The 55376-nt window shown below is 26.9% G+C and carries 51 protein-coding genes and 1 pseudogene; 25 read left to right on the forward strand and 27 right to left on the reverse strand.

The features are described from left to right. Positions 1-246: 246 nt before the first annotated feature. On the reverse strand, positions 247-2847 hold the full coding sequence (locus tag GQV94_RS05140; RefSeq protein WP_200170022.1) for an autotransporter outer membrane beta-barrel domain-containing protein: 2601 nt from the start codon (positions 2845-2847) through the stop codon (positions 247-249). Between the two features lie 28 nt (positions 2848-2875). Between GQV94_RS05140 and GQV94_RS05145 the strand changes: the two genes are divergently transcribed. The 3 genes from GQV94_RS05145 (at position 2876) to GQV94_RS05155 (ending at position 5079) form a co-directional block, all read left to right on the forward strand. After that, positions 2876-3124, forward strand: a complete 249-nt coding sequence (locus tag GQV94_RS05145) for a hypothetical protein (RefSeq protein WP_200169974.1) — start codon at positions 2876-2878, stop codon at positions 3122-3124. A gap of 702 nt (positions 3125-3826) precedes the next feature. Then, positions 3827-3982 (forward strand): hypothetical protein, encoded by a 156-nt coding sequence (locus tag GQV94_RS05150; RefSeq protein ID WP_200169975.1) that lies wholly within the window; start codon positions 3827-3829, stop codon positions 3980-3982. 755 nt (positions 3983-4737) lie between these two features. Further along, the gene (locus GQV94_RS05155; RefSeq protein ID WP_200169976.1) at positions 4738-5079 is read left to right on the forward strand and encodes a cupin domain-containing protein; all 342 of its coding nucleotides are present in this window, start codon (positions 4738-4740) and stop codon (positions 5077-5079) included. 6 nt (positions 5080-5085) lie between these two features. Here GQV94_RS05155 and GQV94_RS05160 read toward each other — a convergent pair whose 3' ends face one another. The 13 genes and pseudogenes from GQV94_RS05160 to GQV94_RS05220 form a co-directional block, all read right to left on the reverse strand. Continuing rightward, positions 5086-5862 carry an FkbM family methyltransferase gene (locus tag GQV94_RS05160; protein ID WP_200169977.1) on the reverse strand — a complete coding sequence of 259 codons (777 nt, stop codon included), beginning with the start codon at positions 5860-5862 and terminating at the stop codon, positions 5086-5088. A gap of 4 nt (positions 5863-5866) precedes the next feature. Next, positions 5867-7036, reverse strand: coding sequence for a pyridoxal phosphate-dependent aminotransferase (locus GQV94_RS05165; protein WP_200169978.1), 1170 nt, complete (start codon positions 7034-7036; stop codon positions 5867-5869). 180 nt (positions 7037-7216) lie between these two features. Further along, complete coding sequence (gene speA, locus GQV94_RS05170) at positions 7217-9061, reverse strand: biosynthetic arginine decarboxylase (protein WP_200169979.1); 1845 nt, start codon at positions 9059-9061, stop codon at positions 7217-7219. After that, positions 9058-10284, reverse strand: a complete 1227-nt coding sequence (gene hisS, locus GQV94_RS05175; RefSeq protein ID WP_200169980.1) for a histidine--tRNA ligase — start codon at positions 10282-10284, stop codon at positions 9058-9060. The genes speA and hisS overlap by 4 nt, the downstream gene beginning before the upstream one ends. Then, positions 10281-10862 (reverse strand): dTMP kinase, encoded by a 582-nt coding sequence (tmk, locus tag GQV94_RS05180; RefSeq protein WP_200169981.1) that lies wholly within the window; start codon positions 10860-10862, stop codon positions 10281-10283. The genes hisS and tmk overlap by 4 nt, the downstream gene beginning before the upstream one ends. Next, the gene (gene coaD / locus GQV94_RS05185) at positions 10853-11329 is read right to left on the reverse strand and encodes a pantetheine-phosphate adenylyltransferase (protein ID WP_200169982.1); all 477 of its coding nucleotides are present in this window, start codon (positions 11327-11329) and stop codon (positions 10853-10855) included. Before coaD ends, tmk begins: the two co-directional genes overlap by 10 nt. Positions 11330-11349: 20 nt before the next feature. Beyond that, positions 11350-11916, reverse strand: coding sequence for a UbiX family flavin prenyltransferase (locus GQV94_RS05190; protein WP_200169983.1), 567 nt, complete (start codon positions 11914-11916; stop codon positions 11350-11352). Then, entirely contained in the window at positions 11913-12572 is a 660-nt protein-coding gene (flgA, locus tag GQV94_RS05195) for a flagellar basal body P-ring formation chaperone FlgA (protein ID WP_200169984.1), read from the reverse strand. The genes GQV94_RS05190 and flgA overlap by 4 nt, the downstream gene beginning before the upstream one ends. A gap of 20 nt (positions 12573-12592) precedes the next feature. Then, positions 12593-13363, reverse strand: a complete 771-nt coding sequence (locus GQV94_RS05200; protein WP_200169985.1) for a MetQ/NlpA family ABC transporter substrate-binding protein — start codon at positions 13361-13363, stop codon at positions 12593-12595. Positions 13364-13422: 59 nt separating this feature from the next. Further along, positions 13423-14175 (reverse strand): annotated as a pseudogene (locus tag GQV94_RS05205) (ABC transporter permease subunit); the annotation flags it as partial. Beyond that, the gene (locus tag GQV94_RS05210; protein ID WP_200169986.1) at positions 14157-15167 is read right to left on the reverse strand and encodes a methionine ABC transporter ATP-binding protein; all 1011 of its coding nucleotides are present in this window, start codon (positions 15165-15167) and stop codon (positions 14157-14159) included. The gene GQV94_RS05210 and the pseudogene GQV94_RS05205, both read right to left, overlap by 19 nt. A gap of 3 nt (positions 15168-15170) precedes the next feature. After that, a complete protein-coding gene (locus tag GQV94_RS05215; RefSeq protein ID WP_200169987.1) occupies positions 15171-17783 on the reverse strand; it encodes a valine--tRNA ligase in 2613 nt (870 codons plus the stop codon). A gap of 31 nt (positions 17784-17814) precedes the next feature. Next, positions 17815-18900: a hypothetical protein gene (locus tag GQV94_RS05220; RefSeq protein WP_200169988.1), complete on the reverse strand. Its 1086-nt coding sequence runs from the start codon at positions 18898-18900 to the stop codon at positions 17815-17817. 123 nt (positions 18901-19023) lie between these two features. Between GQV94_RS05220 and GQV94_RS05225 the strand changes: the two genes are divergently transcribed. The 4 genes from GQV94_RS05225 (at position 19024) to GQV94_RS05240 (ending at position 23708) form a co-directional block, all read left to right on the forward strand. Further along, positions 19024-21039 (forward strand): ATP-dependent helicase, encoded by a 2016-nt coding sequence (locus GQV94_RS05225; protein WP_200169989.1) that lies wholly within the window; start codon positions 19024-19026, stop codon positions 21037-21039. 54 nt (positions 21040-21093) lie between these two features. After that, on the forward strand, positions 21094-21834 hold the full coding sequence (locus tag GQV94_RS05230; protein ID WP_200169990.1) for an extracellular solute-binding protein: 741 nt from the start codon (positions 21094-21096) through the stop codon (positions 21832-21834). Positions 21835-21933: 99 nt separating this feature from the next. Continuing rightward, positions 21934-22434 (forward strand): thiol peroxidase, encoded by a 501-nt coding sequence (tpx, locus tag GQV94_RS05235; protein ID WP_200169991.1) that lies wholly within the window; start codon positions 21934-21936, stop codon positions 22432-22434. 110 nt (positions 22435-22544) lie between these two features. Continuing rightward, positions 22545-23708, forward strand: a complete 1164-nt coding sequence (locus GQV94_RS05240; RefSeq protein WP_200169992.1) for an MFS transporter — start codon at positions 22545-22547, stop codon at positions 23706-23708. On the opposite strand, the gene GQV94_RS05245 is transcribed toward GQV94_RS05240, so the two are convergent. From GQV94_RS05245 to rplI, 7 genes are read right to left on the reverse strand one after another with little or no spacing between them, the layout of a single operon-like run. After that, entirely contained in the window at positions 23705-25468 is a 1764-nt protein-coding gene (locus tag GQV94_RS05245) for an aminopeptidase P family protein (RefSeq protein WP_200169993.1), read from the reverse strand. The two genes, GQV94_RS05240 and GQV94_RS05245, sit on opposite strands and share 4 nt — an antisense overlap. 9 nt (positions 25469-25477) lie before the next feature. Continuing rightward, the gene (locus tag GQV94_RS05250; RefSeq protein WP_200169994.1) at positions 25478-26017 is read right to left on the reverse strand and encodes a hypothetical protein; all 540 of its coding nucleotides are present in this window, start codon (positions 26015-26017) and stop codon (positions 25478-25480) included. After that, positions 26010-27164 (reverse strand): hypothetical protein, encoded by a 1155-nt coding sequence (locus tag GQV94_RS05255; protein WP_200169995.1) that lies wholly within the window; start codon positions 27162-27164, stop codon positions 26010-26012. The genes GQV94_RS05250 and GQV94_RS05255 overlap by 8 nt, the downstream gene beginning before the upstream one ends. Further along, positions 27151-28023 (reverse strand): GTPase Era, encoded by an 873-nt coding sequence (gene era, locus GQV94_RS05260; protein ID WP_200169996.1) that lies wholly within the window; start codon positions 28021-28023, stop codon positions 27151-27153. The genes GQV94_RS05255 and era overlap by 14 nt, the downstream gene beginning before the upstream one ends. Further along, positions 28020-29339 carry an ATP-dependent protease ATPase subunit HslU gene (gene hslU / locus GQV94_RS05265; protein WP_200169997.1) on the reverse strand — a complete coding sequence of 440 codons (1320 nt, stop codon included), beginning with the start codon at positions 29337-29339 and terminating at the stop codon, positions 28020-28022. Before hslU ends, era begins: the two co-directional genes overlap by 4 nt. Continuing rightward, positions 29336-29878 carry an ATP-dependent protease subunit HslV gene (gene hslV / locus GQV94_RS05270; RefSeq protein ID WP_200169998.1) on the reverse strand — a complete coding sequence of 181 codons (543 nt, stop codon included), beginning with the start codon at positions 29876-29878 and terminating at the stop codon, positions 29336-29338. Before hslV ends, hslU begins: the two co-directional genes overlap by 4 nt. Continuing rightward, positions 29878-30321, reverse strand: a complete 444-nt coding sequence (gene rplI, locus GQV94_RS05275; protein ID WP_200169999.1) for a 50S ribosomal protein L9 — start codon at positions 30319-30321, stop codon at positions 29878-29880. The genes hslV and rplI overlap by 1 nt, the downstream gene beginning before the upstream one ends. A 162-nt stretch (positions 30322-30483) precedes the next feature. Between rplI and GQV94_RS05280 the strand changes: the two genes are divergently transcribed. From GQV94_RS05280 to GQV94_RS05295, 4 genes are read left to right on the forward strand one after another with little or no spacing between them, the layout of a single operon-like run. After that, a complete protein-coding gene (locus GQV94_RS05280) occupies positions 30484-30732 on the forward strand; it encodes an RNA-binding S4 domain-containing protein (RefSeq protein ID WP_200170000.1) in 249 nt (82 codons plus the stop codon). Then, on the forward strand, positions 30726-31133 hold the full coding sequence (gene tsaE, locus GQV94_RS05285; protein ID WP_200170001.1) for a tRNA (adenosine(37)-N6)-threonylcarbamoyltransferase complex ATPase subunit type 1 TsaE: 408 nt from the start codon (positions 30726-30728) through the stop codon (positions 31131-31133). Before GQV94_RS05280 ends, tsaE begins: the two co-directional genes overlap by 7 nt. Next, positions 31126-31854, forward strand: a complete 729-nt coding sequence (gene lptB, locus GQV94_RS05290) for an LPS export ABC transporter ATP-binding protein (RefSeq protein WP_200170002.1) — start codon at positions 31126-31128, stop codon at positions 31852-31854. Before tsaE ends, lptB begins: the two co-directional genes overlap by 8 nt. Continuing rightward, positions 31854-33107, forward strand: a complete 1254-nt coding sequence (locus tag GQV94_RS05295) for an RNA polymerase factor sigma-54 (protein WP_200170003.1) — start codon at positions 31854-31856, stop codon at positions 33105-33107. The genes lptB and GQV94_RS05295 overlap by 1 nt, the downstream gene beginning before the upstream one ends. Positions 33108-33115: 8 nt before the next feature. On the opposite strand, the gene GQV94_RS05300 is transcribed toward GQV94_RS05295, so the two are convergent. Then, on the reverse strand, positions 33116-34054 hold the full coding sequence (locus tag GQV94_RS05300; RefSeq protein ID WP_200170004.1) for an NAD(P)-binding domain-containing protein: 939 nt from the start codon (positions 34052-34054) through the stop codon (positions 33116-33118). Positions 34055-34121: 67 nt separating this feature from the next. On the opposite strand from GQV94_RS05300, the gene GQV94_RS05305 reads away from it, so the two are divergent. Further along, entirely contained in the window at positions 34122-35354 is a 1233-nt protein-coding gene (locus GQV94_RS05305; protein WP_200170005.1) for a glutamate-5-semialdehyde dehydrogenase, read from the forward strand. 11 nt (positions 35355-35365) lie between these two features. Here the strand turns inward: GQV94_RS05305 and GQV94_RS05310 are convergent, their stop codons facing one another. After that, positions 35366-35971 (reverse strand): nitroreductase family protein, encoded by a 606-nt coding sequence (locus GQV94_RS05310; RefSeq protein WP_200170006.1) that lies wholly within the window; start codon positions 35969-35971, stop codon positions 35366-35368. Positions 35972-36072: 101 nt separating this feature from the next. Here GQV94_RS05310 and GQV94_RS05315 point away from each other — a divergent pair, with 101 nt between their 5' ends. The 3 genes from GQV94_RS05315 to GQV94_RS05325 are packed head-to-tail and all read left to right on the forward strand — an operon-like array spanning position 36073 to position 40527. Further along, a complete protein-coding gene (locus GQV94_RS05315) occupies positions 36073-37236 on the forward strand; it encodes an efflux RND transporter periplasmic adaptor subunit (protein WP_200170007.1) in 1164 nt (387 codons plus the stop codon). Further along, positions 37236-39161 (forward strand): ABC transporter permease, encoded by a 1926-nt coding sequence (locus GQV94_RS05320; RefSeq protein WP_200170008.1) that lies wholly within the window; start codon positions 37236-37238, stop codon positions 39159-39161. The genes GQV94_RS05315 and GQV94_RS05320 overlap by 1 nt, the downstream gene beginning before the upstream one ends. Before the next feature lies 1 nt (position 39162). Next, positions 39163-40527 carry a TolC family protein gene (locus tag GQV94_RS05325; protein ID WP_200170009.1) on the forward strand — a complete coding sequence of 455 codons (1365 nt, stop codon included), beginning with the start codon at positions 39163-39165 and terminating at the stop codon, positions 40525-40527. Here the strand turns inward: GQV94_RS05325 and GQV94_RS05330 are convergent. The 4 genes from GQV94_RS05330 to GQV94_RS05345 are packed head-to-tail and all read right to left on the reverse strand — an operon-like array spanning position 40511 to position 44472. After that, on the reverse strand, positions 40511-41620 hold the full coding sequence (locus GQV94_RS05330) for a GDSL-type esterase/lipase family protein (RefSeq protein ID WP_200170010.1): 1110 nt from the start codon (positions 41618-41620) through the stop codon (positions 40511-40513). The genes GQV94_RS05325 and GQV94_RS05330 overlap by 17 nt on opposite strands. Continuing rightward, positions 41613-42587: an SGNH/GDSL hydrolase family protein gene (locus GQV94_RS05335; RefSeq protein WP_200170011.1), complete on the reverse strand. Its 975-nt coding sequence runs from the start codon at positions 42585-42587 to the stop codon at positions 41613-41615. The genes GQV94_RS05330 and GQV94_RS05335 overlap by 8 nt, the downstream gene beginning before the upstream one ends. Further along, positions 42587-43951 (reverse strand): MBOAT family O-acyltransferase, encoded by a 1365-nt coding sequence (locus GQV94_RS05340; RefSeq protein WP_200170023.1) that lies wholly within the window; start codon positions 43949-43951, stop codon positions 42587-42589. Before GQV94_RS05340 ends, GQV94_RS05335 begins: the two co-directional genes overlap by 1 nt. 20 nt (positions 43952-43971) lie before the next feature. Then, positions 43972-44472 (reverse strand): ferritin, encoded by a 501-nt coding sequence (locus GQV94_RS05345; protein ID WP_200170012.1) that lies wholly within the window; start codon positions 44470-44472, stop codon positions 43972-43974. A 295-nt stretch (positions 44473-44767) separates the two neighbouring features. Between GQV94_RS05345 and GQV94_RS07810 the strand changes: the two genes are divergently transcribed. The 10 genes from GQV94_RS07810 to hypA all read left to right on the forward strand — a co-directional run bounded on the left by GQV94_RS07810 (position 44768) and on the right by hypA (position 54294). Then, complete coding sequence (locus GQV94_RS07810) at positions 44768-45139, forward strand: hypothetical protein (RefSeq protein ID WP_234126394.1); 372 nt, start codon at positions 44768-44770, stop codon at positions 45137-45139. 2 nt (positions 45140-45141) lie between these two features. Further along, positions 45142-46458, forward strand: coding sequence for an MATE family efflux transporter (locus tag GQV94_RS05355; RefSeq protein ID WP_200170013.1), 1317 nt, complete (start codon positions 45142-45144; stop codon positions 46456-46458). Next, a complete protein-coding gene (locus tag GQV94_RS05360) occupies positions 46434-47084 on the forward strand; it encodes a M48 family metallopeptidase (protein ID WP_200170014.1) in 651 nt (216 codons plus the stop codon). The genes GQV94_RS05355 and GQV94_RS05360 overlap by 25 nt, the downstream gene beginning before the upstream one ends. Positions 47085-47096: 12 nt before the next feature. After that, a complete protein-coding gene (locus tag GQV94_RS05365; protein ID WP_200170015.1) occupies positions 47097-48617 on the forward strand; it encodes a hypothetical protein in 1521 nt (506 codons plus the stop codon). Continuing rightward, entirely contained in the window at positions 48598-50787 is a 2190-nt protein-coding gene (gene hypF, locus GQV94_RS05370; RefSeq protein ID WP_200170016.1) for a carbamoyltransferase HypF, read from the forward strand. Before GQV94_RS05365 ends, hypF begins: the two co-directional genes overlap by 20 nt. A 74-nt stretch (positions 50788-50861) precedes the next feature. Beyond that, entirely contained in the window at positions 50862-51623 is a 762-nt protein-coding gene (gene hypB, locus GQV94_RS05375) for a hydrogenase nickel incorporation protein HypB (protein ID WP_200170017.1), read from the forward strand. Further along, positions 51623-51904 (forward strand): HypC/HybG/HupF family hydrogenase formation chaperone, encoded by a 282-nt coding sequence (locus GQV94_RS05380; RefSeq protein WP_200170018.1) that lies wholly within the window; start codon positions 51623-51625, stop codon positions 51902-51904. The genes hypB and GQV94_RS05380 overlap by 1 nt, the downstream gene beginning before the upstream one ends. Next, positions 51888-52979: a hydrogenase formation protein HypD gene (gene hypD, locus GQV94_RS05385; RefSeq protein WP_200170019.1), complete on the forward strand. Its 1092-nt coding sequence runs from the start codon at positions 51888-51890 to the stop codon at positions 52977-52979. The genes GQV94_RS05380 and hypD overlap by 17 nt, the downstream gene beginning before the upstream one ends. Beyond that, the gene (gene hypE / locus GQV94_RS05390; RefSeq protein ID WP_200170020.1) at positions 52976-53950 is read left to right on the forward strand and encodes a hydrogenase expression/formation protein HypE; all 975 of its coding nucleotides are present in this window, start codon (positions 52976-52978) and stop codon (positions 53948-53950) included. Before hypD ends, hypE begins: the two co-directional genes overlap by 4 nt. Then, entirely contained in the window at positions 53950-54294 is a 345-nt protein-coding gene (gene hypA / locus GQV94_RS05395) for a hydrogenase maturation nickel metallochaperone HypA (protein WP_200170021.1), read from the forward strand. The genes hypE and hypA overlap by 1 nt, the downstream gene beginning before the upstream one ends. Positions 54295-55376: the final 1082 nt, after the last annotated feature.

Genomic DNA, 55376 nt, shown 5'->3' on the forward strand with positions numbered 1-55376 from the left:
TTTGTATTGCTTTTATGCTATTTGTATTTATTTTATATTGCTTTATAACCTATATGTTATTTGTATTATTTTATATTTTAACTTTCTATCATTTAATTTTATTCTATATTTAAACTTATGATTTAATTTATTAAGTATTTTTAAAAGAATAAACCCCAAACAACTTAAAGTCATTTAGGGTTTAGGAGATTAAACTAGTTTATTTATATTTATTCTAAATAACTATTTAGAATTATTTATATTCTTTTACCACACATAATTAAATTGAGCATATCCTGTATGAGTTTTACCATCTTTATCAAACATTCCATTATAGTTTAGACTAAAATAGAAAGCTTCATTAACAGGAATGATTAAAGAAGTAGTTACAAATTTTTGAACTCTTGGTAGATCAAATGTATCACTTACTTTAACACTACCATATCTAGCCTTAGCTTTTACACTAGGATTGATATTAAACTTAGCTCCAAGTTCTAATGAAGTTTTTAAATTAGGCAACCAATCTCTAAACCATGTAAAGCTTGTTTTAGTAGAGAAGAGATTTAAATAGTTTGCATAGGTTCTCTCTCCTCCATTAACTGTAGCTTGACCTATAGTATTTTGCATAGAGAAAGCCTCTGTATAACCTCCTTCATAGGCTAAACCAACTTCAGGTGAGAATATATCTTTATCTTTAATAAAATTCATACCTAAATTAGCATTAAGTCCATAAGCATAAGAATTAGGTTCAGCTTTAGCTTCATTATTTCCTATTTTTTTAGTTAAATCATTTTTAATTAAAGCTGTTTTACCTTGAGCTTTAATATAAACTTCTTGTCCTTTTTCTGTAGTAAATAAGGTATTAAAGTATTTTAAACCTGCATAATAAGTTCTATTATTGATATTAAAATAAGTTGAACTCATTTTTGTATCTTCATAACCTGCATATACACCATATATTCCACTATCTTTTAAAGTAGAATAACCTATAATAGTTCCTTTAGTATGTCCTTTACTTTCTTCATTTAAAGAAAGTTCAACATTCTGTGAAGAAGTATAAGGAAGTATAAATAAAGAGTGTTCTTTATTCATTCCATAAGAAGCATTTTTAAAATCACTCTTTATATAATCACTTGCATCAGAGTATAAATTACCTTTTTCTTGCATAGCCATTCTTTGAGATTTACTTGAAGAGCTTAAAGTAAAGCTTTGCATAGAATTACCCATAACATTATCAATAAAGGTTGATCTTCTTGTTGTAGTAGATACTAAAGATCTAAAGGTTGCTCCTGATATTGAGGCATTAAGGTTAAAATCTGTAGTAAGCTTTCCTGTTAATGGATCATAATTTAAAGATATTTCTCCTCCACCATTAGTTCCAATATTGCCAATATTGCCTTGATTTACTCCTGTGATAATATTATTTATATTGCCTAATTCATCAAGATTAACATTGCTTTGATCAACGGTTATGTTATCTACTTTTACATTAGAAGCTCCACTTCCACCTACAACTACAGTTTCTAATTTACCTGTGTTTTTATCAGTACTTACTACCCAATCTTTAATTCCAACGCTACCACTTCCATTATTAGTAACTGTGTTGCCGTTTTCATCTTTACCTACTGAGCCTTGGTTGGAGATAGTTAAATCTGCATTGCCATTATTAACAATACCTCCACCTATGGTTGCACCTTCACCATTTGAAATTTCAAGATTGTTATCACTATTATTAGTAATAGATCCACTTATACCTGTATCAGAAGTAGAAGTATTTGTAATAGAATCAAGCTTACCACCTTCCTCTACTACTATACTTCCTGTAATAGAACCATTACCTGTATTAGTAATACCACCTTCAATAGAACCTCCACTTTCTACTTTGATTTCACCACTAATAGAACCATTACCTTGATTTACTATACCAGAACCTCCACTTGAAGAGCTAACACTACCACCTGAAATGATAATACCTCCTGTGCTACCATCTTCACTAGAGCTACTACTACCTATAACACCTTCATTAACTATACCAGCAGTTCCACCTGTAACTGATCCTGAAATAGTGATTTGAGTATCAATCTCTTTTCCACCTCCTATATAAATACCAGAATTACCACCACTTATACTAGCGCCTTCTTTAACTTCAATACCATCAGCTTCTATAGCTTTAGAAGTTTCATTGTCTATATTAATACCATTATTTCCAGCTTTAATGCTACTACCTTTTTCTAGGATAATTCTTCCTAGTTTCATAGTACCACCGCTTCCACCAGCACTACCATGATCATAAAAGCTTATACCATTTAAATCAGCTTCTATAGTGCCTTTATTAATTATAGTATTAATATAATTTCCAGCTTCTGCTTGGATACCATGAGATTTTGATTTAATAAGACCTTCATTGGTTAAATTATCAATAGTGGAAGGGCTTCCATTAAGGGTTGCAAGAGAAATTCCTGCTGCAATAGTATTGCTACTAGTTGATTCTATAGTACCTTTATTAATAAAAGTTCCCATAGAACTTTTAACTAATTTAATTCCCATAATACCAGAAATTAAACCCTCATTAGTAAAAGTTTTTACTAAACCTTGTAAATATATACCAGTTGAAACATTTACATTTATAGAAGCATCTAAAGTTCCTGTGCTTTTTATAGTTCCAGTGTTTGTGAAATTATCTATTGTTGTTCCACTAGCTATATTTACTCCAAAAGTACTATTAGTGTTTATAATTCCACTATTGTTAAAAGTTTTAATTTCTGTATTACCAAGATAAATACTTTCGCCATTGTTCGAATGAATAGTTCCACTATTGCTAAAATTATTGATTGTAGATTTATTATCAGATTTTCCCCAAGTTGTGATTGCATATTTAGAAGAACCATTTCCTATAATGCCTTCATTAATAAAAGTTTCTATAGTAGAACCACCGCCACTACTACCTCCTATACTAACACTAGCTTTACTGCTTCCACCTATAAGTGTTCCTTGGTTTTTAAAAGTAGAAATGGAATTTCCTTGTGTAAAATTTATAGCATTAGCATTAGCACTAGAAGCAATAATACTTCCACCACTTTCATTAGTAAAAGTATTTATGTTAGCATTAGCTGCGATATTAATACCATTAGTATTACTACTTTGAATAGTTCCACTATTGGTAAAATTCTCTATACTTGTTCCACTAGCTAAACCTATTCCATAATTTCCACCACCTTGAATAGTTCCACTATTGGTAAAATTATTGATTGTTGTTCCACTAGTTAAATTAATTCCATAACCGCTGTTACTTTTAATAGTTCCACTATTGGTAAAAGTTTGAATATCAGTATTGCTAAAATAAATAGCTTCATTTATCGAATGAATAGTTCCACTATTGGTAAAATTATTGATTGTAGATTTATTATCGCTGTTTCCCCAAACTGTGATACCAAATTTAGAAACACCATTTCCTATAATGCCTTCATTAGTGAAGGTATCTATGGTAACACCATTTTGATTGTTAGTTCCTAAATTAACACTAGCTTTACTGCTTCCACCTATAAGTGTTCCTTGGTTTAAAAAGGTAGAAATAGAATTTCCTTGTGCAAAATTTATAGCACTAGAACTAGAACTAGAAGCAATAATACTTCCGCTACTTTCATTGGTAAAAGTATTTATATTGACACTATTTTCAATATCAATTGCATTATTGCTACTTTGAATAGTCCCGCTATTATTAAAATTATTAATAGTAGAATCTTTCCAAATTTTAATACCAAATTTAGAATTATTATTTCCTATAGTGCCACTATTTTCAAAGCTTTCTATGGTAGCACCACTTTGATTATTTGATTCTCCTATTTTTATGGCTGCTGCATCGCTTTTGCTTGATAAGAATCCTTCATTTTTAAAAGTAGAAGTTGAAGAGTTTCCTTGGAAATTTAAAGCTGGACCAGAGTTTACTTGTATAGTTCCACTGCTTCCTATAGTAAGAGTATTGCCAGAGTTACTTACAGTATGAGTTGAATTTTGCGATGTATTTATATTAGTGCTTGTTCCATTTTGCGAACTATAAAAACTAGGCGAATTATCGCTATCATCACTATAAGTTTCTACATTAGCTGTAGCATAAGAATAAGAACTTAAAAAAGAGATTGTAACTAAAGAAAGAACTAGTTTTTTAGATGAATGAGAATGGTTTTTTTCAATCCCCCCCCCCCGTTAATATTTCTTTTTTAAATAAACTATGGCTCATTATCAACCTCCTTATAGTTTAAATTTAATTTATTTGTTATAAAAAGAAATAAAAAAAGAATAATAAATCCAAATCATAGATTATGCGTAATGATAAAAAAAATTTTCTTAAAGTTATATTAAGCAAACTTTTAGATATTTTTAATATTAATTTTATATTTATAAAATAAAAACTAATCAATTTAATATAATAATCTTTGAAAGAATAAAAATAAAACTATTAAATAATATTAGTTTTATTTTTAAATTTAAAATATATTGGAGCTTTATTTATATAAAAAATATTTTTTTTGGTTTTTAGATTGTTTTTTAAATAATTTAAATTATATAAGGTTTATATTGGATAATAAAATAATAAATAACAAAAAGATAAAAATATATATAAAATTTTAAAATATCATAAAATTAAAGTTACAAATATTTAATCAATTTGAAAATCTATCTTAATAATTGTAAAAATTAACATAGGTTTATAATTTACATTTGGTTTTTTGTTACAATCAAATCAAAAAGGAAGTTTTTATGAAAGTTACAAAATGGAGCAGGGCGGATTTTAGCCCAAAGGAAGTTAAAATCAATATTTTAATCGACAATGAAAGTGGTAAGGAAATTCAAATTTTAATGGCTAAAGATAGCATCATGAAAGAACATAAGGCTCCATTTGCTATACATGTTCAGGTTTTAAGCGGTAAAATTTGGTTTGAAGTAGAAAATAAGAAATTAGAACTAAATGCTTTAGATATGATAAGCTTAGCAGCAAATGTGTCTCATTCTTTAGGTGGAATACAAGATTCTATTATAAGGCTTAGTTTAAGTAAATTTGATAGCATTCAAAGGGTTAGTGCTGTGCTTAAGAAGCCTTAATGCAATTTATGACTTGTTTAAATGATTGATCACAGGATCTGTTTTGTGAATGGCTAAAATATTGATCCCAGATTGGAAAATTTCATATTCTAAATTTTTTAATATATCAATGATATCTTGAGAATTTGATTTAATAATTTCAATCTGTAATATAGGTTTAAAAGTTTTAAGATGGTTTAGACAACCAAGTAAAACTTCTTGTTCCATACCTTCTACGTCTATCTTAATAAAATCAAGTCTTTTAAAAGCAAAGCTATCAAGTTTTAGATAAGGAACTTTTTCTTTTTTTTGAGGCATTTGTCCTATGAATTCGTTATTTGATTTTAGCTCCAAACTACCAAAAGAGGCTTTTTGGGTATAATCTGGAACTAAAATTTCAAGCTCTTTTTGGTTTTTATGGGGATTGCCAATAGCCGCGTGTATTGCTTTTGCGTTATAGCAATTATTAATTGCTATATTTCCTGCTAAAGCATAAAAAAGTCTTTCTTGTACTTTAAAAGCTAATACCCCCCCCCAATCTTGCATTTCTATAGCCCATTTGATAGTATGAGCACCGATATTTGCACCGCAGTCTATCGCAAAAACATTATCTTTATAATATTTTCTACGCAATTTTAAAAGAGTAAGGCAAAGATCAATTTCTTCTGGATCAAAACTGCCATAATTTAAAAATTGAAAACCAACTCCATAACTTCCCTTTGGTGTATCGTGTCTATCTAGATGATTGATGATCATTGTTCCATTGTTTGTGGCAGCTAATATAAAGGGTAAAGGTCTTTTCATAATATTACTTATAATTTGTGATAAAATGACTTATTTTTTCTAAGCCTTTTGTAATGAGTTCATTGCTAGTGGCATATGAAAGTCTAAAATATCCATTCATGCCAAATCCTATGCCTGGAACAACAGCAACTTTTTCTTGCTCTAATAGTTTTTGACAAAATTTCATAGAATCTTTTTCGATTTTTTGTATATTTACAAAAAGATAAAAAGCACCCTCTGGTTTATATACACTAATTTTTGGAGTATTGTTTAGTATACTTAGAGCTAGATTGCGACGTTTTTCAAAAATTTGACGCATTGATTCTATATCTTTATCGCAATCTCCATTTAAGGCCGGGATAGCTGCATATTGAGAGATGGAACAAATGTTTGAGGTGCTTTGTCCTTGAAGTCTTTTAACAGCTGAAATTAAGTCTTTATTTTTACTGGCCATATAACCAAAACGCCATCCTGGCATAGCTCCGCATTTGCTAAGTCCATTTATAGTTACAGTGCGTTTTAACGCATCTTCGCTTATACTTGCAAAAGCTGTAAAATCAAAATTATCATAACGAAGTTTTTCATAAATTTCATCGCTTAATACTACGATATTTGTGCCTTCTAAAACTTTGGCAATTTGGGTTAGTTCTTCTTTGGAGTAAATTGAGCCTACGGGATTTGATGGAGAGTTTAACATCAATACTTTAGTTTTATCACTAATGCTATTTTTAAGTTGTTGCGCTGTGATTTTAAAGCCATTTGATTCTAAAGCTTTTATAAATACAGGCTTGCCTCCGGCAAATTTTACCATTTCAGGATAGCTTACCCAATAAGGAGTAGGGATAATAACTTCATCACCTTCTTCAACAAGACATTCTATACATTCAAATAAAGAATGTTTTGCACCAACGTTTGTGATAATTTCATTTATTTCATAATCAAGATTGTTATCTCTTTTGAGTTTGGTTTGTATAGCTTTTAAAACTTCATTTAAACCTACAACAGCAGTATATTTTCCGCAACCTTTTTCAATAGCGGCTATAGCAGCATCTTTTATGGCTTTTGGTGTGTCAAAATCAGGTTCTCCGGTTGAAAGACTTATGATATCTTCGCCTTTGGCTTTAAGCTCATTTGCAAGTGTGGCAATAGCTAAAGTGATAGATTCTTCTAAAACTTTAGATCTTTTTGTAAGCATTTTTATCCTTTAATTTTTTTATTTTATTCTATCAAAAAAATATATTTGAGCATTGAAAAAATATAAAAAACTCTAATTAAAATCAAAAATGTGGTAAATTGGTAATATTTGTTAAATAAGTAAGATATAACTTAAGATTTTTACTGAGAATTTAATATAAGTAGTATTTTACTGCTTATATTAACTTTCTTTTCCATCTATGCTTTTTAAATAACCATTGTCATTTAAGAAAAGGTATAATTCTCCTAAGATATGTTTTTTTTGTTTTTCATCTACTAGTTTTGAATTAGTGATTCTTTCATTTAATATATCCATAATAGCGTGTATATCATAGTCTAGATCTTCTAAAGTATCAAGAATAGATTGTGCTTCTATAATGCTTTCTATTTCATAGGATTTTTGATTTATGCTAATTGTTGCTTCGGTTGGATGGGTAAAAAGATTGTGCTTCATTCCTAAAACTTCTTGATAAGCACCTACTAAGAAAAATCCTAAGAAATAATTTTCTTTTTCCAAATCTACATCGTGTAAGAATAAAGGTTTGTCTTTAGAATATGCGATTTCTCCATCACTATCACAAGTTATATCCCAAATGCTTGCACTTCTTGTAGGTTTTTTGTCTAATCTATCAAGAGGCATTATAGGGAAATTTTGATTTAGGCCCCAAAAATCAGGCATACTTTGAAAAAGTGAAAAATTGATTAGATATCTTTCTTGCACTTCATCTTGTATAGCGAGTAAATCTGTGGTATTTTGTTTATCTCCTACTAATAGTATGGCTTTTTTTGTGATTAGATGAGTTAGAATTTCGGCATTGGATCTATCTTGTAAATCTACATAACCTAAATCAAAAAGGGTTAAAATGCTTTCTAGATGATCTATACTATCATGTAAATATTCTAAGGCATTGGAAGGTTTTATGCTTTTGTAAAGATCATAAAGCTCGTCGATAAGCTTGGGATTTGTTTTTTTAAGCAAAAGTTTGCTTTCTGTGTATTCTTGTGAGAAAAGCTCTAATACAGGGGCAATTAATACAGCGTGATTTGCAGCTACAAAACGACCGCTTTCTATAAAAATATCAGGTTCAAGATCTTTTTTTTGTTCGGCAATATTTTTTAAGATAAAAACAACGTCGTTGGCGTATTCTCTTAGAGTATAATTTCTGCTTTTATCATTTTTAAATTGAGAGTATTCTACGGCTAAGCCTCCGCCAAGATTAATGGCTTTTAAATTTTTTGCTCCCATTTTTCTAAGTTCGGTATAAATATTTCCCACTTCATTAAGAGCCTTTTTTAAAGGGTGAATTTCTGTAATTTGCGATCCTAGATGAAAATGAATCATAGTAAATTGATCTAAAAGTTTGTTTTCTTTTAATAAATTGATAGCTTCTATAAGTTCAGTTGAAGTAAGACCAAATTTTGAATTAATTCCTCCGCTTTTTGCCCAAATTCCAACCCCTGCTGAATGAAGACGCACTCTTAAGCCTATATTTGGTTTTGGTTTAAAACGCTCTTTTGCTATATCAATGATGGCTTTTAGTTCATTTAGTCCTTCTATGGTTAAAGTGATATTATGTCCCATTTCAGCAGCTATGAAACCTATATTGATAAGTTCTCTATCTTTAAAGCCATTTACTGTAATAGGTGCTTTTTCATTATTGTAAGCCATAGCAAGTAAAAGTTCAGCCTTGCTACCTGCTTCTAATCCATAATTATAATTTTTTCCAAGTCTGACAAGATTTTTAACAAAACCTGGGTATTGATTTACTTTTAGGGGATAAACAGCGTTAAAATTTCCTTTATAAGAGAATTCTTTTCTAGCTTTATCAAAACTTCCATAAATATTTTCAATTTGTTTTTGTATAAGGTGTGGAAAACGTAAAAGCAAAGGACCTTTATAGCCATCATCACGTAGAGATTTAACTATATCGATAATGGCTGGATTTTCTCCATGATTGATACATACTTTACCATTTTTAATGATAAAATTATTATCCCCCCAAATATCAATGCCGTAATTTGTCATAATACATTCTCCAAATTTTTAATTAAAATTTGCTCTTCTTTTTTTGTATTTAAATTTTTATAGAATAAACTTTCATTTTTTGCTTCATTTTCCCCCATGCAAAGAAAGATTAAATTTTGATTTTTATCAGCTAATTCTAAATGTTTAGCAAGTTTTTTGGCTTCATAACTTAGAATGACTTTATATTTTTTTCTAAGTTGTGTTGCGAGTTTTAAAAGTTTTGTTATGTATTTTTCATCCATAGAGCAAAGATAAATTCCTTCTCTTTGTAATTTTTCTTCTTTTTGTTCTAAGATAGCGATAATTCTTTCTATACCCATAGCAAAGCCAACGCCAAAACCGCTTTTTCCATCAAGGTATTCAATAAGTTTATCATAACGACCCCCACCTGCAATAGCAGCTTTTGCGCCAATTTCATCGCTAATAAATTCAAAAGCTGTTTTAGAGTAATAATCAAGCCCTCTTACTAATTTAGGATCTATTTCAAAATTTACATTATTTTCTTTTAAAATTTTTTGCAAAATTTCAAAATCTTTTTGACAAGAAGAGCATAAATTTTCACTTAAAAGTGGGGCATTTGTGAGTAAATTTTGGCAGTGTTCATTTTTGCAATCTAAAACACGGATAGGGTTTAAACTTTTTCTACGCAAACAATCTTCGCAAAAACCTTCTTTAGAATCTAAAAATCGCACTAAATTTGTGCGGTATTTTGGCATACACTCTAAACAACCTAAGGAATTAATAAGTAATTTAAATTTGATATTTAAACGTGAAAAAATTTCTACTAACATTAAAATGATACTTGCATCTTCATAAACACTTGCATTTCCAAAGCTTTCAACTCCAAATTGATGAAATTCTCTTAAGCGTCCTTTTTGTGGTCTTTCGTAGCGAAACATAGAACCATGATAAAACCAACGTTTTATGGCATTATTTTTATCCATTTTTTTTTCTATATAAGCACGCACCACTCCAGCAGTTCCTTCAGGACGCATACAAACGTGATTTTGGCCTTTATCGATAAATTCATACATTTCTTTACCTACTATATCAGAGCTTTCTCCTACGCTTCTTTTAAAAAGAGTGCAAAGTTCTAAATGTGGAATGTTGATAAAGCTAAAACCATAGTTTTTTGCAACTTCTTCGCAAGTTTTAATCACTTTTTCATAGTAATAAGCATCTTTATCTAATAAATCTTTCATTCCTTTTAAAGCATTTATCATTTTAAAAATTCCTTTATTTGTTGATGTAGATTTTCTTTTGAATTATCAGCATTTAATTTTAAGAGTTTAAAATCGATTTTTTCTTTTAAAAAATTTAGAGTTTCTTCAAGCTCGTTTTGGACATTTAGAAAATAATCAATACCGCGTTTTTCTATGCTATCTAACTTTTTTTTGCTTAAGCGTTCTTTTATAAGTTCTTTGTGAGCTTTTAAAAAAATTATTTTTTGCGGGAAGTGGTAATTTAAGGCAAAAGCGTTAAATTCAAAAAGTAAATTTTTGTCAAAAGCTTTATTAGTATAAGCTATACCTGAGATAAAACTACGATCAGAAATGATTAATTTGTCTTGATTTTTTTTTAAGACTTCATCGTAATGCTGGGCACGATCTGCTAAAAAAAGCAAAAGCTCAGCTTTTTTATCGATTTTATGAGATTTGTTTAGTAAAAGTTCTCTTAAATGTTTGCCAAGTTCTGTTCCACCTGGTTCAGCTGTAAAAATAGCGTTTTTAAAACATTTTTTTAAAAGTTCAATTTGAGTGCTCTTTCCTACGCAATCAATGCCTTCAAATACTACATACAAGTTTCATCCTTTAAAAAAGGTAAAATTTCTTTAGGTACTAAAGTGCTTACATCGCCATTATGTGTAATAATCGATCTTACTATAGAGCTTGAAATAAAAGCATTTTTTAAATTTGGCATTAAATAGACGGTTTCTAAATCTTTGCATAAAGAATTATTTGCATAACCCATTTGAAGTTCATATTCAAAATCGCTTACAGCCCTTAAGCCTCTAATTATGATATTTACATCAAGTTTTTTTGCTAAATCTACAAGTAGGGTATCAAAACTAACAATTTCTATATTTTTTAAATTTTTTGTAGCAATATAGGCTAAATTTTGTCTTTGTTCTAATGTAAAATGAGGCTTTTTATGTTCGCTTTTTGCAATGGCAACTATAACTTTATCAAAAATTTTAAGTGCTCTTTTAATCACATCTAAATGCCCATTGGTAATAGGATCAAAAGTTCCTGGATATAAACAAGTCATTTTATTTTTATCCTTTTATTTTAAATTTTTTCCCATCTTTTGTATAAATTATGCTCAATATCTAAAAGATCAAGCCATTTTCCTATGATAAAATTATCAAGATCTTCTAGACTTTTTATTTTGGAATATGTGGCATAAATTGGTGGAGCTATTATAACTCCAAGCATACTTAGTTTTGCCATATGTTCTAAATTTAAAGTTGAAAAAGGCATTTCTCTTACAGCTAAAATTAATTTTTTTCTTTCTTTTAGGGCAACTGCACAAGCTCTTGTAAGCAAAGTATCTGCAAACCCTGAATGAATTTTAGCTAAGGTTGAGATAGAGCAGGGCGCAATGATGGTTTGATTTATTTTAAAAGATCCACTTGAAACAGCCGCGCTTAAATCATCATTTTCAAAAAAAATTGTTTTTTTAAATTCTTCTTTACATAAAAGCTTTAAGTCTTTATGATTTTCATTATAAAAGCTTAATTTTGCTCCATTGCTTATAATGCAAAAAGTTTCAATTTTTTCTTTTTCTAGGTGCTTGAGTAATTTTAATCCTAAATTAACACTACTAGAACCTGAAATTCCTAGTAAAATTTTCATTGTAAAAGTATCCTATTTTTTCCACTTACTATACCTTGCATTACCTTACCCTCTTTGTTTTTAGCTTTTATTCTTTCGCCTAAATTAGCATTTTCTAAAGCGGTTAGTTCTATTTGTACATCTATGTTAGAATCTCTTAATATACCTATAATAGGATCATTTCTTTTGATTAAAGCATTAATTTTAAACATATTTCTTTTTAAAATTGTATTTTTGTTTATATTAACTTTGGCTACTAAATTTTTTGCTTCTTCTGCACTTAAAGCATTTAATGGGATTTTATCAAAATCCATTAAAGCTTTATCAAAATCTAAAGGACTTAATTTTTCTCCTTTAAGTATAGATTTTTTTGATTTTAAAATTTCAATATCCGCATCAATAAAATAACGAAAAAAAATATTTTTTTGAATATTTTGTGGTGTTTTAAATTCTGCTCTTAAAAAGCCTTGAGCTTTATTAAATTTTGCATTGGCTAATCTTAAAAATTCGTATTGATCAAAATCTTTAGGCAATGAAGTGTTCATAATATCAATTTTAGTAATAATAATATTACTAAAATTATTTTGCAATTCTTTACTTAAGGCTAATTTAACTTTTTCTATATTATTTGCAAAACATAAGTTAAAAATACAAATAAAAAAAAGTATTTTTTTCATTTTAAAACTTGTATCATTTTTTAAAATGCTGGAATAATGGAACCATTATATTTTTCTAAAATAAAATTTCTCACTTTTTCAGTTTGAAGCGCTTTAATTAAAGCTTTAATTTTAGGATTATTTTCATTCCCTTCTTTAACAACTATAATATTTACATAAGGATTATCTTTATCTTCAATTAAAACAGAATCTTTTAAAGGATTAAGTCCAGCTGATAGCGCATAGTTTGAATTAATGATAGCAAAATCAACATCATTTAAAGCTCTTGGGAGTTGTGCTGCTTTTAATTCTATAAATTTTATTTTTTTAGGATTATCTATAATATCAAGTGGAGTTTTTAGGGCAGAATTTTTAAAAGAGATCAATCCGCTTTTACCTATAAGATCTAAAGCTCTACTTTCATTAGTAGGATCATTTGGGATAGCAATTTTTGCTCCTTCTTTGATATCATTTAAATTTTTATATGTTTTAGAATATATCGCCATAGGTTCTATATGAATAGCGGCTACTTTAACTAGTCTTGTTTTTTTGATATTGTTAAATTCTTTTAAATAAGGTTCGTGTTGAAAAAAATTTGCATCTACTTCATTAGCATTAACGGCTAAATTAGGCAAAACATAATCAGTAAATTCTTTGATTTCAAGTTTATAGCCTTGTTTTTCTAAATCTGGTTTAACTTGTTCTAAAATTTGTGCATGTGGAACAGGCGAAGCTGCAATACTTATGGTCTCAGTTGCGTTAAGATTAAGATAGGTTAAAAAAAATAATAATACCAAAGCTTTTAGTTTCATTTTTTTCCTTAGTTTTAAATTTTAAAATTATAAAAAAGTTAAGTAAATAGGTATTATTTTTTGCTTAGTTTGTATAATAAATTTCCTATTATTTGAACTACTTGAACCAAAATAAGCAAAATAATAATTGTTTGAAGCATTATCTCTGTATTAAAGCGTTCATAGCCGTAGCGAATAGCAATATCTCCTAATCCACCTCCGCCAATAGTTCCAGCAAGTGCTGAGAATCCTATGGTAAAAATTAAAGTTAAAACTATACTATTAATAACATTTGGTAAGCTTTCTACAAAAATAATTTTAAAAATTATTTGTAAATTATTGGCCCCATAAGACTTAGCTGCTTCTATGGTCGATTTATCAACTTCTTTAAAAGCACTTTCAAGCATTTTGGCTAAATAGGGTGCTATACCTATAGATAAAGGTATAATTGTTGCGCTTGTTCCTATACTTGTTCCTATTATAATTTTTGATAAAGGTAAAAGTATGATAATAAGTATAAGAAAAGGAAAGGCGCGCAAAGTGTTAATAAAAAAATCTAAAATTCTATAAAAAATAATATTTTCTTTTAAGCCATTTTTATCATATATAGTGAGTAAAATAGCAGGAATTATAGCTAAACAAAACCCTAAAAAAGTCGCTACAAAACTCATATAAAGAGTTTCATTTAAAGCTGTTTTTAAAATGTTTTCAAAATTTGTTGGAAAAGTTTGGAAAGTATTAATTAAAGTTGTATTAATACTTTGAAGGGAAAAGTCATCATAAAACTGTTTTATTCTGTCTAAAAAATTTTCATTCAAGATACTATCTCCCATAAAACTTTATTTTTTTCAATATAATTTAATACCTTTTCTTTATCCTGTTGATCAATGTTAATGACTAAATTACCTAAAGCATTTCCATTTAGTTTTTCTATTTTGCCCCAAACTATATTAAAGTCAATATTAAGCGTTCTAGCCATATGTGTGATTATGCTTTTTTGAGCAATTTCTTTTGGAAAATAGAGTTTGATATTTAAGCCTTTATCCGGTAAAAAATCATTTTCACCTAAAAATTCTTTCATTTTGTGATTAGGCTTTAAAAAAAGTTCATCAATCAAACCTTCTCCTATAACTTTACCTTTTTCAAGCAAAATAGCTTTTTGTGCCACTTCTTTTACAACGTCCATTTCGTGAGTTACTAAAACTATGCTTATGTGAAGCTCTTTATTGATTTTTTGTAAAAGTTCTAAAATATTTTTAGTGGTATTTGGATCTAGTGCTGAAGTTGCTTCATCACTTAAAAGAATTTTAGGATCAAGTGTTAAGGCTCTAGCTATAGCTACTCTTTGTTTTTGTCCCCCGCTTAATTCTTTTGGATAGGCTTTACTTTTTTCTAAAAGTCCTACTATATCTAAAAGCTCATTGACTTTAGATTTAAGTTCATTTTCGCTCATAAAATCTTTTTTAAAAAGTTTTGAATAAAGCTTATTTTGACTATAATGCATTCTTAAGGGTATTGCAACATTTTCAAAAACATTTTTTCTATTGATTAGAGCAAAATTTTGAAAAATCATTCCTATATTTTTTCTTAAAAATCTAAGTTTTTTTGGATAATTTTGTTTTAAATTTGAAATTTCTTCTCCTAAAACTTCTAATTTTCCTTCTTGATAATCTTCTAATCCATTTATACATCTTAAAAGAGTTGATTTTCCAGCACCGCTATGACCTACAATGGCATAAATTTCTCCTTTTTTTATCTCTAGGGAAATATCATTAAGAACTAAATTTTGCTGATAATATTTTTTTAAATTTGTAATTTTTATCAAAAATCACCCTTTTAAATTTTTTAATTCTAAGTCAATCTTTTTAAGTTGTTCTTTTAGACTGATTGAAGTATTAGTATTTTGCTCGATAATATTTTTTGGAGCGTTTTTGAGAAAATTTTCATTTGAAAGCATAGTATCTAGCTTTAAAAGTTCTTTTTGTAATTTTGCTTTTTGATTTTCTAATCTTTGGATAATAGCGCTTAAATCAATATTATCTAAAGCAATGAAAATTTCTAAATTTTCACTTACATCGCAAACAGAATTTGGTATTTTTGTATCTGTAAATTCGATCGATTCACATTTGGCTAAATTGGTAATAAAATGAGAATAAAGCTCTAATTTATTTTTTTGTTTTGTGTTATTTAGCTTTATAAAGGCTTTTTCAATTTTAGAATTTCCAAGCTCTATTAAGCTTTTTGCACGGCGGATACTGACTATACTTTCTATAAGTAAATTAAAAATTTCTTTAATTTCTAAATTTTCTTTATCAAAAGTTGGATAAGTGCTTATCATAATAGAAGAAGTGTTTTCAAGATCACTTTTGCTAAGTTTGTGATATAAATATTCGCTGATAAAAGGCATAAAAGGATTTAAAGCTTTTAAGGCTTCTTTAAAGATGCTGCCTAGCTCTTTAATACTTGATTTATCTGCTTTACTAAGTTCTATACCCCAATCGCAAAAATCATTCCAGAAAAATTTATAAAGTATATTAGCACTATCATTAAAACGGTATTGTTCTAAATTTTCTCTTACATTCTTAATACATTCTTGAAATCTTGCATAAATGTAAATTCCAAGATCGCTTTTTAATTCTATATTTTGCAGATCTTCAAATTTGTCTTGATTTAAAAGCAAATAATTACTTGCGTTATAGAGTTTATTGGTAAAGTTCCTAACTTGCAAAAGTTTGTCATTGCTTAATTTTATATCCCTTCCTTGTATAGCAAGAAGTGCTAGGGTAAAACGTAAAATATCAGCACTATATTCTTTGATACATTCATTTGGATCGATCACATTACCTAAGCTTTTACTCATTTTTCTGCCTTGCTCATCTTTAACAAGAGCATGTAGATAAATATCTTTAAAAGGTAGTTTGTCAAAAACATTACTACTTTGAAACATCATTCTTGCTACCCAGAAAAATAAAATATCAAAACCTGTAATTAGCAAAGAGTTAGGATAAAATTCATCTAAATCTTCTTTATTCCATAATTTTCCTTCGCCCCAATGCTCATTACCCCAGCCTAAAGTACTAATAGCCCAAAGTCCTGATGAAAACCAAGTATCTAAGACGTCTGGATCTTGAGTTAAATTTTTACTCCCGCATTTTGGACATTGGCTTGGTTGTTCTTGGCTTGCCCATTCATAAGAACATTCACAATAATAAACAGGAATTTGGTGTCCCCACCATAATTGTCTTGAAATACACCAGTCTTTTAAATCTCTCATCCATGCGTTAAAACTATTAATCCAGTGTGAAGGATAAAATTCACTTTCTTTTAGATTGATTTTTTCTATGCTTTTTTGAGCAATTTCTTTTTTAACAAACCATTGTTTTGAAATATAAGGTTCTACTATATTATTGCATCTATAACAATATCCTACTTGATGAGTATAATCTTCTATTTTATCAATAAAACCTAATTTTTCTAATTGAGCTATGATTTTTTCTCTAGCCTTTAATCTTTCTAAGCCTTGAAATTCTAAACAATGTTCATTTAAGATACCTTTTTCATCAAAAATGGTGATAAATTCTAAATTATGTCTTTTGCCGATTTCATAATCGTTTGTATCGTGAGCCGGAGTAACTTTAACTATACCTGTTCCAAAATTTGTATCAACATAATCATCAGCAATTATTTTAAGAGTTCTTTTGCAAAGAGGTAAAATAACTTCTTTTCCAATGAAATTTTTATAACGCTCATCATTTGGATTTACCATTAAAGCACTATCGCCAAATAAGGTTTCAGGTCTTGTAGTTGCAATTGTAACAAAATCATTGCTATCTTTTAAAAAATATTTAATATAATAAAGCTTGCCTTTTGTTTCTTTATAATCAACTTCAATATCACTTAAAGCCCCATCATGAGTACACCAATTAATCATATAATTTCCGCGTACAATGAGCTTTTTATTGTAAAGATCTACAAAGGATTTTTTTACCGCATTAACAAGTCCTTCATCCATTGTAAAACGTAAGCGAGACCAAGCTGGAGTAATGCCTAAAGTTCTCATTTGATTAAGAATTTTATCTCCGCTTTGTTTTTTCCATTCCCAAACTTTTTCTATAAATTTTTCTCTACCCAACTCTTCTTTTGTTATACCTTTGGCGAGAAGTTGTTTTTCTACAACATTTTGAGTAGCAATACCAGCGTGATCAAGTCCAGGTTGATAAAGAACCTTATAGCCGTCCATTCTTTTATAGCGTGTGATGATATCTTGTAAAGTAAAAGTTAAAGCGTGCCCTATGTGCAAAACTCCTGTAACATTAGGAGGAGGCATCATAATACAAAATACTTTTCCATCTTTTTGAATGGCTTTATTTGAATCAATTTCAAAATAGCCTCTTTCTTCGCAAATTTGATAATATTTTTTTTCTAAATTTTTATCATACATCAATTGCCTTTATCATTTTGCTTAAATTTATTTATATAGAAGTAATTTCTATAATTTCGCAAAATGGAAAAAAGTATTGTGCCGTATTAAGTCCGGTTTTTAAACTTTTAATATGTTTTGAAAATTCACTTCCTTTGCCTTCTTTTTTTATTTGAAGTTTGAGTCTTTCTATGATTTCTTCACGCGCTACGTGTTGGTTTAATGTGCTAAGATTGTTTAAATAAGGACTTAATTGATTAAGATTGATATATTTATAAGCTTTTTTCATATCTGAAAAAATAATTTCTTTATTATAAATAGTTAATTTCATTTCTCCTTTTGATAGCATTTTTACAAAAACGCTTAAATAATAATCTTTTGAATTATCTTCTATAGAATTTAACATATCTTTTAAAAGATTAATTCTATACTGACTTAGGAATTTGCCATCTAAAACATAAACTTTCATATTTTCTGTGCTAAGCTCTGGTTCTAAGCGACTATTTTTTCCTATACTTAGATATTCTCTAGCTGTATTTAAGTATTTATTTTTATTTGATTTGTTTGATTGAAGTTCTTTTTTAATAGCCTTTTCTCTTTCTAAGATTTTTTGTTGTTTGCTAATTTCTTTTTTAAGAGCTTCTATTTTAGCTTGTTTATCTTCTTTTTGTAGTTGCTGTGAATTATTATTTGTAGTATTTATATATTGATTATTTTCATCTGTTGTGGTTGTATTACTTATATTGTTATCTGTATTTAAACTTTTATTATTTTCATTTATATTAATATTAGCATTAGTTGCGTTGCTATCATTATTTATATTTTCATTAATTTCACTTGTTGTAACTGTATTGTTTATATCGTTGTTTAAATTTTGATTTTCATTTAATGAGGTGGTTTCTTGTTTTTTTATGATGTTATTGTCGATATTGGTATTATGTGTTGAATAATCTTTATTTGTAGATGAATAAGAATTATTATAGTTGTTGGTATATGATTTTTGTTCAGAGTAAGAATTATTATTTAAATTATAATTTTTTGGTTTTGAGTATTCAAAAAGATAATAATAAGTTCCGCCAAGTATTGCAATAATAGCTATTAGTATACTAGCAATAATAGAAAAAATTTTAAAATTCATTTGTTATTCCTTAAATAGAATGTAAAGCAGTTGGTATTGTACTATAATCAAATATAAAGTAATTTTAAATTTTTATATTTTTAAGTAATTTTTTTTTATAATTTAACTTTTATAAGGAAAATAATGCCTCTTTCGAAGTTAAATAACGAACAATATCTTGCCGCTACTACTAATTTTGGACATAATCTTATCATAGCAAGCGCAGGGACAGGAAAAACTTCAACTATTGTTGCAAGAATAGCTTATCTTTTAAAACAAGGTATTGAACCTGAAAAAATTATGCTTTTAACTTTTACTAATAAAGCAAGTAAAGAAATGCTTACAAGATTATCAAAATTTTTCAATAAAGATATCACAAAGAAAATTTTAGCAGGAACATTTCATAGTGTAGCGTATTCTTTGCTTAAGCAAGAGAATAAAAATATTCTTTTAAAACAAAGTTCAGAATTAAAAGTTTTACTTAAAAGTATATATGAAAAGCGAACTTTTTCTCATTTAAGCGATATTAAACCTTATCAATCAAGTTATCTTTATGATGTTTATTCTTTATTTCAAAATAAAGCTTTTATGCAAGAATTTTATTATTGGTTTTGTCAAAATTATGAAGAACAAAGTATTTACGCTGAAATTTATGAAGATATTCTTAAGGAATACGAAGAAGAAAAAAAGCGTTTTAATTATGTTGATTTTAATGATTTATTAATATATCTTAAGGAGCTTATTAAAAATAAAAAATTTGAATTTGATGAAATTTTGGTAGATGAATATCAAGATACTAATGCTTTACAGAGTTCTTTAATTGAAACTTTTTGTTCAAAAAGTTTATTTTGTGTTGGAGATTATGATCAAAGTATTTATGCTTTTAATGGAGCCGATATTAATATTATAGGTGGTTTTAAGGAGCGTTTTAAAGATGCAAAAATTTTTTCTTTAAATAAAAATTATAGATCATCTAGAAGTATTTTGGCTTTAGCTAATAAAGTTATTTTAAACAATGAAAGACTTTATCCTAAGGAGTTAATTGTAACTAGAAATGATGAATTTAAAGCTCCAACCTTATTAAAATTTGAAGATTTAATAGAACAATATCAAAATATTGCAAAGATGATTTTAACCAGCGGTATTTCTTTAGAAGAAATTGCTGTTATTTTCCGCAATAATTCTAGTGCAGATGGTATAGAAATAGCTTTAAAGGAACAAGGAATTGCTTGTGTTAGAAAAGGAAGTGCAAGTTTTTTTGAAAGTTTAGAGGTAAAAGCTTTTTGTTCTTTTCTTTCTTTAATTGTAAATCCTAAAGATATTATGGCTTTTATCCATCTTATAGGTTATTCTAAAGGAGTAGGTGGAGTTTTAGCAAAGGAGATTTTTGATTCTTTATTAAAACTTGGACACGGAAATTTGATTAAGGGTTTTTTAAAACCTGATAAAAATGTAGATTTAACTACTTTTACAAAAAAAAATTATGAACTAGGTCTTTTTTCAGATTTAAATGAGCTTGCTAATGAAAAACGCTTTAATCTAGAAAGTGAATTTAATTCTCATCCTGTATTAAAACTATCTAAAATCACAAAAGAATGTGCTTTAAATTTGGAAAAAATTTATCTTTTTTTAAGCAATGCACAAGAGCAAAGACATTCTATAGAAATAATTCATTTAATTTGTAAAAATTCTTTTTTTCTTGAAATTTGTGAAAAACTTGCAAATAAAAGAGCAACTAATAAAGCAGGGCAAGTTGATCTTTTAAGAAAAAAAGAAATTTTAGAAAAAATTGATACAAAGATTTTTATTTTAAAAGATTTAGCAAAAAAATATTCAGATATTTATAAATATTATAATTTTTTGGCCTTGGGCTCTAATGAAATGAATAATGGTAAAGGAGTAAATTTATTAAGCATACATGCAAGTAAAGGGCTTGAATTTGATTTAGTTTTTGTAATAGATTTAGCACAAGGACGCTTTCCTAATCAAAAACTTATTTCAATGGGTGGAAGCTTAGAAGAAGAAAGAAGATTATTTTATGTTGCTGTTACTAGGGCTAAAAATATACTTTATTTAAGTTATGCAAAATATGATAAAAATAAAAAAACTTCTTTTGAACCTTCTTGTTTTTTATTTGAAGCAGGACTTTGCAAGAATTAATTAATCATAACTCGTTAAAATTTTTTGTTTTAAAAATATTAATGAAAGGTTTAAATGAAAAAAATAATTATTTCAAGCTTAATAGCGGCAAGTTTTTTAAATGCTGAGATTTTAGTTTATGGTCCAGGTGGTCCGGCTCCTGTTATAAAAGAACTTGCAAAAAAATTTGAAGAAAAAACAAAAGAAAAAGTTACTATAGTTGCAGGCCCAACTTCATCTTGGATTGACAAGGCAAAAGAAGATGCTGATTTAATTTATTCTGGTAATACTTCTATGATGGATGATTTTATTAAAAAAATTCCAAATTTAAGTTTGGAAAATTTAAATGTTTTAAATGTGCGTCCTTCTGGAATTATAGTGCGCCCAAATAATCCCAAAAATATTAAAAATTTTGAAGATATTTTAAAAAATGATGTTAATATAATGGTTGTAGATGGAGCGGGTCAAGTGGGGCTTTATGAAGATATGGCTTTAAAAAGCGGTAAAAAAGAAAATCTTGTTAAGTTGCGTAAAAATATTAAGGTTTATGCTAAAAATTCAAAAGCCGCAATAGATGAATGGAACAATAATCAAAATATAGATGTTTTAATCATTTGGTCTCATTGGGCCAAGGCTTTAGGCGAAAAAGCTTTGTTTATAAAAGATAATAAGGCTGTAATTTATCGTGCAGCTGAAATAGCTCCAACTCAAAAAGGACTTCAAAATAAACAAGCTTTAGAATTTGTTAATTTTATACAAAGCAAAGAAGCACAAAAAGTATGGAAAGAATATACATGGAAAGCTATAAAAAAATAATTTTAATTCAAATATTAAAAATAATTAAATTTATTTAAGATATAATTACTCTTAAAAACATTAAATTGATATGTTTTATTTTATAAAAAAGGATAAATAATGAATTCAGTAAATTTCAAAGGTAGTTTAGTAAAACTAAAAGGCAATTCTTTAGAAGTAGGTGCATCGGCACCAAAAGTAAAACTAAAAGCAAAAGATTTAAGTGATGTTAATATAGCAGAAGAAGGAAAAACTCAAATTATTTTGAGCCTTCCAAGTCTTGATACTCCAGTTTGCGCTACAGAAGCAAGAGAATTTAATCAAAAAATAGCTTCTTATAAAAATGCACAAGTTATAGTTGTAAGCATGGATCTACCTTTTGCAATGGGAAGATTTTGCTCTACAGAAGGGATTGATAATATTATAGTAGCAAGTGATTTTGTTGCAAAAGAATTTGGGGAAAAATATGGTGTTTTAATTGCAGATGGCGCTTTAGAGGGTTTATTAGCGCGAGCTGTATTTGTAATCAAGGAAGGTAAGATTGTTTATAAAGAATTAGTAAATGAAATCACAGAAATGCCAAATATTAAAGAATTAGATGCTTTTTTCCAAAATAATTAAATAATGATTTGATTTCAATAAATGTTTTATTAATATTATATTAATAAAACATTTTTAAGTTATTTTAGATAGAATTACCCCTTTAAATCCTTTAAATAAATGATTGTGATATGTATTCTATTTACAAAAAGATTTTTTGGCTCAATTTTTTTATAGTTATTACCATAGCCTTTAATTTAAGAGTTCCTATAACATCCATAGGTCCTGTTATTGATACAATCAAAGAGTATTATTTGCTTAATTCCACTTTAGCAGGTATGCTTACTACTTTGCCTTTAATTTCTTTTGGAGTTATTTCCTTTTTTGTGGGTTATTTTTCACCTTTAAAGACTATGGTAATGGGGATAGTTCTCATTTTTATTGGAGAATTTTTAAGATCCTATGCTGGATATTTGGGATTATTTTTAGGTATGTTATTCTTAGGTTGTGGTATCGCAATTGCAAATGTATTACTACCAAGTTTTATAAAAGAAAAATTCCCTAATAAAATTTCTTCTATGATGGGTGTTTATAGCTTAATGCTTAGTATTTCTTCTATAGCTGGTATTTTTCTAGCTATTCCTTTGCTTAATTTTTTAGGTATAAAAGGTTCAATGGCATTTTGGATGATTTTTGCTTTATTGGCTTTAATTATTTATTATCCTCAAGCAAAAAATGGACGTTTTTTAAGAACTAAAAAGAAAATTAAAAAAAATATTAATCTTTTTAAAAATTCTACAGCTTGGAAAGTTACGCTTTTTATGGGTTTGCAAAGTTTTTTAGCGTATAGTATTTTTTCTTGGTATATTCAATTTATTATCGAAAAAGGATATTCTAAAGAATTTGCTACGCATATGATTTTGTTTGCGCAAATTGTTGCTGTGCCTGTGTCTTTATTTGGCCCCTTGCTTCTAGGAAAAATTAAACATTCTTTTCATAGTATTTATATAGCTACTTTGTGTAGTTTATACGTTATATCTTTTGCTTTATTGTTCTTTTTTGATAGCAAGGAAATGATTATTTTATGCTCCTTTTTTATAGGTTTTCCTTGGGGTGGAGTTTTTGGGATAGCTTTGCTTTTTATTGCGCAAAAAAGTTCTAATGCTCAAATTGCAACAAAACTTTCTTCTTTTGCTCAAGGTTTTGGATATCTTATAGCAGCACAAGCTCCTTGGCTTATAGGTTTTATGCATGATAAATTTGAAAATTTTCAAAGCTCTATTTTAATGCTTTTGTTTGCAAGCATATTGGTTAATATTTTTGGTTATTTAAGCTTAAAAAGCTCTAAAATTTAAATAGGAGCTGTTTTTTTCTTTAACCATTTAAGTTCTTTTGTTTGAAGTTTTTTATGAAGTTTTTTATAAACTTCTTTGTGATAGTTGTTTAACCATTTTTTTTCTTTAGAATTTAATAATTTTATATCGATACATTTTCTTTCAAAAGGACAAAGAGTTAAAGTTTCAAAATATAAATAATTTCCAAATTCTTGTTCTTTAGCTTTTTTAATATCTAAAATAACAGCTAAATTCTCAAGTCTTATTCCCCATTTATCTTTTCTATAAATACCAGGTTCTAATGAGCTTATCATACCTTTTTTGGTTTGATTTTTTAAAGAAGGTATAGTTGTATATGAAAGATTTTGCGGACCTTCGTGAACGCTTAAAAAATATCCAACCCCGTGACCACTTCCGTGATTATAGTTTATTTGATGTTCCCATAAAGGTTTTCTAGTGATACTATCAAGTAAAGGCATAGAAATATTTTTTGGAAAAATGGTGGTAGAAATTGAAATTAATGCTTTTAAAACTAAGGTATAATCTTTTTTTTGTTTAGCACTAATTTTTCCAATAGGAAAAACACGTGTGATATCTGTTGTTCCATTTAAATATTGACCCCCAGAGTCAATTAATAATAAACCATTTCCTTTGATTACAGATGAGTTTTTTTCATCTGCTTTATAATGAATTATTGCTCCATTGGCATTAAAACCTACAATATTGGCAAAACTATCACTAATATAATAAGGACTCATGGAGCGTAATTTGCTTAATTTTTCTCCAATTTCAAATTCATTAAAACCTAAATGAATATTTTCTTCAAGCCAAGAATAAAAACGACAAAGTGCCACACCATCTTCTATCATAGCTTTTTTGATGCAAGAGATTTCTTTTTTATCTTTGCAAGATTTTAAATATGTGCTTGGATTTAAATCTTGTATTATTGTAATGTTTTTTAATCCTTGAATAAAAAAAGATATTGTTTTGCTAGGATCTATTAAAAGTGTTGTATTATTTAGTTTTTTAAGCTCTTCGTGTATGTTTTCATAATTTTTTAAAATAATACCTTCATTTTGTAATTTATTTTTCAAAGAATGATTAAGTTTTTTTGGATTGATAAAAAATAAAATCTGATTTTCCATAATAAGTAAAAAGCTAAAAAAAAGTGGATTAAACTCTATATCTTTTCCTCTTAAATTTAAAATCCAAGCTATATCATCAAGGCTAGAAATAAAATGCGCATTAGCATTTAATCGTTTCATTTCTTTGCGTACTAAGGCAATCTTATCTATTCTAGATAAAGAATAAAATTTTTTAGAATGTTCATAAATGTTATATGTTGGAAGTTCTGGTCGATTAATCCAAATTTTAGAAATTAAATCATAATGTTTTAAATTGCAATATTTTTTTAAATCTTTTTCAAGTGTTAAGGGAAGAGTTTTAAAATCAATTCCTATAGTTGTTTTAGAATTACAATATTCTTTTATCCAGTCTTTAAAAGTATGATTTATATCTTGTTTTTTTAAGATAACTCCACTTTCTTTAAGCTCTTTTTGTGCTTGAAGCCAATATCTTCCATCTGTCCATAAAAATGCATTATTATGCGTAAAAACAAGTACTCCATAAGAACCTTTAAAGCCACTCATAAAAGATATACATTGATGATGTTGTGTTAAATATTCTGATAAATGTGGATCAGAATTTAAAACTATATAAATATCAATTTTATTTTTTAGCATATTTTTTTGCAATAAAGATATTTTTTGTTTATATGTCATTGTTATCCTTTATTTTAAACTTGCAAAATCAAGCATTAATTTAAGTTCTAAATTAATGCTTTTTAGATTTTCTATATTGATATTTTTTATATTAAAATAAAATTTTGAATTTTCTAAGGCTAGGAGAAATTCTAATAAATTTTTAAAATCTCCTCTTGCTATTAAAAAAACATTATATTTTTGTATATAGTTAAATTCTATGCGTGAATTTTGGATATCTTCAAAAATAATATTATATTTTTTTGCTAAAATTTCTATTTCTTTAATGTATTCTTCATAGTTGTATTTAAATTTATTGATTTGTTTATTATAGGAATTGATTGTTTGTGTTTGTTTTAATAGAGTGTCTTGTAATTCTTTTTGTTTTGCTTTTAGATTAGAAAGTTCTATTTTTTGATTATATATATTTTGTTCATCAATATTTAGTTCATTTGCAGCAAAATCAAAGAGAAATTCATAACTTTTAAAAGCTAGAAAAAATGCAAATACAGCTAAAAAAATAAAAATAAGAATTTTTTCTCTTAAACTTAAATTATTAAGATCAATCATTTTTATAATCTAAAAAAATTTTTAATGCAATTTCATTTTTATCAATAATTTTAAATAAAGAATTGTTATCAAATAATTCTAATGTTTTTTTGAAATTGTCTTTATTGTGGAATGAAACTATAATGGTATAATTTGATAGATTAAGGGTTGAAATTTGTATATTTTTTTGATTTAATAAAGAAATAAATTCAAAAAGAATATGTGTTTGATCTTGATTGGGTATAAAATTTTTATTTAATTCTAGTAAAATATTTTCATTTTGTTTTAATAATAATTTTTGATTATTAATCATAGAGACTAATTCTTGATTTTCTTGACTTGTATTATTATTTTTTTTAATAATGCTTTGAAATTCATAATTTAAATTTTGATTATATTCTTTGGTTATTTTATTTTCTTTATAGGATGAATAATTTTTTAAAAATAAAATTGCTAAAGAAAAACAATAACATAATAAGAAAAAAATAATAATTTTAAGATAAGGAGTAAAATTCGTTTTTGTTATTTTAATAAAATTTGCATCATTATTAAGATGTTTTTGTGCTAAAACGCTTAATTTTTCTAAGCTATTTTCTTTTAAGATGTTTTCTAAATTCAAAAAAGAAATGTCTATATGTTTTACTAAAAATTGACTAAATTTAAATTTATCATTGTAAAAAATAAAAATTTGAGTTTTGTAATATTTTAAAAGCTCTAAAACACGACCTTGCTCAAAGAGAATTTCATAAAAAAGTTTTTCTTTTTCATTTTGATTTTTTAAGCTTATGTCTTCAAGACTAAATTGGGGTAAATTTTTAATCGCACATAGATTTCCATTTTGGTAAAAAGTTAAAAAAGTAAAATTTTCATTAAAATTTATAAGTGCAAAATTTGATTCTTTAATTAATTTTTCATCAAATAATACTTTAAAAAGTAAAGGTTCTGGATAGCAAAATTTAAAAGATTTTAAATTTTCTACCAAAGTAAAAAAAATATGATAAGTATTATTTTGCTTGATAAAGCTCATTTGATATTTAAAAGCAGGGGTGAGATTTAATTCTTTTGTAGTGTTAATAAATAATAAATCGTTATCAAATTCTCCTTGTTTTTGGGTATAAATTAATTGATTAAAAGGGATAAAAGTAATTTGATTTTTAATCTTCTTCATTTAAGAGCTTTTTTATAAAATTTTCATCTTTTTGCCAATTTTTTTTAATTTGAATAAAAAGTTTTAGTAAAACTTTTTTTTGGGAAAAATTTGAAATTTTAATTCTTGCGTCTTTGCCTATCCTTTTTATTGTTTTGGCTTCTTTTCCTATAATCATAGCTTTATGAGAGTTTGTATCTGTAATAATATCTGCTTCAATAATTAAAATTTCATTCTTATCTTTGAATTTTTTTATAAGAACTTCACTACAATAAGGAAGTTCTTCGCTCAAATTTTCATATATAGCTTCTAAAATAAAATCTCTATAAATATCTTTTTCATTACTTGTGGTTAAAAATTGAGGATCATAAAAATATTCGTGTTCTGGTAAATATTTAACGATTTCATCTAGAAGAATTTTTTTGTAAGATTTTTTCTTTGAAGAATAGGGAATAACAGCTTTAAAAGTGTTAAATTGATTATATTCGTTTAATTTTTGCAATAATTGTATATTGTTTGCTAAATCAACTTTATTAATGACCACAATATGTGGTGCTTTAGGATTTAAATTTAAAAAATCTTCATAATCATTTATTGGATCAAAAATACTTGCTACAAATAAAATAACATCACAATCACTAATGGATTTAATAGCACTTTGAATTAACATTTGATTAATTTTTTGAGAGCTTTTGTGAAGACCTGGAGTATCCACAATAATGATTTGATCATTATTGTGCATTAAAATAGCTTTTATTTTGCGTCTTGTTGCATTTTGTTTGTGAGAGACTATGGTAATTTTTTCTTCAAGTAAAGAATTGATTAAAGTGCTTTTTCCAGCATTAGTTCTACCAACAACACTCACAAAGCCTGATTTCACAAAATATACCTTGCCAAATCTTTATTTTCTATTACATTTTCCAATTTTTCTTTAACCATATTTTTATCTACTATAAATTTTTTACCAGCATACAAATCAGCCTCAAAACTTAAGTCTTCTAAAAGTTTTTCTATAACTGTATGCAAGCGTCTTGCTCCTATGTCTTGCATTTCTTCGTTAGCTTTTGAAGCAATTTTTGCTATTTCTTTTATCGCTTCATCTTCAAATTCAAGTTCTAATTTTTCAGTTTTTAAAAGTTCTATGTATTGTTTTAATAATGAGTTTTTAGGTCGTGTTAAGATTTCATAAAGAGCCTTATCATCTAAACTATCAAGCTCTACTCTTAAAGGAAAGCGTCCTTGAAGCTCAGGAATTAAGTCGCTTGGTTTGCTTAAATGAAAAGCTCCTGCAGCAATAAAAAGAATATGATCTGTTTTTAAGGTTCCAAGCTTTGTTTGAACACTACTTCCTTCAACTATAGGAAGTAAATCTCTTTGAACTCCTTCTTTGCTAGGATCTTGCCTACTTGAATTTCCACTTGAAATTGCTATTTTATCAATCTCATCAATAAATATAATCCCTTCATTTTCTGCTCTTTTTAAAGCTTCATTTTTGATACTTTCTTGATCAAGTATTTTATCACTTGCTTCATTTTTTAAAGCATTTTTAGCATCTTTAATTTTCATTTCTTTTTTTACTTTTTTACTTCCAACTCCAATGACTTTGACTATGTCTTGCATTGCACCCATTTCAGGTGGGAGATTTGGGTTAGTATCAAACATATTTTGAGAAATTTCTATTTCAATCATACTTTCATCAAGATCTCCATTTTTAAGTTTAGTTCTCATTTTTTCAAAGCTATTTTTATATTCTTCTTGTTTTTCATCACTAACCCCTTTTGGCAAAGGAGGTAAAAGTTTTTCTAGGATTTTATCTTCTATAAATTGATTAATTTTTTCTTGATTTTTTTCTCTATATTCATTCTTGACTAAATTTAAAGCTGCATTAGCTAAATCTCTTACCATACTTTCAACATCGCGTCCAACAAAGCCAACTTCTGTATATTTACTTGCTTCAATTTTAATAAATGGAAAGCCCATCATTTTAGCCAATCTTCTTGCAATTTCAGTTTTTCCAACCCCAGTTGATCCGATCATAAGAATATTTTTAGGCATAATATCATCTTGAAGATCTGGACTCAATTGCATTCTGCGGTAACGATTTCTTAGAGCAATAGCTATAATTTTTTTTGCATTTTTTTGACCGATAATATAATCATCTAAAAAATGGACAATTTCTTTAGGGGTTAAATTCATTCTTTATCCTTTATGCAATAAGTTTTAATATTTGTATTGGTATAAATACAAATTTCTCCAGCGATTTGAAGGCTTGATTTTACAAGTTCTTCTTCATCTAAATCACTATACTTTGCTAAGGCTCTAGCAGCTGATAAAGCATAGTTTCCACCACTTCCAATAGCTGCAATTGCCCCATCTTCTGGTTCAACTACATCTCCAGTTCCTGAAAGCAAAAATATATGCTCTCTATCAAGCACTAGCATCATTGCTTCTAATTTTCTTAAAAATTTATCTTTACGCCATTCTTTTGAAAAATCAATTGCAGCCTTTAAAAGATCTCCTTTGGAACTTTGAAGTAAATTTTCAAACATATCAAAGAGATTAAAAGCATCAGCTGTGCTTCCTGCAAAGCCAGCTAAAACTTTTCCATTGTTAAGTTTTCGAATTTTTACAGCATTTGCCTTTAAAACTGTATTACCAAAACTTACTTGTCCATCACCACCAATAACAGATTTATTTTTTCCTTTGTAAGCTAAAATTGTAGTTGCGTGAAACATTATTCAGCCTTTACATTGATATTAAATTGAGCGTGAATGCTGTGTCCTAATTTTAAGCTAACGCTATGCAGTCCTAAATTTTTTATTGTATCGCATTCTAAAGTTTTTTTATCAATTTCAATATTTTTTTGTTCTTTTAAAGCATGTGCTATTTCATCTTTGGTAACTCCACCAAATAAATTTCCATTTGCTCCGACAGGTTTTGCGATTTCAATAGTAATTTTGCTTAATTCTTCTTTTAATTTTTCTAAATTTGCTAATTCAAATCTTAAATTTTCAGCTTCTTTCTTTTTTTGAGCTTCATACTTTCTTAAAACTTCCGTTGTAGCTAATTTAGCATAACCTTTTCCTATAAGAAAGTTTTGTCCATATCCATCTTTTACTTCTTTTACTTCTCCTGCTTTACCTAAACTTTTTACATCTTTTATCAGTAAAACTTTCATAAAATATTCCTTAATATTTAATTTTTAACAATAATAGAGTAAATTTTATTATTTTTCCCTTTAAAATCTACTTTTTAATCTTTAATCTGTATTTTATGGATAAATTTTTAAATATAAGCATTTTTTGTTCCAAAATATATTTTTTTTGATATAATTTAAATTATGAGAATAGATAAATTTTTAAATGTGGTAAATATTACAAAAAGACGTGCTATTTCTGAAGATATGTGCAAAAATGGTGTGGTTTTTATCAATGGGAATGTAGTTAAAGCAAGTAAAGAAGTAAAAGTCAATGATATAATTTCTTTGCATTTTAATAGTGGAATTCAAAATTATAAGGTTTTAGCTATTCCTGCAACTAAAAATATTCCCAAAACATCACAAAATGAGTATGTAAATAAAATATGCTAGAAATAATTTTAAAACAAAATGAACTTAATAAGCTTTTTGAGTATCTACCTAAAGAAGGTGTGATTTTACTCAAAGGTGATTTAGCAAGCGGAAAAACAACTTTAGTTAAAGAATATGTAAAATATTTAGGCGTTAAAGATTTAGTAGATTCTCCTACTTTTTCAATAATGCAAAAGTATTTTAATAATCAATACACAATTTATCATTATGATATTTATCAAAAAGGTTTTAAATCTTTATTAGATAATGTCCTGATAGAAAATTTTTTTGAAAATGCTTTGCATTTAGTGGAATGGGGTGATGAAAATTTAAAAAAATGCCTTGATCGCTTTGGAAAGAAAAGTCTTTTTGTAGAAATTGAACCATTTGAAGATAAGAGAAAGTATAAAATTTATGAGTAAGCTAGAAATTCTTAATTTGGAAAAAATAATCAAAAAAACCAAAATTATTCATAGTGTTTCTTTGGAGTTAAATAGTGGAGAGGTTGTTGGCCTTTTAGGCCCTAATGGAGCTGGAAAGACAACAACTTTTTATATGATTTGTGGATTAATTGCACCAAGTAGCGGTCAGGTTTTACTTGATTCAAAGGATATTACAAAAGAACCATTAAATAAAAGAGCTAGAGAAGGTATTGGTTATTTGCCACAAGAAAGCAGTATTTTTAAAGATTTAAGTGTAGAGGATAATCTACTTTTGGCAGCACAGATTTTTTACAAAGATAAAAAAATTTTAAAAGAAAGAGTAGAGCAAATGCTAGAGCTTTTAAGTATAGAGCCTATTCGCTTAAGAAAAGGATTAAGCCTTAGTGGAGGAGAGAGAAGAAGGTGTGAGATCGCAAGATCTTTAATATGCAATCCTAAATTCTTATTACTTGATGAACCTTTTGCTGGTGTTGATCCTATTGCTGTTGCTGAAATTCAAAATCTAATCAATGAGCTTAAAAATTTAAATATTGGTGTTTTAATTACCGATCATAATGTAAGAGAAACTTTAGCAATTTGTGATAGGGCTTATGTAATTAAATCAGGTGCATTATTGGCTAGTGGTAGTGCTAAAGAAATAGCACATAATAAAGATGTAATCAAGCATTATTTAGGGACAGAGTTTAAGCTCTTAGATTAATGTTAAAACAAAAATTAGCTCCAAAAAATAAACTTTCTCAAACTTTAAGAAGTTGGTTGCCTATTTTACAAGCAAATATTGAAGATTTAAAAGAAAGCTTAGATGATTTTAGCAAAGAAAATCCTTTTATTAGTGTTAAGGAAAATATCAATTCTCAAACTAATAGCAATAAAAATTATATGGATTATTTTTATAAAAATTCTATTCAAGCACAAAATATTCAATATATGGCTATAGCACAAAAAAGTGTTTATGAACTTTTAAATGAACAAATTACTCCTCCTTTATTTCCTACAGAAAAATCTCAAAAAATAGCATATAAAATTATAGAATGTTTAAATCATGAAGGATATTTTGAATTTGATGAAGAGCTTTTAAAAGAATGGAGTCAAGATGAAATTGAAAATATAAGATTAAGATTTAAATTTTTAGATCCTATAGGGGTTGGAGCAAAAGATTATAAAGAGGCATTTTTATTTGCTTTAGATAATTTAGATATTGATGATGAACTTTATGAATTTTGCAAAATTTTAATTAAAGATTTTGAAAATATAGGTTCTTATACAAAAGAAAAATTTTATAAAGAAGCAATAGTTTTGATCAAAAAATTTAGCATACCTCCTTTTATTGAATATTTTGAAGATAGCAAACAAATAGTTCCTGATATTTTTATTTTTAGAGAAAATGATGAAATAAAAGTTAAAATAAATGATGAATATTATCCAGAAATATCTTTAGAAACCGATGGAATGAACCACGATTTTTTGAGTGCTTATATCAAGGAGGCTAAAAATTTAATTGATGCTTTGGCTATGAGAAAAGCTACTCTTTATAAGATTGGTCTTATGATAGTAGAGTATCAATATGATTTTTTCTTAGGCAAAGAAATTAAACCTATGACTTTAAAAAATATCGCAGATGACTTAGAACGTAATACTTCTACTATATCAAGAGCAATTGCAAATAAATATTTAAGTTGTGAAAGAGGTCTTATACCTTTAAAAGATTTTTTTACTGTTGCCTTAGATGAAAATGGGGAAACTTCAAATACGAGTGTGAAAGAATTTATTGTAAATTTAATTAAAAACGAAAACAAAAAAAAGCCTTTGAGTGATCTTAAAATTTTAGAATTAATACAAGAAGAATTTAAAATTGATATAGGAAGAAGGACAATTACAAAATACAGAAAACAACTTAATATTGGAAGTTCTAGCGAAAGAAAGAAGATTTATGAGCTTGAAGGTGCTAAATAATCTTTAGATTATTTAAGCACAGAAATGATTTTAGCTGCGTCATTTAAACCACAAACTATACTAGCACCATTTTTTGTTGTTATATCTCCTGCAAGAAATATTCCTTTAATATTACTTTCTTTATTTTCATTAATCAAAGGAATTCCTTTATCATCAACACTAACACCACATTTTTGTAAAAAATCAACAGGGGTTGAACCGCCAATAGCGTAAATTATACGATCATAAATTTCAAAGGTCCCATCATTAAATTTTACTTTTGCTTTTGAATTTTCATCTTCTATTTCTATGATATCAATACCTAATTTTAATAATAATTTATTTTGCTTTGCTGCATTTTCTACATCATTTAAATTAGTATCATTTAATCTTGTAAATTTATCTTTTCTATAACAAAGGCAAACTTGATTTTTATTTGCTAAATCAACAGCATATTCTGCTGCAGAATTTCCTCCTCCAACAATAAGAATTTTTTCATTATTTTGAACGCTATTAGCATTAAAATTAATTATTTTAGTAAGCGTAGGAGGTAATTTATAATCAGGTTTGTTAGGTTTGCCCATTCTTCCTATGGCTATAATAATATTTTGACATTCATAAGTGTTTTTGGAAGTTGTTACTATAAAACTTTCTTTATCTTGTTTAACGCTTTCTACCTCACTTGAAAATTCTATATTAATATTATGCTCTTTTATTAAAGATTCAAAAGCTTCTATAGTGCTTTCTTTTGTGCCATCTTCAAAAGGAATATGACTATAATTTTCTCCTTCTAAACCTTTATAAGCTTTATCAACTCTTTTTCCATCTTTATAAAATTGTCTTAGAGTTTGGCAAATTTCTTTGGTTTTTTCAAGAATTAAAACTTTTTTATTTTTTAATTTAGCTTCTATGGCACATCCTATTCCAGCTGGACCGGCACCAATAATAATTAAATCTAATTTTTCCACTCTTTTCCTTTTTCATTGAATATTTTTGTATAATTTAACAAGTTTTTTGTAAATAAAGGGTTAAAGAATGAGAAATTTTATTCAAAATATCAAAAAAAACTCCCAAAAGCTTTATGATTTAAATCCTCAATTGAAAGAAAATATTATCTTAGAGTTTGCACAAATTTTAAAAGAAAATTCTGATTTTATTTTAGAAGAAAATTTAAAAGATTTACATGATTTTAAAAAAGATGATGCCTTAAAAGATAGGCTTTTATTAAATAAAAATCGTTTGAAGGATCTTTGTTTGAGTTTAGAGCAAATTGCTTATTTACAGGATCCTATCGGAAGTATTATAGAAGGCTGGGTTAATGAAGATGGATTATTGATTCAAAAAATAAGAATTCCTATAGGTCTAATTTGTGTTATTTACGAAGCAAGACCCGCTTTAAGTGCTGAGATTATAGCTTTAATGCTTAAGAGTTCTAATGCTTGTATTTTAAAAGGGGGAGGCGAGGCAAAAAATACCAATACAGCTATTTTTACGCTTATAAATAAAGTATTAAGCAAATATCATTTAAATGATTGTTTTTCTATGTTTTTTAATAAAGATGATGTATATTCTATTTTAAAAATGGATGACTTAATTGATGTTATTATTCCAAGGGGAAGCTCTAAAATGATACAAGAACTTTCTAAAAATACTAAGATTCCTCTAATAAAGCAAGATAAAGGTTTATGTCATATTTTTGTTGATTATAATGCTAATTTAGAAGAAGCTTTAAAAATTGTTATAAATGCAAAATGCCAAAGAGTAAGTGTTTGCAATGCTTTGGAAACTTTATTAGTGCATAAAAGTATTGCTAAAGATTTTTTTAATTTGCTCATTCCTAAACTAAAAGAATTTAAAGTTAAAATTCATACACATAAAAATGCATTATCATTTTTTGAGAATTCAAATTTAGAATTTGCCTTAGCTAGTGATGAAACTTTTTATACAGAATGGCTTTCTTATGAATTAAGTATTAAGATAGTAAATGATTGCCAAGAAGCAATAGAACATATCAATAAATATAGTTCTTCTCATTCAGAAGCTATACTTTCTAATGATTTTAATAATATAGAAAAATTTAAAAAAACTATTCAATCAGCTTGTGTATATATAAATGCTTCAACGCGTTTTAGTGATGGGTCTAAGTTTGGCTTTGGAGGAGAAGTTGGAATTTCTACCAATAAACTTCATGCTAGAGGCCCTATGGGTATTAATGAAATCTGTACTTATAAATATATTATTAATGGGCAAGGACAAATTAGAAACTAAGCGTAGTAAAATTATAAAAATTTTACTACTTCATTAAAGCTAAAACGACTTTTAGTTGGAATTTTTTCTTCATTACTAATTCCTAAGGCTACAATTAAAGTAGCACTTTCTTTTTTAGGATTTAGATTTAAATAAGAATTTAATTTGTCTTGATTAAAACCTCCTATGGTACAAGAGTTTATTTTTAAAGCATTTGCTGCATAAAGTATGCTTGTTAATGCTATATAAGCTTGTTCTCTTGAGTAAGCAATTTTTTGTTTTTCATCTAAAGAGTCTAAAAAAGGCTTATAAGTATTTATTCTTTTTTCAATTTCTTCTTTTGGCATATTTCTTGATTTTAGTTTATTTTCAAAATATTCATCAAAATCAAATCTTGAAGTGATTATAATAAGTGCTGCAGCTGTTTTTACGTGATTTTGATGATTGGCAATTAAAGATATTTCCTCTAATTTCTTTTTATCTTGAATAACATAAAATTTCCAAGGTTCCAACCCTAAAGAACTCGGGCTTAATCTTGCTATTTCTAAAATTTCTTTTAAATCTTCTTCTTTAATTGTTTTATTGCTAAAATTTCTACAAGAATATCTTGTTATAAAAGGTTCTAGTTCTTTTTTCATTCTCTCTCCTTTATAAATTTAATCGTATAAAATTTATATTAAAATTCACATAAAATTTATTTTTGTTAAATAGAATTAATTTTATTTATTGAAGGTTTTAAATGAAATACAAAATTCTTTTTATCGTTTTATTTATAGGCATTATTTTTGGAATTTATTATGGTTTTTTTTATTCTAAAGATAAAATGCAAGTTGTAACTCAAAAAATTCAAAGGAGTAATATTGAACAAAGCATAGAAGCTGTTGGAAAAGTTTATGCTAAAGATCAAGTTGATGTTGGCGCACAGGTGAGCGGTCAGATTATAAAGCTTTATGTTAATGTTGGAGATAAAGTTAAACAAGGTGATTTGATTGCACAAATAGATAAAGATAAACAACAAAATGATTTGGATATTACAAAGGCTAAATTAGAAAGCACAAAAGCAAGTTTGGAAAGTAAAAAAGTTGCTTTTGATATAGCGGCTAAGCAGTATCAAAGAGAGCAAAAACTTTATGCTCAAAAAGCAACTTCTTTAGAAAGTCTTGAAACTCTTAAAAATAATTATTATACGCTTAAAGCAGATGTTGCGGATTTAAATGCACAAGTTATTCAGCTTGAAATCAGTCTTAAAAATGCTCAAAAAGATTTAGGATATACAACAATTAGAGCTCCAATAGATGGTTATATTATTAATGTTGCTGTTGATGAGGGGCAGACTGTTAATGCTAATCAAAGTACTCCAACTATAGTTAGAATTGCAAATTTAGACGAAATGGAAGTAAGAATGGAGATAGCAGAAGCTGATGTTAATAAAATAAAAGTAGGAACAGAAGTTAATTTTGCAGTATTAAGCAATCCGGATAAAAAATATCAAGCTTTAATCTCAAGCATAGATCCAGCAGATACTGAAGTAAGTGATTCATCTAGCTCTTCTTCTAGTAGTTCATCTAGCTCTTCTTCTAGTAGTGCAATTTATTATTATGCCAAATTTTTTGTGCCTAATAAAAATAACTTTTTGCGTATTGGAATGAGTATTCAAAATGAAATAATTATTCAAAGTGCTAAAAATGTTATTGTGGTGCCTACTTATACAATTTATAGCGATGCTAATGGCTATTATGTTGAAATTTTAGAAAATAATGAAAAAGTAAAAAAATATATTAAACTTGGAATTCACGATGCTATAAATACCGAAGTTTTAGAAGGGCTTAATGAGAATGAAGAATTAATTATTTCTTTGGATTCTTTGGATAATGTAAAAAATATTAAAAAGATGAGAATGTAATGATATATCTTAAAAATATTTATAAATTTATAAATCAAACTTGTATTTTAGATAATGTCAGTTTAAGTATAGAAAAAGGCGAATTTGTAGCTATTATAGGTCAAAGTGGTAGCGGTAAAACAACTTTGCTAAATATTATTGGAACTCTTGATGAGCCAAGTAAAGGGAGTTATATTTTTGAAAACTATGAAGTAACTTTATTAGATAAAGAACAAAAAGCTAGATTAAGACGTGAAAAAATAGGTTTTATTTTTCAAAGATATAATCTTTTAAGTTTATTAAGCGCGGGTGAAAATATTGCTTTACCTGCTATTTATACTGGAAAAAAAGCATATCAAAGAAACCAAAGAGCAAAAGAACTTTTATCTAGCTTGGAACTAGATCACAAATTTGATTTTAAGCCAAATCAACTAAGTGGAGGACAGCAACAAAGAGTTAGTATAGCAAGAGCTTTGATGAATGGTGGAGATTTGATTTTAGCAGATGAGCCAACTGGAGCTTTAGATAGTAAAAGTGGAATTAAGGTTCTTGAGATTTTGCAAGAGCTCAATAAATTAGGTCATACTATTATTTTGGTAACACACGATAGAGGTATTGCTGCTAAAGCTGGAAGAGTTATAGAAATAAAAGATGGAAAAATTTTAAGTGACACCAATAAAAATACCAAAGAGTTTAACGAAAAGCTAGAGCCTTTTTCACCAGAGATAAAAACATTTGATCTTTTAAAAAATCAGATTGCAGAGAGTTTTAAAATCGCTTTTACCTCTATTATTGCTCATAAGTTAAGATCAATACTTACAATGCTGGGAATTATTATAGGCATTGCGTCAGTTGTGTGTGTAATTGCTTTAGGACTTGGTTCTCAAGAAAAAATTCTTTCTTCTATTTCTAGACTTGGAACCAACACAATTGAAATTATTCCAGGTAAAGGATTTGGAGATTTAAGATCTGGCAAAACAAGATTTAATTTTAGTGATTTAAATACTTTAAGATCTTTAGAATATTTAGATGCAGTAGAAGCAAGATCTACGACTTCTGGAGTGGTAACTTATAAGAATATTTCTTTAAATGCAAGAGGCGAGGGAGTTGGTGTAAATCAGTTTAAAATTAAAGGTTTAGAATTGGAAGTAGGAACTTTACTTAGTGATGATGATATTAAAAATAGTTCTAATGTTGTTGTACTTGATTACAACGCTAAAAAGAATATATTTAAAAATGAAAATAGTAAAGATATTTTAGGTCGTATTATTATTTTTAAAGATCAACCTTTTAAAATTATAGGAGTCTTAAAACAAGATACAAATAAATTCTTTGAAGATAATACAGTACGTCTTTATGTGCCTTATACAACTTTAATGAATAAGCTAACCGGAGATAGAAATTTAAGAGAAATCATAGTAAAAGTTAAAGATAGTGTAAGTTCTTCCTTAGCTGAAAGTGCTGTTGTTAGAATTTTAGAGATTAAGCGTGGAAAGAAAGACTTTTTTACTATAAATTCAGATAGCATTAAAAAGGCTATAGAAGAAAATCAACGCACTACAACCATTTTAACCGCATCTATTGCTATTATTGCTTTAATTGTTGGTGGTATAGGAGTTATGAATATTATGCTTGTTTCAGTGAGTGAAAGAACAAAAGAAATAGGAATCCGTATGGCAATAGGAGCTAGAAAAGAGGATATTTTAATGCAGTTTTTAATCGAGGCAATAATGATATGTTTGGTTGGTGCTGTTTTAGGGGTAATTTTATCCATAGCAATAGTTTTTTCTTTCAATGCCTTTAGCGTTGATTTTCCTATGATACTTTCGAGCGGATCTATTATTTTAGGTTTATTAAGCTCCATTTTTATTGGAATCATTTTTGGTTTTTTCCCAGCAAAAAATGCTGCTAATTTAAATCCTATCAATGCTTTATCTAAGGAATGAGATGAAAAATATAATATTTTTTTTCGTGTTTATTTTTTTAAGTGCTTGTGCAACAAGTAATATTTCTATAGTGAAAGAAAAAACTCTTTCTCAAAACGAGTTAAAAGATTTAAATACCACAAAAGAATGGTGGAAATTATATGATGATAAAAAACTTGATGAGTTTATTTTTTTTGTATTAGAAAATAACACCGATATTAAGGTGGCTAAAACAAATTTTTTAATGGCATTATCAAGAGCTGATTTAATCAATTATGATTTATATCCAACCTTAAGTGCAAGTTTAGGTTTTTCGAGTTCAAGAAATTTAAATCAAGGAATTCACTCAAATAATTTTTCAAATTCTTTAAATTTAAACTATGAACTCGATATTTATTCTAAGATTTCTGATGAGGTTAATGCAAGAGAATTTGATGCAAGAGCTAGTGCATATGATTTAGAGAGTTTAAAATTAAGCATTATTAATTCCACGATTAATAATATTTTTGAATTAGCTTATTTTAATGATGTTAGTATTCTTTTAAAAGAATATATCCTAAATTTAGAACAAATGAAAAATCTTTATAATTTTAAATACGAACTTGGAAAAATCGAAAATCTTGATTTATTAAATATTGATCAAAGTTTATTAAAAGCAAAACAAAATTTACTTTCCAATGAACAAAATAAAGAATTATTGCTTAAAAATCTAAAAGATCTTATAGGAAAACAAGAAGGTTTTGCTTACCTTGAATATTTTAAGAATTTATCTCTTAAAGATTTTAAAAATTTAAATGTAAATTTTAATATTCCTTTAGATGCTTTATTTTATAGACCTGATGTTTTAGCTAAATTAAATAATTTAAAAGCGGCATTTAAAGATTATTCTAGTGTAAAAAAATCTATGTTTCCTGCTATTTCATTAGGTGCAGGTTTTAGTGGAAGTGATGCAAAATTTGATGATAGTTTTAAATTTTCTTTTTTAGATGGTAATATTAAAATTTCTCTCCCTTTTTTAGATTATGCAAGGTTGAAGAAAAATATCAAAATTTCTGAGTATTCTTATGAAATTTTAGTTTTTGAATATGAGCAAGTCTTACAAAGTGCTATTAATGAATTTGTGTATTATTCTAAAAATTATGAAAATACTATTAAAATATTAAATAATCTTGAAAAAATAAATTTAAAACAAGAACAAATTACTAAGGCTTATTTGCAAAAATATGAACTAGGAAAAAGCGAACTTAAAGATTATTTAGATGCCAAAAATAGCTTAAATTCTTCATTGCAAGAATATTTAAGAGCTAAATTTAATCTTTTATCTGTTATTAATACTTATTATCAAATCATAACGATATATTATGATGATATCAATGAACAGCATTGAGGGTTTTTATAAGATCTTGATACATTTTTTTAGCCATAACTTCATAACCTTTGATGCTCAAATGAACATCTTTTAATGAAAGTTTTTGGCTTATCCAATAGTCTTTTCCTTTATTGTCTTTCATAAAACTATGCATATCAAAAATTAAAGCTTTTTCTTCTTTTGCTATCTCATAAAGACTTTTTCTTATGGCAAAAAAATGAGAATTAGGTTCTTTTATAGTTGGCGGAGAGATTATAATAAAAACTGCATTTTTATTAATTTGTTTTAAAATATGAATAAATTTTTTAAAATCATATTTAAATGTTTTTTTATCAAAATTATTATATAAAGCATCATTGGTTCCATAAGCAAGTATGATTAAATCTTGTTTTAAAATTTTAAGCTCTTCTTTGCTTACTTTTAAATTCCATTCTTTCCATAAATTACTTTTTGCTCCATTTATAGCAAGAGTATCTAAAAAGAGATTATTTTTATTTTTATTATAAATTATATATCCGCCAAGTTTTGCATCTTTAGCTAAAGCCGTAATTTTAAATGGAAAATCAAGCTCTATTTCTTTATAAGACCATTTATTTTTTTTACTTTTTAATTTATAGGTCTTATTATTTTCATCTTTAATCATAAAAGCATAATCATTAGATGGACTTTTAAAGATGAAACCTACATTAAATTTTTTAGAACTTAACTTTGTATCTATAACAATGTAAGCATTTTTTTTTAAGGCATTTGCTATAACCCCGCCTAATGGATAATTAATATTTTTAGAGGTTTGAGAGTTGAGAATTTCAAAATTTTTAAATTCATAAGTTAAATTTGAGTTTTGTTGATATTTTGGCTGGATAGCATAGACAAAACCTAATGCATTTGTTTTAAAAAATAAAGTTCTTAAAGTATTAGGAAAAAAGTCTGCAGCTATATGAGAATCTCCATAAATTCTGATTCCTAAATTTTTCTTTTCTTCGATTTTTTGTTTAAGCAATCTTAAAGATTTATTATCTGCATAATTGCTAATGCAATTTTTAGTATCTAATGAAATAGCATTTAAAAAAATACAAGAAAAAGCTATAAAAATAGAAATATTTTTAATCATTCTTATCCTTAATTTTTATATATTGCATAAGAAGTTCTGACATTTTTTTAGCACCTGTTGGAGTAAAATGAATTCCATCATCTGTTCTCATTTTAACACTTTTATTGTTTTCATTTATAATATAAGTTGAAAATTTATTTTCATAACTAAAAAATGTTTTAGTCGGAATAAAAATCTCATTATTGTTTGTTACAATATTTTCATAAATATTATTTAATATAATAATTTTTTTATTTAAATCTTCTTTTTTTACTGGAGGAATCTCGTACCAAAATATTTTTACATTATATTTTTTAGCAATATTTATAAGCTCTTGTACTCTATGAGTATAAATTTGAAGCCATGATAAAGAATTAAAATGATGATAAATTCCATTTTTTTTGATATCCCAAGGATCATTTACGCCTAGCAAAATAACTAAATACTTGATATTAGGATTTTTTTGCAAAGTTGTTTGTGTAGTATTTGCCCAGTTAAAATATGATTTATAAGAAAGCCCTGTATTTTGTTTGCTAAGATTCATGGTTTTTATGCCTAAATTTTTTAAGTCTTTATTTAAAGCTACAGCAACCCCTTGCATTAAAGAATCTCCAATAAATAAAAAGCTATCTTTAGGATTTATATAAGTTATGGATTTTAAATTGTTTGTAGTATTAGTTTCTTGTATTATATTTGTTTTTATTTGTTCTAAATAATTTGAAGTGTTGAGCTCTTTTGAGTTATTATCTTCTAAAATATTATTATCAGTATCTAGATCTTCTTTAGATGTATTTTGTTGATCTATAATAATATTTTTAATCTCTTCTAATTTTACTTTTAAAGAATTTGCTTCTTTTAATATAGTATTTTGTGGATAAAAAATAAAATGATATTTTTGTTCCAAATAAGAACTTATGCTTTCATTCATCACTAAAACAACTAAGAAGAAACTGCAAAATAATACAAATAAAAATTTTAAAATATTCATTAAAAACTCGAGTAAATAAAATTTGGGATTTCGTTAGGAATAAAAGTAAAAATCAAAAGCAATAAAAAGGCTACTATAATTGGTTTTAATATTAGCGGGGTTGCTTGTAAAATTTGAGTGCAATTCTTTTTATAATTGATAAAAGAAGGATAAACTATAAAAAGAATGAAAAAAATAATTAAAATATAAAAAGTTTTATAATCAGGAATTAAGTAGAAATTTTCATAACAAGCTTTTAAATATTCAAAGCTATCATCTAATTTAGAATAATAAAAAAATATCCAAGTAAAACATATAAAGTGAAAAGTTATAAATCTTGCTATAAAAGGAAATTTTTTAAGTTTAAAAGGCATTGCGTGATTGAATATCACTCCAAAACTATGTAATAAACCCCAGATAAAAAAATTAATTGTATTTCCATGCCAAATTCCAGAAAGACAAAAAGCAATTATGATATTTAAATAAGTTCTTAAATGACCTTTTTGATTCCCTCCTAAAGGAATATAAATATATTCTTTTATAAAATTAGAAAGACTTATATGCCATCTTGCCCAAAAATCTTTTAAATTAGTAGCCAAATAGGGCATATTAAAATTAATAGGTAAATTAAATCCAAGCATTAAAGCAAAAGCACTAACTAAATCTATATATCCACTAAAATCGCAATAAATTTGTAAAGCATAGGCATAAATAGCACTTAAAAGTTCTAAAAAACTATAATTTTGAGGATAATCTAAAATTTCTTTAGAGTAAATTTCTAAATAATTTGCTAAAAACACTTTTTTAAAAATACCAAAAAGTAATAAAACAAAAATAAGATCTATATTGTTAAAATCTCTTTTTTTAAAGATTTGATTAAAAAAGAATTCACTCTTCATTATAGGACCTAAAAGAAGAGTCGGAAAAAAGCTAAGATAAATAGCAAGATTGATAAAACTTTCAACTTTATGTTTTTTATAAACACTAACAAGATAAGTAATGGAATTGAAAGTATAAAAACTAATTCCCATTGGAAAAACAATATCAATACTTAAAAAATCTAAGCCTAAATAATTAAAAACAATATTTAAATTATCTTTAATATCTGAAAAATATTTAAAAAAACAAAGATTTAAAATAACAGATATAATTGAAATAAAAAGAATATATTTTTTTTCTCTTGTAAAAATAAGCAAGGCAAAATAATGAATAAAAAAAGTATAAACTAATAAAATTAAAGCAAAATAAGGATTTATAAGGGTATAAACCAAATAGCTAAATAATAAAACTAAAATATTTTGTATTTTGTAATATTTTTTAAAAATCCAATAAATTATAAAAAAGGCCGATATTAAAATGCTAAATTCTAAAGAAAAAAAAGTCATTTTTATCGGCAAAATCGGAATTATTTTTTAGCTTGTGCTAAATTTTTTATATATTGATCTGCTAGATAAAGACCATTTCCATGATCTCCAATAAGCTTGATTTTATCAACTATGCCTCTAAATAAAGCCTCTTCTTCGTGTTGTTCGCTTACATACCATTGTAAAAAATTAAAAGTAGAATAGTCTTTATGTGCTAACATATGTTCAACTAAGGTATTAATTGATTTTGTGATAAATTGTTCATGCTCAAAAGTTTTTTCAAATACATCAAGTAAAGAAGAAAAATTTTGTTCAGGTTGTTTAATTTCTTTAAGATCAACGTGAGAATCTGTTTCGTTTAGATAAGTAATTAAACGTTTTGCATGATCACTTTCTTCGCTAGCATGATTGAATAAAAAAAGTCCAGCCCCATCAAGACTATTTTCATAACACCAAGAGCTCATGCTAAGATATAAATTTGCTGCGTACATTTCTTTATTTATTTGTTCATTAAGTAATTTTACAACTTCCTTAGAAAGCATTTTTATCTCCTTTTAAATTTTAAAAAGTATTTCTATAATGATATATTATTTTTTTAAAAATAAAATAAAACTTAAAAGGTTAAAAATAAAATTTTAAATATTTTTAAAATAAGATAATATTTTTTATCATAAATTTAAAACTTATAAAATAGGTTGATATGGTATGATAAATTACAATAGAGTTTTAGTTTAAAATAGCAAAACTTGCTTATAATATATTTTTGGTTAAGATTTATATAAAAAAAAGTATATTTTTATTAAAATCATATCTTTAAATATTTTTTAAGGATATGATTTGTTTAGGGAATTTTTAAAACTTAGCGAAGAGCCTTTAAAAAGCAAGATTAAGGATTTGTATTTTTCTAAGTTTAATTATGTAGGCACTAAGATTGATTTTTGTATCACTCAAAATTTAGGACTTTTGGGTGAAATTAATTTGCTTTGGGCTGAAGCTAAACAAGGAAAAAGCGAGCTTAAAAAGTCTTTTGTAAAACCTGTTTTTATCATAGAAAAATATAAATTTCATATAAGACAAATTCTAATTTTACTTTACAATGCAAGGGATAAGTATTATAAAATTTTATTTAATGATTTAAACACAGCCTTAAATGCTTTAGCTAAAAAGTTAGAGCCAAAAATTTATGAATACGGCTTTTTAAAAGAATAATCATGGCAAAAAAACAACTTTCTTTAACAAGACTTAGTATTCCTATATTTTGGGACTTGCTTTCTAAATATTTAACTGTGATTATAAATACCGCTATGGTATCGCATTATTCTAATTTTCTTGTGGGTGCCATGGGAGCTGGAAATCAAATTTTAGATCTTTTTATAACTATTTTTTCATTTTTAAGCGTAGGTTGTAGCGTAGTAATAGCTCAAGCTATTGGAGCAAGAGATCATATTTTAGCAAGAAAAGTGATCCATCAAAGCTTGTTTTTAAATGCGCTTTTAGGTTTTGTATGTGGAGCACTTATTTTATGGCATGGAGAATATTTACTTTATCTTTTAAAAATTCCACAAGAATTGCTTAAAGATAGTGAAATTTATTTACACATGCTTGCAATTTGTTTGTTTTTTGATGCTATAGGCATTGTTTTAGCAGCCATTGTAAGGGTTTATAATATGGCTTATTGGGTGATGCTTATAGGATTTTTAATGGATATAGTGGTAATTGGGGGAAATTATTATGTTTTACACTATACAAAATTAGAGCTTTTTGGAGTAGGGCTTAGTAATATTTTTGCACGTATTGTTGCTATAGTTGCTTTGCTTATCATACTTTTTTATAAACTTCAAATTCATCTTAAAATCAAAGAAATGATTAAACTTGAAAAAGAAGTTTTAAAAAAGGTTTTAAATATAGGTGGATTTTCAGCAGGAGAAAATCTTTTGTGGATAGTGCAATATACTATAGCTTTTGCTTTTGTAGCAAGCTTAGGTGAAGCAAGTTTAGCTGTACAAACGATTTATTTTCAAATTTCAATGCTTATTATGCTTATAGGACAAGCTACGAGTATAGCCAATGAAATCATAGTGGGAAAATTAGTCGGTGCTAGATATGAAAATATTGCTTATAAACACGCTTGGCGTGCTTTATATTTTAGTGTTATAGCGAGTGCTTTAGTAGCACTTTTAAATTATCTTTGTCAAGATTTTACTATGCAAGCTTTAGGTTTAAAAGAAGAATTAAAAAATTTAATGATACCCTTATTTGCTCTTTCAATCTTTCTTGAAATTTCACGCACTTTTAATATAGTCATGGTAAATTCTTTGCGTGCAAGCGGTGATGCGAAATTTCCATTTTTTAGTGGTCTTGTTTTTATGATGGGTGTATCTTTACCAGTAGGCTATGTGCTTTGTTTTTATTTTAATCTTGGAATTTTAGGTATTTGGATAGGTTTTTGTGCAGATGAGTTTTTGCGTGGAATGGTAAATTCATATAGATGGAAAAGTAAAAAATGGCAAGGCAAAGCTCTAGTTTAAAATCTTTTATTTATAAAAATGAGTGTTATTTTTATACTAAAAAACGTATAAAAAGTTTAAGATTGAGATTAAATGAAAAAGGCGAATTTATTCTTAGTATTCCTTATTTTTGCACTTTTAAAAATGTTTATGAATTTTTAGATAAATCAAGTTTTTGGATAAACGAAGCTAAAGAAAGATTTTACAAAAAAGCTTTAAAAAATGATGAATTAATTTTTTTAAGCAAAAAATATAAAATTATTTTTGATGAAAACACTAAAAAAACTTATTTTGATAAAGATAATATCATTACCCCAAATAAAATGAAACTAGATTTGTTTTTAAAACAAAATGCTAAAAAAATTTTTAGTTTTTATCTTAAAAAATGGTCTTTAAAAATAGGGGTTAATTTTACACATTTAAGCATTAAAAATATGAAAACACGTTGGGGATCTTGTAACCACAATAAAGCCTATATTAATTTAAATTTAAAACTTTTACAAAAGAGTTTAAAAGCTATTGAATATGTCATTTTGCACGAGTTAAGTCATATTAAATATCCAAATCATAGTAAAGAATTTTATGATTTTTTATACAAATTTATGCCAGACTTTAAAAAAAGAGAAGCGGAATTTAAAACAAATTAAGAAGGATAAAAATTGATTTTAGAATTTAAGTTTAATTATATAGGCGATAATGATGTTTTTGAGTATTTGCTTAATTTTTATGCAAAAGACTATATTTATGATATTTTAATAAATGATGAAGAATATATTCTTAAGATCAAAGCAGATCCTGATAAATTAAATGATTTTTGCAATTCTTTAAACAATATGTCCCATAGTATATTTTTAACAGGATTTGAGGTAAAAGAAGGAGATGATTTTAAGCCTTTATACAAACAAAAAGAAATTTTTGAAAAATATACTTTATTGAGTTTTTTAAATTCTAATGCCTATGCTAAAGAAAATATTTTATTAGAAAATGAATGGGGTCAATTTTGTGATATTTCACTTTCTTTTGATGGTAAAAATTTTGAAAAAATCGATAAAAATAATTTTCACTCTTTGCTTTCTAAAACATTAGATATTATTAAAAAAGATGAAAAAATATGGATTAAAAATCATAAAGGAATTTATACTATACATCTTTTTGATAAGGAATTTAAAGAAGATTTTTTAATGCCTTGTGATATCAAAGCAATCTCTTTCGTCTTTGTATGTTCTAATGAGCAATTAAAATTTTTAGCAAGTTTTGAAAAGCCTTTAATGGCTCTTAAATTAAATGCATTATTTAGACAAAAATATGATTTAAAAATTGATAAATTTTTATTAAAACTAGCTGAAGATATTTTTTTATTTGCCCTAGGTTATGAACTTTTTAAAGAAAATTTTCATTTTTTATCATTTAAAAAAGTTGAAAATTTTATAGATGATTTTAAAATATTAAATGTCAAAGATAAATTTGTTGTATTAGAGGGCTTTGAATTTATACATTCTAAAATTAGAGCTTTAATTTTTTCCAAAAATGATAAAAATATGGCTAGAATTTCTTATCTTGCTTCACGTTTTAAACAAAAAAGTTTTATTTTAGAGCTTAGCAAAGAATATGATGATATTTTATTACTAGATAAAGAAATTAATTTATTAAAAATCACTTTACCTAATCACTCAAAAAAGATATATAGCGAACTTGAAAATGACCTTACAGGAAAAAGACTTTTAGATAATTTCCAAAAAGAATTTAAACTTTTAGATGAAGAATTTGAAAGTAAAAACAATTTCTTTTCTTTATTGTGTATCATAGGAAGAATGCTAAATTTAAATCAAGATTTCAAAAAAGCAGGGCTTGTTTTACTTCAATTAAGCGATCAGTCAAGATTAGCCAAGGGTGTTAAGATTGATTTTAAATTAAATGACAATAAAGAATTTGATTATATAAAAACTTTACGCTCTATTATGAGTTTTATGTTAGCAGGAGTTAGTGCTCAAGATATTTCTTATGGAGTGATTGAAAGTTTGTCATATTTTTTACGCGATTTTTATGATGAATTAAAACAAAAAGATAAAACCCAAGTTGTTTTAATCAGCGGAAGCTTATTTGAACATAAAAGTTTACTTGAAAATGTTTTCAAACATATTAAAGATTGTAGATTAAGCAATGTGCCACTTAGGGTATAAGATCAAAATTTCAGGTTTGGTTCAAGGTGTGGGTTTTAGACCCTTAGTTTATGAGTTAGCTTTAAAATTTAAACTTTTTGGAGAGGTAAGAAATGATGGCTTTGGCGTAGAAATCATTCTTGCTTGCACGCAAAAAGAATGCACAAATTTTATAAAAAATTTAAAAACTCATCTTCCACCTTTAGCAAGGATAGATCATCTTACAATTACTCAAATTCCTATTTCAAATTATACTCAATTTAGTATAACTCCTTCTTTAGAAAATGCAAAAAGCACTCCTATGCTTAGCGATTTTGCACTTTGTAAAGAATGTAAAAAAGAATTTTTTGATGAAAAAAATCCACGCTTTTTATATCCTTTTATCACTTGCACACATTGCGGGCCCCGCTTTAGCATTATTAAAAGCCTTCCTTATGATAGGGCTAATACCTCTATGCAAGAATTTATTATGTGTGAATTTTGTAAAAGTGAATATGAAGATCCAAAAAATAGGCGTTTTCACGCTCAGCCTATAAGTTGTCCTAAATGTAAAATTAGTGTTTTTCTTAAAGACCAAAAGGGCACAATTTTAGCTAAAGATAAAGAAGCTTTTATGCAAAGTGCAAATTTTTTAAAAGAAGGTAAAATTCTAGCTATTAAAGGTATGGGTGGTTTTCATTTAATGTGTGATGCTTTTAATGAACAAGCATTAAAAGCGCTAAGACTCAGAAAAAAGCGTCCTAAAAAACCCTTTGCTTTGATGTGTAAAGATTTAAAAAGTGCTAAAGAACTTGCCTTTATAGATGAAAAAGAAGAAGCTTTATTAAATGGAGTTTTAGCTCCTATTGTGATTTTAAAAGCTAAAAAAGACTTTTCTTTAATTGCTCCTGAAGTTAATAAACTAGGCATTATGTTAGCTTATACTCCTTTACACCTTTTGCTTTTTGAGTATTTTAAAGGAATTCTTGTGGCAACAAGTGCAAATTTAAGCGGAGAAAGCATTATTAAAGATGAGTTAAATTTATGTCAAAAACTTAGTGGAGTTTTTGATTTTTATTTAGATTATGATAGAGAAATTATAAATGCAAGTGATGATAGCATTGCTCAAGTGGTAAATGGTGCAACTATGTTCTTACGCACTTCAAGAGGATTAAACCCTTTTTATTTAGAAAGTAATTTTGATAAAAAAGGCACTTTTTTAGCCCTAGGTGCCGAACTTAAAAACGAATTTGTAATTTTTTATGAAAATAAACTTTTAATTTCTCCTTATATAGGCGATTTAAAAAGTGTTGATGTATATGAAAGATTTTTTAAACTTTTAGATTTTTTCAAACAAAATTATGATTTAGAATTTGAAGTAGTTTTATGTGATAAACATCCACATTTTGCCTATACTAAAGAGTTTGAAAATAAGATTAAAATTTCTCATCACTATGCGCATTTTTGTGCGGTTTATTTTGAATATGAAAAAGAATTTTTAAAAGATGAAAAGGCTCTAGCTTATATTTGCGATGGAACAGGCTACGGAGAAGATGGTAAAATTTGGGGTGGGGAAGTTTTTATAGGAAATTTAAAAGAGTATAAAAGAATAGCTCATTTTGAAAATTTTACTCTTATAAATAGTGATATTAAAAATATACAAAACTTAGCCTTAAGTTTGATTTGGCATTATGATTTAGAAGATAAAGCTAAGGAATTTTTAGCCAAAATTCCAAAAATAAAACTTAAAAATCTTAGAAAAATTTATTCTCATTCTAATTTGCAAACAAGCTCTTTAGGGCGTATTATTGATGCTTTTGGAAGTATAGTTTTTAATATAGAAAAAAGTTCTTATGAAGCACAAATTGGCTTAATGTGTGAAGCCTTTTATGATGAAAATCTTGATTTTTCTTATAAACTTTTTATAGAAAAAGGACAAATTAATTTTAAAAGTTTGATTTTAGGGGCTTTGCAAGATGAAAAAAGCAAAGCTATTACAGGTATGTTTAATGCTTTGGCAAATTTTATCATAGAATTTAGCAAAGATTATGATTTAAAAGTGCTTTTAAGTGGAGGAGTTTTTCAAAATAAAACCTTACTTGAAATTTTAAAAGCTAAAGAATTTAATTTTTTTGTGCCTTTAAAATATCCTTGCAATGATAGTTCTGTTGCTTTAGGGCAAATGGTGCATTATTTAAATTCAAAAAAATAAAAAAATATTTTAAAACTCATAATTTTTTAATGCTTTTAAGGCTAAAATGAAGTAAAAACTAAAAGGAAAAAACAATGTGTAAAGATTGTGGCTGTTCTATAAATTCAACTCATACTCACGATCACCATCACGATCATCACCATCACGATCATCACCATCACGAAAATCCAAGTTTAAAAGAAAGTAAAACCATAGAAGTAATTTCTAAAATATTAGATAAAAATGATGAAGAAGCAAAACACAACAGAGCTCATTTCAATGAAACAAACACGCTTTGTATTAATTTAATGAGTTCTCCAGGTAGTGGTAAAACAACGCTTTTAGAAAGTACGATCAAAGCTTTAAAAGATGAGTTTAAAATTGCTGTGATTGAAGGAGATTTAGAAACCAATAACGATGCCCTAAGGGTAAAAGATGCTGGAGCTTTAGCATATCAAATCACCACAGGACAAAGTTGTCATTTAGATGCTTTTATGGTGCATAAGGCTTTGCATCATTTAGATATTAAAGATATAGATTTACTTTTTATAGAAAATGTAGGCAATTTAGTTTGCCCTGCAAGTTATGATTTAGGAGAGCATTTAAATGTGGTCTTGCTTTCTGTAACTGAAGGTAGTGATAAACCACAAAAATATCCTGTAATGTTTAAAAAAGCAGATATTGTATTAATTACAAAGGCTGATTTGGCACATCATTTTGATTTTGATATTAAAGAAGCTACTAGGCTTATCAAAGAATTAAGCCCTAGAGCTGATATCATTACTCTTGATGCAAAAAATGGCACAAATATGGAGCTTTGGTATAAAGTGCTTAAACTCAAAAAGGAGCTTTTTTAATGTGTTTATCTATACCTTCTGAAATTTTAGAAATAGATGAGTTAAATAATGCTTTAGTGCAAACTTTAGGCGTAAAAAGAAAAGTAAATTTAGATCTTATTGATGAGCCTCTAAAACAAGGTGATTATGTTTTAATCCACGTTGGAGTTGCTATGGAAAAAATCGACAAAGAAGCTGCACTAGAGAGCATTAAAACCTATCAAGAAATAGTAGAAAAAATGAATAACGGGGAGATAAAAAGTAATGAGGGGGATTTAGGTTTAAATGAATTTTATCGATGAATTTAGAGATAAAGAAAGTATTTTAGCCCTAAAAAAACTTATAGAACAAGAGCTTAAAAATCCTGTCAATATTATGGAGATTTGTGGCGGACATACTCATAGTATTATGAAGTATGCCCTACCTTCCATTTTACCAAAAGAGATAAATTTTATTCATGGACCAGGTTGTCCAGTTTGTGTAATGCCAAGAGAACGTATTGATATAGCTATTAAATTAGCTTCGATGAAAGATACTATTTTTTGCACCTTAGGAGATCTTTTAAGAGTGCCTGGTAGTGAGTTTTCTTTGCTTGATTTAAGAGCTAAAGGAGCTGACATTAGAGCGCTTTACTCTCCACTTGAAGTTTTAGATCTTGCTAAAAAAAATCCAGATAAAATCATTATCTTTTTTGCCATAGGCTTTGAAACTACTACACCTATGAGTGCCTTACTTCTTGAAAAAGTGATAAAAGAAAATTTAAACAACGTCTTTTTTTATATAAATCATATCACCGTTCCAGCTCCTATTGAAGCGATTATGAGTGATGAAAACGTAAAAATCAATGCCTTTTTAGGTCCTTCTCATGTAAGTGTGATCACAGGTTATGGTATTTATGAACCTTTAGCTATCAAATTTAAAACTCCTATTGCCGTAAGTGGTTTTGAGCCTGTAGATATTTTAGAAAGCATTTTAAATATCATAAAACAAAGCAATGAAGGTAAATTTGAAGTATTTAATCAATACAAAAGAGCTGTAAGTAAAGAAGGCAATATCAAAGCCCAAAATTTGGTTAAAAAATATTTCCAAGTATGTGATTTTGAATTTCGTGGTTTAGGACTTATTAAAGATGGAGGTTTAGAGCTAAAAGAAGAATTTAGCACCTATGATGCAGGTAAAAAGTTTGATTGCACTGTGCAAAGCAAAAATGAAAATAAAGCTTGTATTTGTGGGCAAATTTTAAGAGGTTTAGCCAAGCCTTATGATTGTAAAGTTTTTGCTAAAGCTTGCACTCCAAAAAATCCCATAGGAAGTTGCATGGTTTCAGGTGAAGGAGCTTGTGCAGCATATTATAAATATTCAAAGGTGAATACATGAAAAATATTTCCTTAGCTCATGGGGGTGGCGGAGAAGAGATGAATGAGCTTTTAACTAAGCTTTTCAAGATCTTTAATAATGAAATTTTAAATGCAAACAATGATGCAGCGATTTTGGGCAATTTAGCCTTAAGCACGGACTCTTTTGTATTAAGTCCGATTTTTTTAGATGATGAGATCAATATCGGCAAACTTTGTGTTTGTGGTTCTATTAATGATATTTTAATGGTAGGAGCAAAGCCAAAATATCTAAGTTTAGGACTTATTTTAGAAGAGGGTTTTGAGCTAGAAAAACTAGAACGCATTTTAAAAAGTATCAAAAAAGAGTGTGAAAAATGTGGTGTAATGCTAGTTTGTGGCGATACTAAAGTTGTTCCTAAAGGTAAAGGTGATGAGATTTATATCAACACCACCGTCTTAGGAGAGATCATTGCTAAAAAAGAAAGTAAAAATATCAAAGCAGGGCTTAGCATACTTGTTTCAGGCGATATAGGAAGACACGGAGCTAGTGTTTTAATCAAAAGAAATAATCTAGAAGCTAATATTAAAAGTGATTGTAAAGCTTTAGATAAAGAGGTTTTGGAACTTTTAGAAAAAGATATCAAAGTCATTGCTATGCGTGATGCAACACGAGGCGGACTTAGTGCGGTTTTAAATGAGTGGGCAAAACAAAGCGGAAATGATCTTTTAATTTTTGAAGAACAAATTACCATACAAGATGAGGTTTTAGGACTTTGTGAGCTTTTTGGCTATGAAGCATATGAACTTGCCAATGAAGGTACTTTTATACTTTGCGTAGAAAAAGAAGATGAGTTAAAAGCCTTAGAAATTCTAAAAAAATACAATGCGAATGCGAGTATTATAGGTGAAGTTTTAGAAGAGAAAAAAGCACGCGTGATTTTACAAAATGCTTATGGAGCTAAACGCTTTTTAGAAAGCCCTAAAGGCGAACTTCTACCAAGAATTTGCTAATGCACGAATTAAGTATAGTAGAATCTTTAATCGAACTTTGCGAAGAAAACGCCCTAAGCAATAATGCCAAAAATGTGCAAGAAATTTATGTAAAAATCGGGCGTTTAAGTGGTATAGAAGTTGATCTTTTTAAACGTTGCTTTGAAACTTTTAAAGAAAACTCAAATTTTTGCAAAAATGCTAAACTTTTTATAGAGCTTGCCCCGCTTGAAATTTTGTGTTTAAATTGTAATCAAACAAGTATTTTAGAAGAAAATGTTTTTAAATGTCCTAAGTGTGAAAGTATAGAATACAAAGTCACACAAGGCGAAGACTTGTACTTAATGCGACTTGTGATGGGATAAAATTTAAAATGGATAATTTTAGATTTATCAGCAAAATTAGTGAAAATATTTTTAAATTTAGAAACAAACCAATAAATTAAAAAATATTTTTTATATAAATAAAGCTCCAATATATTTTAAATTTAAAAATAAAACTAATATTATTTAATAGTTTTATTTTTATTCTTTCAAAGATTATTATATTAAACTGATTAGTTTTTATTTTATAAATATAAAATTAATATTAAAAATATCTAAAAGTTTTCTTAATATAACTTTAAGAAAATTTTTTTTATCATTACGCATAATCTATGATTTGGATTTATTATTCTTTGGTTTATTCCCTTTTTAAAAAATTAAATAACTAATTAACTATAGGAGGTTATAATGGGTCAGCGTTTGTATAGTTTAGACAAAAAAGAAACGGGGGGGGGGGATTGAAAAAAACCATTCTCATTCATCTAAAAAACTAGTTCTTTCTTTAGTTACAATCTCTTTTTTAAGTTCTTATTCTTATGCTACAGCTAATGTAGAAACTTATGATGATAATAGCGATAATTCACCTAGTTTTTATAGTTCACAATCTAGTAGCAATACTACTATAAATGAATCTTTAAGTTCAACTCATACTATAAGTGGAAGTAATAATACTCTTACTATAACAAGCAGTGGTTCGGTTACAATTTCTAGTCCTACTAGCAATGGAAATAAAAACAAGCAAGCTATTCTTTTCCAAACAAGTTCTTCTACTTCTACCTTTTTAAACCAAGGAACCCTTCAAGGTGGAGGTAATACTGCTAGTGTTCAAGTAGGAAATAGCAGTAATGGTGGTGCTACCATAGAAACGTTTAATAATAGTGGCATTATAGGAAATGGTGTTTCTAAATTTGGTATCACAGTTTGGGGAAAAGATGGATCTAAATCTACAATCAATAATTTTAATAATAGTGGAACTATTCATTCAAAAAATGAAGCTATATATTTTAATAATACTGATATTCAAACTTTTACCAATAGTGGAACTATTAAAAGTAACAGCGGTTATGGAATTAATTTAACTAGTGGAACAACAATCAATAATTTTACCAATAGTGGAACTATTC

The sequence above is a fragment of the Campylobacter sp. TTU_617 genome (assembly GCF_016599045.1).
GTDB lineage: Bacteria > Campylobacterota > Campylobacteria > Campylobacterales > Campylobacteraceae > Campylobacter_D.

Excerpts from the sequence above, each read along its gene's own strand:
- GQV94_RS05320 (WP_200170008.1), top strand. The coding sequence starts at position 37,236 with ATGATATATCTTAAAAATATTTATAAATTTATAAATCAAACTTGTATT.
- rplI (WP_200169999.1), bottom strand. The coding sequence starts at position 30,321 with ATGAAAGTTTTACTGATAAAAGATGTAAAAAGTTTAGGTAAAGCAGGA.
- GQV94_RS05315 (WP_200170007.1), top strand. The coding sequence starts at position 36,073 with ATGAAATACAAAATTCTTTTTATCGTTTTATTTATAGGCATTATTTTT.
- tsaE (WP_200170001.1), top strand. The coding sequence starts at position 30,726 with ATGCTAGAAATAATTTTAAAACAAAATGAACTTAATAAGCTTTTTGAG.
- GQV94_RS05160 (WP_200169977.1), bottom strand. The coding sequence starts at position 5,862 with ATGAAAAGACCTTTACCCTTTATATTAGCTGCCACAAACAATGGAACA.
- GQV94_RS05145 (WP_200169974.1), top strand. The coding sequence starts at position 2,876 with ATGCCTTCATTAATAAAAGTTTCTATAGTAGAACCACCGCCACTACTA.
- tpx (WP_200169991.1), top strand. The coding sequence starts at position 21,934 with ATGAATTCAGTAAATTTCAAAGGTAGTTTAGTAAAACTAAAAGGCAAT.
- GQV94_RS05150 (WP_200169975.1), top strand. The coding sequence starts at position 3,827 with ATGGCTGCTGCATCGCTTTTGCTTGATAAGAATCCTTCATTTTTAAAA.
- GQV94_RS05325 (WP_200170009.1), top strand. The coding sequence starts at position 39,163 with ATGAAAAATATAATATTTTTTTTCGTGTTTATTTTTTTAAGTGCTTGT.
- GQV94_RS05295 (WP_200170003.1), top strand. The coding sequence starts at position 31,854 with ATGTTAAAACAAAAATTAGCTCCAAAAAATAAACTTTCTCAAACTTTA.
- GQV94_RS05245 (WP_200169993.1), bottom strand. The coding sequence starts at position 25,468 with ATGACATATAAACAAAAAATATCTTTATTGCAAAAAAATATGCTAAAA.
- GQV94_RS05280 (WP_200170000.1), top strand. The coding sequence starts at position 30,484 with ATGAGAATAGATAAATTTTTAAATGTGGTAAATATTACAAAAAGACGT.
- GQV94_RS05250 (WP_200169994.1), bottom strand. The coding sequence starts at position 26,017 with ATGATTGATCTTAATAATTTAAGTTTAAGAGAAAAAATTCTTATTTTT.
- GQV94_RS05225 (WP_200169989.1), top strand. The coding sequence starts at position 19,024 with ATGCCTCTTTCGAAGTTAAATAACGAACAATATCTTGCCGCTACTACT.
- hypF (WP_200170016.1), top strand. The coding sequence starts at position 48,598 with ATGTGCCACTTAGGGTATAAGATCAAAATTTCAGGTTTGGTTCAAGGT.
- hisS (WP_200169980.1), bottom strand. The coding sequence starts at position 10,284 with ATGATAAATGCTTTAAAAGGAATGAAAGATTTATTAGATAAAGATGCT.
- GQV94_RS05305 (WP_200170005.1), top strand. The coding sequence starts at position 34,122 with ATGAGAAATTTTATTCAAAATATCAAAAAAAACTCCCAAAAGCTTTAT.
- hypD (WP_200170019.1), top strand. The coding sequence starts at position 51,888 with ATGAATTTTATCGATGAATTTAGAGATAAAGAAAGTATTTTAGCCCTA.
- GQV94_RS05220 (WP_200169988.1), bottom strand. The coding sequence starts at position 18,900 with ATGAATTTTAAAATTTTTTCTATTATTGCTAGTATACTAATAGCTATT.
- flgA (WP_200169984.1), bottom strand. The coding sequence starts at position 12,572 with ATGAAAAAAATACTTTTTTTTATTTGTATTTTTAACTTATGTTTTGCA.
- GQV94_RS05200 (WP_200169985.1), bottom strand. The coding sequence starts at position 13,363 with ATGAAACTAAAAGCTTTGGTATTATTATTTTTTTTAACCTATCTTAAT.
- GQV94_RS05255 (WP_200169995.1), bottom strand. The coding sequence starts at position 27,164 with ATGAAGAAGATTAAAAATCAAATTACTTTTATCCCTTTTAATCAATTA.
- speA (WP_200169979.1), bottom strand. The coding sequence starts at position 9,061 with ATGACAAATTACGGCATTGATATTTGGGGGGATAATAATTTTATCATT.
- hypA (WP_200170021.1), top strand. The coding sequence starts at position 53,950 with ATGCACGAATTAAGTATAGTAGAATCTTTAATCGAACTTTGCGAAGAA.
- hslU (WP_200169997.1), bottom strand. The coding sequence starts at position 29,339 with ATGAATTTAACCCCTAAAGAAATTGTCCATTTTTTAGATGATTATATT.
- GQV94_RS05190 (WP_200169983.1), bottom strand. The coding sequence starts at position 11,916 with ATGAAAATTTTACTAGGAATTTCAGGTTCTAGTAGTGTTAATTTAGGA.
- GQV94_RS05355 (WP_200170013.1), top strand. The coding sequence starts at position 45,142 with ATGGCAAAAAAACAACTTTCTTTAACAAGACTTAGTATTCCTATATTT.
- coaD (WP_200169982.1), bottom strand. The coding sequence starts at position 11,329 with ATGACTTGTTTATATCCAGGAACTTTTGATCCTATTACCAATGGGCAT.
- GQV94_RS05155 (WP_200169976.1), top strand. The coding sequence starts at position 4,738 with ATGAAAGTTACAAAATGGAGCAGGGCGGATTTTAGCCCAAAGGAAGTT.
- hypB (WP_200170017.1), top strand. The coding sequence starts at position 50,862 with ATGTGTAAAGATTGTGGCTGTTCTATAAATTCAACTCATACTCACGAT.
- hypE (WP_200170020.1), top strand. The coding sequence starts at position 52,976 with ATGAAAAATATTTCCTTAGCTCATGGGGGTGGCGGAGAAGAGATGAAT.
- GQV94_RS05335 (WP_200170011.1), bottom strand. The coding sequence starts at position 42,587 with ATGAATATTTTAAAATTTTTATTTGTATTATTTTGCAGTTTCTTCTTA.
- GQV94_RS05230 (WP_200169990.1), top strand. The coding sequence starts at position 21,094 with ATGAAAAAAATAATTATTTCAAGCTTAATAGCGGCAAGTTTTTTAAAT.
- GQV94_RS05380 (WP_200170018.1), top strand. The coding sequence starts at position 51,623 with ATGTGTTTATCTATACCTTCTGAAATTTTAGAAATAGATGAGTTAAAT.
- GQV94_RS05345 (WP_200170012.1), bottom strand. The coding sequence starts at position 44,472 with ATGCTTTCTAAGGAAGTTGTAAAATTACTTAATGAACAAATAAATAAA.
- GQV94_RS05165 (WP_200169978.1), bottom strand. The coding sequence starts at position 7,036 with ATGCTTACAAAAAGATCTAAAGTTTTAGAAGAATCTATCACTTTAGCT.
- GQV94_RS05310 (WP_200170006.1), bottom strand. The coding sequence starts at position 35,971 with ATGAAAAAAGAACTAGAACCTTTTATAACAAGATATTCTTGTAGAAAT.
- lptB (WP_200170002.1), top strand. The coding sequence starts at position 31,126 with ATGAGTAAGCTAGAAATTCTTAATTTGGAAAAAATAATCAAAAAAACC.
- GQV94_RS05240 (WP_200169992.1), top strand. The coding sequence starts at position 22,545 with ATGTATTCTATTTACAAAAAGATTTTTTGGCTCAATTTTTTTATAGTT.
- GQV94_RS05330 (WP_200170010.1), bottom strand. The coding sequence starts at position 41,620 with ATGATTAAAAATATTTCTATTTTTATAGCTTTTTCTTGTATTTTTTTA.
- GQV94_RS05340 (WP_200170023.1), bottom strand. The coding sequence starts at position 43,951 with ATGACTTTTTTTTCTTTAGAATTTAGCATTTTAATATCGGCCTTTTTT.
- hslV (WP_200169998.1), bottom strand. The coding sequence starts at position 29,878 with ATGTTTCACGCAACTACAATTTTAGCTTACAAAGGAAAAAATAAATCT.
- GQV94_RS05360 (WP_200170014.1), top strand. The coding sequence starts at position 46,434 with ATGGCAAGGCAAAGCTCTAGTTTAAAATCTTTTATTTATAAAAATGAG.
- GQV94_RS05215 (WP_200169987.1), bottom strand. The coding sequence starts at position 17,783 with ATGTATGATAAAAATTTAGAAAAAAAATATTATCAAATTTGCGAAGAA.